Genomic DNA, 50,072 nt, shown 5'->3' with positions numbered 1-50,072 from the left:
GCTTGTGCCAGTTGCACCTCAAGCTCCTTGATCTGTTGCTCTGGGGTTAACGGCTTGGGAGTTTTATCGATCGGCATGGCCGCCAATGATGCCGCACGTCCCCATCCTTGGCGACCATGCTTGCGCACCCAGGTCAACACCGTTGAGCGACCTTGTATCCCGTACCGGCTTTGCGCCTCTTTGTAGGTCAACTCGCCTTTTTCCACTTGCTCCACCACCGACAGCTTAAAAGCCAACGTGTAGTCGCGCTGTGTGCGCTTCACTCCTGTATCCATCACACCTGCCCTTTCTTGACGGCAAATGTGTCAACTTCTGGCAGGACGGGTCAGGGTGATCAAAAAAAGGGCACTGCGGTGCCCTTTTTTCATGATCGCTGTGCCGCTCAGGCGGCAGCGACCTGGTCACCGGGCAGCGGTGTCGGGCCAAAGAAACCGCGACGCACCAGCCCGGGGTGGCTGCAGGCCTTGTTGCCCCCGCCACGGCGGGCGAAATCCACCGCGCGTTCGGTATTGGCCAGGGCGCTGGCAGGGGAATCATCGGCCCTGACGGTGGTGAAGCCGCAGCTCACCGTGACGCGGCCAACCTGCGGAAAGTGCGTTTTCTCGACACTGTTCCGAAAACGCTCAAACGCCGACAACACCAGCGCTTCGTCCGGGCAGTGCATCAGCACCCCGAACTGGTCGGCGCCAAAGTGATACAGCCGGTCGTAGGTTCTGAAAGTACTGCTCATGATCCGCGCAACGCGCTGCAGGACATCGTCCACCAAGGCGGGCCCGTGTTTGTCGCGAATCAGGCCACAGTTGTCGATGGACGCCAAGCCCAGCCAGTAGTTGGCAGGCACGCGATGCCGGCGCTCGTGCTCGGCCACAGCGGCCATGTCGGGTACCTTGCCGTCCAGATCTTCGAGGACGGCACTGTAAAACGCGTCATCGAGTGATTTGCGGTTGAGTAGCCCGGTCAGCGGATCACGATCGCTGTACTCCAACAGGCTGTACATGTTGCGGTAAATCTGGCGCAGTGCCTCCACCAGCATCAGGCTGTCGGGGCTGAGGGACGCCTCGGAATGCAACTCCAGCACACCGGCATCTTCCTGTCGGGAATCTGAAAACAAGGGCAACAAGGTGATGCGCGGCCCCTGCGGCCCGGCCCAGGTCACCTCCAGCAGTTGACGGCTCTGCAAACACTTGAAACGGTCAGACGCATCCTCCAGCCTGACCAGCGACTGGAAGTCCACCCGCTGCGGGTCCATCACACGGCCGCCGCCCTTGGCATCGAGCCGGGCCACATCCAGCCAGCGGCCGACACCGTCTTCGCGGACCACACGCGCCACCACGATGCGCTCCAGCGGCAACAGGTCAATCAGCGCTTTGGACAGCGTGAGTTCCAGCAGGTCACGGTCACGGTGATTGGTCAGCTTGACAATGTGTTCGATGAATGTGCTCATAGGCAAATCATAGACGCGAAAGGCAGCCAAGTCACGTCCATGCCCGTAACCGCCAGCGGGTCAGAACGTGTTGGCAGCGGCGTTCAGACTTTGCGTCGCAACGTCACCTGGGCAGCGCTTTTCCAGGAGGCCATGGCTTGCACTTCATCCCCCTGTTGCTGCGCCAATTCCGCCAGGACCTGCCAGGCGCGGGTCAACAAACCGGCATCTTCCAACCGTGGCAACGCCTGACGAATCAGCTGCTGGGCCTTGCCCCACAGTTGCAGGTGCAGGCACGCCACACCGGCCAGATATTGCAGGGCCGCATCACCCGGCGCGGCCTGCTGGGCGCGTTCAATGCGCGACAGCCACGACGTATCGATGGTCACACCCGCGGCCGAAAAGCCGTTCTCCATGATCCGGACCAGCACAATTTTCTGGTCCTGGCTCAAACCCTGTGACGGATTCACCAAACGCTCCCACACCGGCAGCAACCAGTCAAACGCCTGGCTGACGTCACCCCCCAGACGCAACAGGCGGCCCGCAGCGGCAGTAGCCACCTCAGGGACGGTTTTCTCCCCCGATTCCAGCCGCGACCAGATCTGCGCCAACCGCTCGGGCTCCTGGGCCGTCTGGATGTACTCCAGCGCCAGCGCACGCACCAGACTGTGCGCCGCAGCCTCGGAAAACGCCTTGTGTTTGACCAGCAGGCGTGCCGTCTCCAGCGCCAGGTCATGCTGACCCGCCAGCCGGGCCACCTTGAGTCGCAGGCGCAGCGCCACGGTGCGCCGCGCCACGCCGGAGGGCAACTGCGCCAGCCAGCTTAACGCGGCGCCAGGGTCGCGGTCCTCCAGCGACCAGCGCACCGCGCGCAGTTGCAGGCCATCGCGGGTGCCACTGGCGTCCGCAGCGGCGGACTCGGCCAGCGCCTGCTGGAAGTGGGTTTCACGTGCCGCTTTGTCTTGCAACGCCTGAGCACTCTCTGCCGCCAGCAGATGCGCCAGCACGCGCAGGCGGGGGGCGTCGGGCCAGACTTCGCCGCCACGCGTCAAGGCGGCTTCCCGCGCCAGCACCTGTTCAGCCCCCTTGCGGGCACGGATGAACCGGCCAGCCACCAGGTGCGACAGGGCATCCAGCAAGGCCGAATGCATCAGGCGCTCCTGGTATCGCAGCCGCCAGGAGCGCGCCTGCCGCGGGATGGCGAACAGCGCCGACAGGCCTTTCAAGGCCACATGCACCAGCCCGAACATCACGATCAGCACCAGGACCACCAGATTCAGCGACAAATCGACCCGGTACGGCGGCCAGAACACGGTGACCGTGCCGGGGTTGGTGCTGGCAAACAGCGCCAGCGCCACCGCCATGCCGAACAGCCCGAGGAACCACAAGGTCAGTCGCATGGCTTAGCGTCCCGCTGCAGCGGTGGCCAACACCGCCAGCGTGTCATCCACCCGGGGAATCTGCAGCTGCCGCATTTGCAGCTGCACCTGTTGCAGCAGCGCCGTTGCGGTTTTGGTGCTGCGGGCCTGGCTGTCGAAGTACTTGCCCAGCGCGTCCTGCGCCACCAACAGGTCAGCACGCGCCGAGTCGATCTGGCGTGACAACAGCCCCAGGCGCGCATTGAGCAGCTTGAGCTTGAAGTTCTCACGGACAAAAAAAGCCTGCTCGGGTGACAACAAGGCGGCCTCGGGCGACGCCACGCGGCTCACGCGCACCAGATTGCTGGCCTCACCCAGCACCTGTTGCAATGCCTGTTGCCACTGCTCCAGCGGCTTGGCGGCGGTCGTCTGGGGTTTCTCCGCCTTTTTCACGACCGGTCCGACCGCGTTGGCCAGCAGCAGATCGTCGGCCAGGCGCACCAGCTCATCGAGTTTGACCAGCATGGACGGGGTGTCGCTCACAGCTGCCGATTTGACGCGCTCGATGTCGCGCGCCAAGGCCCGCTGCAGCAGCGCCAGCCGGGGTTGGGCGGCGCGCGCCACGCGCTGATCAGCGCTTTTCAGGGCGGCCAGGAGCGGCTCGACGGTCCCGGTCAGCTCCGCCTGCTGCTGTGCCAGCCGCAACGCGGCCTCAATGTCCACCGCCAGGTTTTCATCCCTTGAGCGCGACAGGCTTTGCATCAATTCATCGAGCTGGCCACGCTGCAGGGCGACTTCGCTCAGGCGGGCGTCCAGCACCGCCACGCGGGCCACGGTTTCCTGGGCCAGCGCCAGCGCCTGTTTGGACAAGGCCTGCGCCTCTTGGGATTTGTCCTGGGCCACGGCACTTTGCTGCGCCAGCTGCTGCTGTATGTTGCTGACCTTTTGCCACAACAGGATCGACGCCAGCAACGCGGCCACGGCCACTGCACCCAAGCCCAGCGTCAAGGTGCGCCCGGGCGCAGGGGCCACGGGCACCGCGCTGGCTGGAGCGGTGCCTCCCGCTTCGGGCGTTGCCTGATCGGCAGCCTTGCTCAGGAGGTCGGTTTCGGATTTGTTGACATCGGTCATGCCAACGATTCTATAGAGGCCACCACGTCGCTCAAAGTGGGGCGTGCCTCCACCACGTCAGCAAAGCCCAGCGCACGGGCCGCCTGCGCAATGCGGTCATGGGTTGCCACCGCGCGGGCCTGCGCCCAGCTCTGGTTGGGTAGCAGGGTGGCCAGATGTTGCACCGCCTCGGCGCTGCTGAACAGCCAGACCGAACCATCGGCGGCGGCCTGCGTGGCCAGCGCGCGTTCAGACGCACCCCAAACGGGCGCGCCACGTTGGTAAGCCACCACAAAATCTACCACCGCTCCGGCCTGCCGCAAAGTTTGCGCCAACCATTCCCGCCCGACACCCGGTGTGCCCGGCTCGGCAGGCGCAACAGCCGCAGGGCGGTCACCCTGCGGATCGTCGTCGCGCAGGTCGCCGCGCACGATCAGCACCCGCGCACCGGGGGTGATCTGGCCCTGCACTTGCTGCCAGAGCGCCTCGGAATCAAATTGACCGCTGTCGGCAGCGGGCGAATCAACCTGATAGGCGGGCACACCCTGCGCCAGAACTGCGGCACCGGTTCCTGGCCCGGGCACCCACACCCGGGTGTCGGGCGCGTCCGCCCCGTGGTAGATGCCCGCCAGCGCTGGGTTTGACTTGAAAAAGAAATCCACCGCATGGCTGCTGACAAACATCACCGCAGCGTAATCCGACCAACGCTGCCCCACGGTTTGCAGGACGGACGTGTCGGGCAAGGCGCGGGTTTCCAACAGCGGTAACGCCACCGCTTCACATCGTGGCGACAGGCGTTGCACCCAGTGTGCAGCCTGGGGCTGCACCCGGGTCACGATCACACGCATGGTCAGCCCCCGAGCACCACGGCCTTGTCCAGGTGGGCCAGGCTGCCGCCCTGCGCCAGCACGCCCGCCTTCAGCGCCTCAGCCACGCGCTGGCCCAGAGCGGCCGCGCTGGCCTGGTCGGTGACCGGCCCGGTTGCACTGGCGCGCACCAAGGGCAGTTTGTGATCGATGTCACCCCAGGCGGCGTGGATGGTCAACACGTCGCCCTGCAGCGTGGCGTAGGCGGCCAAGGGCATCGAGCAGCTGCCGCCCATGGCCCGGCTCACCGCACGTTCCGCCGCCACCGCCAGCCAGGTGGGCTGGTGGATCAGGGGTGTGATGGCGGCCGTCACGTCAACGCCGTCGCTGCGCACTTCAATGCCCAGCGCGCCTTGTCCGGCGGCGGGCAACATCACTTCAGGTTCAAAAATATCGCGGATACGCGCTTCGAGTTTCAGGCGCTTGAGGCCAGCGGCGGCCAGCACGATGGCGTCGTACTGACCTTCGTCGAGCTTGCGCAGGCGGGTGTCGAGGTTGCCGCGCAAGGGTTCAATCTTCAGATCGGGGCGCAAGGCGCGCAGCAAGGCCATGCGGCGCAGGCTGGACGTGCCCACCACCGCGCCTTGCGGCAAGGCGGCCAGATTCGCGTAGTTGGGCGAGACAAACGCGTCACGCGGGTCTTCACGCTCCATCACACAGGCCAGGCTGAAGCCTTCGGGCAACTCCATGGGCACGTCTTTGAGCGAATGCACCGCCAGATCGGCGCTGCCGGCCTCCAGCGCCACTTCCAGCTCTTTCACAAACAGGCCCTTGCCGCCGACTTGGCTCAAAGCACGGTCCAGAATCTGGTCACCCAGCGTGGTCATGCCCAAAATACTGACCGAATGACCCATCCGGGTCAGGATGGCTTGCACATGTTCGGCCTGCCACATGGCCAAACGACTTTCTCTGGTGGCGATGGTGAATTTGCTCATAAACGTGTGGCGCGCGGCCGTAACCTTTTCGTAATCTCAATGGAAACGAGAATGCTAGCATGAGTCTTGCTAATACTGAGCACCCTCCGACCTCGAGCCACCATGACCAAAACCCGCCCCACGCGCACCAAAACCAAGCCCGCTAACACCGAACTGCCCCTGATTGAAGACATCCGGCTGCTTGGCCGCATTCTGGGCGACGTGATTCGCCAGCAAGAGGGGGAGGACGCTTATGCGCTGATCGAGCAGATCCGCCAGCTGTCGGTGGCGTTTCGGCGCGATGCCGACCATGAAGCCGACAAAGCCCTGAGCAAGCTGCTGACCTCCCTCAGCGGCGACAAAACCGTGAGTGTGGTGCGCGCCTTCACCTACTTCAGCCACCTGGCCAATCTGGCCGAAGACCGGCACCACATCCGCCGTCGCGCCATGCACCAGCGCATGGGCGATGTGCGCGAAGGCAGCATTGGCAAGACGCTGAAGCGGCTGTCGGAAGGGGGCATCACCCCGCAAGCCATCAGCGACATGCTGGCACACAGTTATGTGTCGCCGGTGCTCACCGCCCACCCGACCGAGGTGCAGCGCAAAAGTATTCTGGACGCCGAGCGCGACATTGCCCGGCTGCTGGCCCAGCGCGATGACATCCTGGCCCAGGCCATCGCCTACCAGGTGCCCAACGACGCGTTGACACCGCGCGAACTGGCTGACAACGAGGCCCAGTTGCACGCCCGCGTGCTGCAGCTGTGGCAAACCCGGCTGCTGCGCTTTTCCAAACTCACCGTGGCCAACGAGGTGGACAACGCGCTCAGCTATTACGAATCCACCTTTTTGCGTGAAATTCCGCGCATCTACGCCTCGCTGGAACAAGCGCTGGGCACCCTGCCCGTGGCCAACTTCCTGCGTATGGGGCAGTGGATTGGTGGCGACCGCGATGGCAACCCCAACGTCAACGCCGACACGCTGACACATGCGTTGAGCCGCCAGGCCGATGTGGCGCTGCGCCACTACCTCACCGAAATCCACCTGCTGGGCGGTGACTTGTCGCAGTCGGCCCTGTTGCTGGACTTCTCGCCCGCCATGCAGGCGCTGGCAGAACACTCGGCCGACACCAGCGAACACCGCAAGGACGAACCCTACCGCCGCGCGCTGATTGGCGTCTACGCCCGCCTGTCAGCCACGCTCAAGATGCTGACCGGCGGCGAAGCGGCGCGCCACGCCGTGCCACCGCAGAACCCGTATCTGAGCGCGCAGGAGCTGCTGGCCGACCTGCGGGTGATAGAAGCTTCGCTGCTGGCACAACACGCCCAGGCGCTGGTGGTAACGCGCCTGCAACCCTTGATGCGTGCCCTCGAAGTGTTTGGTTTTCACCTGGCCACGGTGGACCTGCGGCAAAGCTCCGACCAGCATGAAGCCGTGCTGGCCGAACTGCTGGCCACCGCCCGCGTCAGCCCCGATTACGCCGCACTGGACGAGTCTGAGAAGTGCGAGCTGCTGCTGCGCCTGCTCAACGACGCGCGACCGCTGCGGGTGATGGGGGCCAGCTACTCGGCCCACACCCTGAGCGAAGTAGCCATCTTCGAGGCGGCCAAAACCATGCGCGAGCACTATGGCGCGCAGGCCATCCGGCACTACATCATCAGCCACACCGAAACCGTGAGCGACTTGCTCGAAGTGCTGCTGCTGCAAAAAGAAGTCGGCCTGATGCGCGGCACGCTGGACCAGCGCGCCACCGCCGACCTGATCGTGGTGCCGCTGTTTGAGACCATTGACGACCTGCGCCACGCCGCCCCGATCATGCAGGCTTTCTACGCCCTGCCTGGCATTTTGGCGATGGTGCAGCGCGGCAGCCCAGACCAGTATGGCGAGCAGGACATCATGCTGGGCTACTCCGACAGCAACAAGGACGGCGGCATCTTCACCAGCAACTGGGAGCTGTACCGCGCCGAACTGGCGCTGGTGGAGGTGTTTGACGGCATCAACCGCAACCACCCGACGGCGGGCGACAGCCATTTCATCCAGCTGCGCATGTTCCACGGCCGGGGCGGCACGGTTGGGCGCGGCGGCGGCCCCAGCTTCGAGGCCATCCTGGCGCAGCCCCCGGGCACGGTGCGCGGCCAGATCCGCCTGACTGAACAGGGCGAGGTGATTGGCTCCAAATACGCCAACCCAGAAATCGGCCGCCGCAATCTGGAAACGCTGGTCGCCGCCACCCTGGAAGCCACGCTGCTGCACCCCACGCAGGCCGCCCCGTGCGACTACCTGGAGGCCGCGGACGAGCTGTCGCTGGCCAGCATGGCCGCCTACCGCGCGCTGGTGTACGAGACCCCCGGCTTCACCGACTACTTTTTTGCCGCCACGCCGATCCGCGAAATTGCCGAACTCAACATCGGCTCGCGCCCGGCCTCACGCAAGGCCACGCAAAAGATCGAAGACCTGCGCGCCATTCCCTGGGGCTTCAGCTGGGGCCAGTGCCGCCTGACGCTGCCGGGCTGGTATGGCTTTGGCTCGGCGGTCGAGAAGTTTTTGCACCCACAGGGCGACAAGACTCCGACCAAACTTCACAAACAGCGGCTGGCGCTGCTGCAACACATGGAGCAGGAATGGCCCTTCTTCCGGGCCCTGCTGTCCAACATGGACATGGTGCTGGCCAAGAGCGATCTGGCGCTGGCCACGCGTTACGCCGAGCTGGTGACCGACAAGAAACTGCGCAAGAAGATTTTCACCGCCATCGAGCAGGAATGGCACCGCACCACCCGCGCGCTGGCGCTGATCACCGGTGACGAGCAACGCCTGGCGCACAACGCAGCGCTGCGGCGCTCGATCAGCCACCGCTTTCCGTACATCGACCCGCTGCACCACCTGCAGGTGGAACTGGTGCGCCGTTATCGCGCTGGCCAGACCGACGAACGGATCAAGCGCGGCATCCACATCTCGATCAACGGCATTGCGGCGGGCCTGCGAAATACCGGGTAGCGAGAACCCGCATCGGACCTGCCCGAACCACCCAAGTTGCTGTCATCAAGAGAGCACCAGGTCCGCATCATGAATGGGCCTGGCGCCACACCGCCACCCACCTTGGCGGCAAGGAGATGGACCGCTGAACCGCTTCAGCGCCGCGTGACGACGTGGATCGCTTGCAAAGACAGTAGCGCTGAAAGCACTTCCGGCCTGAAACCTTCGCGTGTGTGGCTCTTGGGGTCTGAACCGTCAAAAATGAGTTTCTTCAGGTAGTCTTCACCTTCCGGATACCCCCAGAAGGCTCTGACGGCTTTGACGATGTGGGGGTGACGTGTACCCACCACACCCAGCGCCACCTCAATTTGGTGATTCAAAGGGAGGTCATGCAAGGGCATCGGCCAGGTGTCCATCTGCCACTCCTCGGGGTCCTCCAAAGGGGGAAACCCCCATGCTTCATTTTTCATGCTGTGACTGTTCTGCGTTGTTTCCAACGATGGGTAATTTTGAGGCGCTGTTGGCCGTGAAGACGAGCGGGTGATTCAACGTGAAGGGTCAACCCATGGCCGCCCCGGGGTGAACAGCAACAAGGACGCCGCACCCCGGTCAAATCAGCTCAGGCGACCGCGCAGCAATCCCCTCAGTGACTGGCGCAACTGCTGGCGGCTTTGCCAGGCATCGGCGCGTCGCGATCACGCCCTGCGGCCTTGAGCCGGGCCTCGTAGTCTTGCCACAATTGGTCCTGCTGCGCGCCCAGAAAGTACAGGTATTCCCAGGTGTACAGGCCCGTGTTGTGGCCGTCCGAGAAGGTGGGCTGCACCGCGTAATTGCCCACCGGCTCCAGCGCGGTCAGGGTCACGTCACGCTTGCCGGTCTGCAGGGTTTCCTGGCCCGGGCCGTGGCCTTGCACTTCGGCTGACGGTGAATACACCCGCAGCAACTCAAACGGGATGCGGAACGTGGCGCCATCCGCGAAGCTGATCTCCAGCAAACGCGACTGGCCATGCACGGTGATGTTTTCCGGGCTGGGGGTGTCTTTGTGCAGACCTGCCATCTGAAATCTCCTTGAGTTCGGTGCGATTCAACGCTCAGACCAGCACGCGCTCGATACCGCCCGCGTTGGCGCGTTGGACGTAATCGGGCATCCAGTTCTCACCCAGAATCTGGCGCGCCATTTCAACCACGATGTAGTCGGCCTCCAGCAAGCCGTTCTGCAGGTCGTTGCCATAACGGCTCAGGCCTTGCAGACAGGCCGGGCACGAGGTCAGCATCTTGATGTTCTGTTGGGGTGTCAGACCGCCCTTGTCGCGCAGCGCCAGCTCGTTGTGGCGAATCTCTTCTTCCTTGCGGAAACGCACCTGGGTCGAGATATCGGGCCGGTTCAGGGCCAGCGTGCCGGACTCGCCGCAGCAGCGCTCGGACTGGATCACGTTGTCACCCAGCAGCGCCTTGACGGTCTTGATCGGCTCCTGCAGCTTCATCGGGCTGTGGCACGGGTCATGGAACAAAAAGCTGCCCGCATCGGCCAGCGTGATGCCTTTCTCCAACAAATACTCGTGGATGTCGATGATGCGGCAGCCGGGGAAGATCTTGTCAAACTCGTAACCCTGCAGCTGGTCATAACAGGTGCCACAGCTCACCACCACCGTTTTGATATCCAGGTAGTTCAGCGTGTTGGCCACCCGGTGGAACAACACGCGGTTGTCGGTGATCATCTTCTCGGCTTTGTCAAACTGGCCGCTGCCGCGCTGCGGGTAACCGCAGCACAAATAACCCGGCGGCAGCACGGTTTGCACCCCGGCGTGCCACAACATGGCTTGGGTGGCCAGGCCGACCTGGCTGAACAAGCGCTCGGAGCCGCAGCCGGGGAAATAAAACACCGCTTCGGTCTCGGCGGTGGTGGTGCCGGGATCACGGATGATCGGCACGTAGTCTTTGTCTTCGATGTCGAGCAAGGCGCGGGCAGTGCGTTTGGGCAGGCCGCCGGGCAGTTTCTTGTTGACGAAGTGGATGATCTGCTCTTTGATCGGCGCGGCGCCCAGCGTGGCCGGGGGCGCCTGCGTTTGTTTGCGCGCCACCAGTTTGAGCACGTCAGCCGCCAAGCGCTGCGCCGGAATGGCCAGTTTGGTCATCGCGGCGCGCGCCAGTTTGATGGTCTCGGGGTTAGTGGCGTTGAGCATGAACATGGCCGCGGCACCCGCCGGGCGGAAGGTCTTTTTGCCCATCTTGCGCAGCAGGTTGCGCATGTTCATCGACACGTCGCCAAAGTCGATCTTCACCGGACAGGGGCTCAGACACTTGTGGCACACCGTGCAATGGTCGGCCACGTCTTCAAATTCCTGCCAGTGTTTGATGCTGACGCCACGGCGGGTTTGTTCTTCGTACAAAAACGCTTCGACCAGCAGCGAGGTCGCCAAAATCTTGTTGCGTGGGCTGTACAGCAAATTGGCGCGCGGCACATGGGTGGCGCACACCGGTTTGCATTTGCCGCAGCGCAGGCAGTCTTTGACGCTGTCGGCAATCGCGCCAATATCTGACTGCTGCATGATCAGCGACTCGTGCCCCATCAGGCCAAAGCTCGGGGTGTAGGCGTTGGTCAGGTCGGCGTGGAGCCAGCCTGCGCTGTCGTGATCGCTGCTGGTTTGGCCCCCTGGCCCACCAGCAGACGCGGGGGGTGAGGGCTGGCGCAGCAACTTGCCTTTGTTGAAACGCCCCTGCGGGTCGACCTTGGCCTTGTAGTCGATGAACGGCTGCAGCTCCGCATCGCTCAAAAACTCCAGCTTGGTGATGCCAATGCCGTGTTCACCCGAGATCACGCCGTCCAGGCTGCGCGCCAGCAGCATGATGCGTTTGACCGCGCCGTGGGCGGCTTGCAGCATGGCGTAGTCGTCGCTGTTAACGGGAATATTTGTGTGCACATTGCCGTCACCGGCGTGCATGTGCAGCGCGACCCAGACGCGGCCTTTGAGCACGCGCTGGTGGATGGCGTTGCATTCTTTGAGGATCGGCTCGAAGGCCTGGCCGCTGAAAATTTGCTGCAACGGCTGGCGGATCTGCGTCTTCCAGCTGGCCCGCAGCGAATGGTCTTGCAGCTGGCCAAACAGCGGCACCACATCACGCAGCCAGCCCGCCCACAACGCGCGCACCTCGGCCAGCAACGCTTGGGCCTGGGCCACGCGGTCTTCCAGCAGCTCGGCGGGGGAAATATCGCCCGCGTCGTCCTGGCGGCCCAGCGGCAGGTTGCCCTGGTTGAAGAACGCATCCAGCGCGTCAAGGAGCGCCAGCTTGTTCTGCAGGCTGAGTTCGATGTTGATGCGCTCAATGCCGTCGGTGTACTCGGCCATGCGCGGCAGCGGAATCACCACGTCTTCGTTGATCTTGAAGGCGTTGGTGTGTTTGGAAATCGCGGCGGTGCGTTTGCGGTCCAGCCAGAATTTTTTGCGCGCTTCCGGGCTGATGGCAATGAAGCCTTCACCGCTGCGGGAGTTGGCAATGCGCACCACCTCGCTGGTGACCCGCGCCACGTCGTCGGCGTTGTCGCCCGCGATGTCGCCAAACAGCACCATTTTGGGCACCGTGCTGCTGGAGCCATTGGCCTGTGCGCCTTTTTTCGACTTGGTGGCGTAACCCACCGCTTTCAGATACCGGTCATCCAGATGCTCCAGCCCGGCCAGAACAACCCCCGAGCGCTTTTGCTCGGCAAACATGAAGTCCTTGATCTCGACGATGCTCGGCACCGCATCTTTGGCGTTGCCAAAAAACTCCAGGCACACGGTGCGGGTGTGCGCAGGCATCTTGTGCACCACCCAGCGCGCGCTGGTGATCAGGCCGTCGCAGCCTTCTTTCTGGATGCCGGGCAGACCGCTCAGGAACTTGTCGGTCACATCCTTGCCCAGACCTTCCTTGCGGAAGGTCTTGCCGGGAATATCCAGGCGCTCGGTGCGCAGCTTGGTTTTGCCGTCGGCCTTGAAATACTGCAGCTCAAAACTGGCCACCTCCACGTCATGGATTTTGCCCATGTTGTGGTTGATGCGGGTCACCTCCAGCCACTCGGCCTGCGGTGTCACCATGCGCCAGCTGGCCAGGTTGTCCAGCGCGGTGCCCCATAACACGGCCTTTTTGCCGCCTGCGTTCATGGCGATGTTGCCGCCGATGCACGACGCCTCCGACGAGGTCGGGTCCACCGCAAACACGTAACCGGCGCGCTCGGCGGCGTGTGCCACGCGGTTGGTCACCACACCGGCTTCGCTCCAGACCGTGGCGACTTCATGGTCCAGACCGGGCAATCTGACCATTTCGACCTCGGTCATGGCCTCCAACTTTTCGGTGTTGATGACCACACTCTTCCAAGTCAGCGGAATCGCGCCGCCGGTATAACCGGTGCCGCCGCCACGCGGGATGATGGTCAGGCCCAGTTCAATGCAGCCCTGCACCAGCAGTGCCATCTCGGCTTCAGTATCCGGGGTGAGCACCACAAACGGGTATTCCACGCGCCAATCGGTCGCATCCGTGACATGGCTGACGCGCGACAAGCCGTCAAACTTGATGTTGTCTTTGGCAGTGAGCTTGACCAGCAGGCGCTGCGCCTTGCGCCGCAACGTGGCGGTTTCCACAAAGTTGTCGTCAAAAGCGCGCACGGCTTTGGCCGCTGATGCCAGCAGCTGGCCGACCAGCGCGTCACGCTCGGGGTCGGAATCGGGGTCGCGGCGTTTTTCAATTTCAGACAGGCGGTGCTGCAAGGCTTGCACCAGCAGCACGCGGCGCTTGGGGTTGTCCAGCAGGTCGTCCTGCAGATACGGGTTGCGCTGCACCACCCAGATATCACCCAGCACCTCGTACAACATGCGGGCCGATCGGCCGGTGCGGCGCTCCTCGCGCAAGCGGTTCAACCAGTCCCAGGCTGGGGCGCCCAGCAGCCGAATGACGATTTCGCGGTCAGAAAACGAGGTGTAGTTGTACGGAATCTCGCGGATGCGCTGTGGCTCGTGCGGCGCAACAACGCCTTCAGGCAACAACGACTGGAGCGGGGTGGGAGCGTTCATGGGTGATGTGATGGCCGCCAAAACGGCGATGTGACGCCCTGTGAAAAGGCGCATTCTGGCTGGGTAGGCGATGTTACCGCAGCGCCGCATCGCCCTACTGCGGGCGTGGGGGGGGGACGAGTCGGCGGCGACCCCACCGCAACCCTGATGGAAACCCTGATGCCCGTCGGAGCCAAATCTGCGTTTAATCCATGCCAACGCTGAGTGCCATCTGGTTGTCACGGTTTTTTCACACACTTTAAATATGCTGCCCGGTTTTACCTTCAGGAGAAACACATGAAATTGAAAATGGTGACGGTGGCCCTGGCCGCCATGTCGGCCCTGTCAGCCCAAGCGGTGACCGAAGTGCAGTGGTGGCACTCAATGACCGCGGTGAACGGCGAATGGGTCAACGATCTGGCCAAGGGCTTCAACGCCAGCCAGACCGACTTTAAGATTGTGCCCACCTACAAAGGCTCTTACGACGAGTCGATGACCGCTGCCGTGGCGGCGTTTCGCGCGGGCAACGCGCCGCACATCTTGCAAGTCTTTGAAGTGGGCACCGCCACCATGATGGCCAGCAAGGGCGCCATCGTGCCGGTGGCCAAGGTGATGAAAGACGCCGGGCAGAAGTTTGACCCCAAGGCCTATATTTCGGCGGTGGGCGGCTACTACACCGCGCCCAATGGCGAGATGCTGAGCATGCCGTTCAACAGCTCCACCACCGTGTTCTACATCAACAAGGACGCCTTCAAAGCCGCCGGCCTGGACACCAACAAAGCCCCGAGCAGCTGGCCTGAAGTGGCGCTGGCCGCCGCCAAGCTCAAAGCCAGCGGCCACAAATGTCCGCTGACCATCGCCTGGCAAGGCTGGACGCAGCTGGAAAGTTTCTCAGCCTGGCACAACGTGGAATTTGCCACCAAGTCCAACGGTCTGGCCGGACTGGACGCGCGCATGAAGATCAATTCACCGCTGCATGTGCGCCACATCGAGAACCTGTCCAACATGGCCAAACAAGGCCTGTTTGTGTACAAAGGCCGCGCCAACGTGCCCGAGGCCACGTTTATCTCGGGCGAGTGCGCCATGATCACCACCTCGGCGGGTTTTTACGGCAACGTGAAGAAAAACGCCAAGTTTGCCTACGCGCTGGCGCCCCTGCCCTACTACCCGGACGTGCCCGGCGCACCGCAGAACACCGTGATCGGCGGCGCCAGCCTGTGGGTCATGGCGGGCAAGAAACCAGAAGAGTACAAGGGTGTCGCCCAATTCTTCAACTACATCTCCAGCCCCGAAGTTCAGTCCGAGAGCCACAAACGCACCGGCTACCTGCCGATCACCACGGCGGCGTTTGAGCTGACCGAAAAGTCCGGCTTTTACCAGCAAAACCCCGGCACCGATGTGGCGGTGAACCAGATGATCCGCAAGGTGACCGACAAATCGCGCGGCATCCGTCTGGGCAACTATGTGCAGATCCGCACCATCGAGGACGAAGAGCTGGAGCAAGTCTGGGGTGGCAAAAAGACGGCCAAAGAGGCACTGGATTCGATCGTGACGCGCGGCAATGTGCTGCTGGAGCGGTTTGAGAAAGCCAACCAAGGCAAATGAGGGCAACCGCAATGACCAGCGCACCCAGTGCTTGCCATTGCGGACATGGCGGACCTGTCCTGGCTAACGCTGCTTGGCGACAACCTGGACGTGGTCAGCAGGGCATTTTGACGGCGATACTTGTGGTTTTTCTCCACTGAGCTCCCCCATGGAAAAGCGTGTCTTTTTTCGCTCACGCTGGCTGCCCTGGGTGCTGATTGCACCCCAGGTGACGGTGATCACGCTGTTTTTTTTCTGGCCAGCCGCGCAGGCACTGCTGCAGTCGGTGCAGCAGTCGGACGCCTTTGGCACCTCGGTCGAGTTTGTCGGGCTGGAAAATTTCCGCAACTTGTGGAACGACGACACCTACCTGGCCTCGTTCTACACCACTGCGATCTTTTCCAGCCTGGTGGCGGTGCTAGGCATCAGCATCTCTTTGCTGCTGGCGGTGTTTGCCGACCGCATTGTCAAGGGGGCCCTGGCCTACAAAACCCTGTTGATCTGGCCTTACGCCGTCGCGCCTGCGGTGGCCGGGGTGTTGTGGCTGTTCATGTTTGCGCCCAGCGTGGGGGTGGTGTCGTACTGGCTGCGGGTGCTGGGGGTGGACTGGAACCACCTGCTCAACAGCCAGCACGCCATGGCGCTGGTGGTGATGGCGGCGGTGTGGAAGCAGATCTCTTACAACTTCCTGTTTTTTCTGGCGGGCTTGCAGAGCATTCCCAAATCGCTGATTGAGGCGGCGGCCATCGATGGCGCCCGACCGTGGCGGCGTTTCTGGACGATTGTTTTTCCGCTGTTGTCTCCCACCACCTTTTTCCTGCTGGTGATCAACATCGTCTACGCGTTTTTTGACACCTTTGCCATCATCGACGCCGCCACACAAGGCGGCCCGGGCAAAGAGACCGCGATCCTGGTCTACAAGGTGTACTTTGACGGTTTCAAGGCGATGGACCTGGGCGGCTCGGCGGCGCAATCGGTGGTGCTGATGGTGATCGTGGTGGCGCTCACGGTAGTGCAGTTTCGATTTGTCGAGAAAAAGGTGAATTACTAACTCATGACCAACTTGAAATCGACCCAACAACAGCTAGCGGCGTGCGTCGGGTGTCTGACGCAGCGTGGACTTGGGGTTTTGCCAAATCAAGCCGGGGGACATTCGCGGAGTCGGATGCCTAACGCGCGCTGCGGGTCAAAGCTGGTTGCCCGGACATCACGCGCGGTTCCTTCACTTCAAGGTCATTGCATAAATGGTTGAACGCCGCCCGTTCTTGAGCTTTCTGTCGCACGCCGTGCTAGTGCTGGGTGTGTTGGTGGTGGCGTTTCCACTGTATTTGACGTTTGTGGCATCCACCCAGACGTCGCAGGCGATTGTGCAAACGCCCATGCCGCTGTTGCCCGGCGAGCACCTGATCGACAACTACACCACCGCGTTGCAAGGCACGGGTGGCGGTTCAGGCTCAAAGGCGCCGGTGGCGCGGATGATGACGGTCAGCCTGATTTCGGCGCTGATCATCTCCGTCGGCAAAATCGCCATCTCGCTGCTGTCGGCGTTTGCCATTGTGTATTTCCGCTTTCCGTTTCGCATGTTTTTCTTCTGGGCGATTTTCATCACCTTGATGCTGCCGGTGGAGGTGCGCATCGGCCCAACCTACAAAGTGGTGTCCGACTTGGGCATGCTCAACAGTTATGCCGGGTTGACGATTCCGCTGATTGCCTCGGCCACGGCCACGTTTTTGTTCCGGCAGTTCTTTCTGACCGTCCCCGAGGAACTGGTGGAAGCAGCGCGCATCGACGGCGCCGGGCCGATGCGCTTTTTTTGGGACGTGCTGGTGCCGCTGTCCAAAACCTCGATTGCGGCGCTGTTTGTCATCCAGTTCATCTATGGCTGGAACCAATACCTGTGGCCGCTGCTTGTGACCACCAGCGAAGACATGTACCCGGTGGTGATCGGCATCAAACGCATGATCTCCGGTGGAGACTCTGAAATGCAGTGGAACATCGTCATGGCGACCGCCATTCTGGCCATGCTGCCGCCCGCGCTGGTGGTGATGCTGATGCAGAAATGGTTTGTCAAAGGCCTCGTGGACACTGAAAAGTGAAGCCCGCCCTCATCAGTGCCAGCATCGCCGGGAGCGGCCACAGTCCGGCGCGCTCATGCTGCCAAATGCGCAAAAATCGCGCGCCAGCCTGTGGCCACTCCCGGCTCAACACTCTTTTTTACTGAGCAGCCAGCTCACGTTTTATTCAGTTTCATGGCCTCCATCACACTCAAAAACGTCATCAAACGCTACGGCGTGGGCAAAGCCGCCAACCAGGTCATCCACGGCGTGAACGCTGAAGTTATGGATGGCGAGTTTGTCGTCATCGTCGGGCCGTCGGGCTGCGGCAAATCCACACTCTTGCGCATGGTGGCGGGTCTGGAAGAGATCAGCGGCGGCGATATTTCTATTGGTAACCGCGTGGTGAATAACCTGGAGCCGTCCGAGCGCGACATCGCCATGGTGTTTCAGAACTACGCGCTCTACCCGCACATGAGTGTGTTCGACAACATGGCCTACGGCCTGAAGATCGCCAAGGTGCCCAAGGACGAGATCAAGGCGCGTGTCGACAAGGCCGCCAAAATCCTCGAAATCGGCCCATTTCTGAACCGCAAGCCACGCGAGTTGTCGGGCGGGCAGCGCCAGCGTGTGGCCATGGGGCGCGCCATCGTGCGCCAGCCACAGGTTTTTTTGTTTGACGAGCCCTTGAGCAACCTGGACGCCAAGCTGCGCGCCCAAACCCGCCTGGAGATTCAGAAATTACACCGTGAACTGGGCATCACCAGCCTGTTTGTCACCCATGACCAGGTCGAGGCCATGACGCTGGCGCAACGCATGATGGTGATGAACGCCGGGGTGATGGAGCAATTTGGCACGCCCGAAGAGGTCTACAACCGCCCGGCCAGCACGTTTGTGGCGGGTTTCATGGGCTCGCCACCGATGAATTTGCTCAAAGACGCGCCCGATGCACCGCCGGGCACCATCGTCGGCGTGCGCCCCGAGCATCTGGACATCACCCCGCAAGGCTGGGGTTTGCGTGTCGAAGCGGTGGAAATGCTGGGTGCCGAGCGCCTGACCTATGGCCGCTGGTTGCATGGCAGCGCGGAAGAACTGGTGATCATCCGCACCGAAGAGGCCCACGCCGCCCCCCGCCTGGGCCAAACCCTGTTTGTGACGCCGCGGCCGGGCAAGATTCACCACTTTGACGCCAGCAGCGGCAAACGCAAGGAGATCCGGCTATGAAAAACACCCCGCATGACCTGTCATGGCCCTACCCACGCTGGATTGCGCACCGTGGGGCCGGCAAGCTCGCACCCGAGAACACCCTGGCAGCGTTTCGCCTGGGTGCTGCCCACGGCTACCGCATGTTTGAATGCGACGTGAAACTCAGCGCTGACGGCGTGCCCTTTTTGCTGCATGACGACACGCTGACCCGCACCACCAATGCCGAACAGGCGCTGGGCGCAGGCCTGAGCGCCGTGGGCGGTGAGCACCCCTGGGGGACGTTGTCGCTGCTGGATGCCGGCAGTTGGCATTCGCGTACCTTCGCTGGTGAGCCGGTGCCCACCTTTGAATCAGTAGCCCGCTACTGCCGGCACAACGGGTTTCACCTGAACATCGAGATCAAACCCACCCCCGGCACCGACTACCACACCGGGCAAGTGGTGGCGCAACATGCGGCACGGCTATGGCACGGCGCAAAGGTGCCACCGTTGCTGACCTCTTTTGAAGTGCCTGCGCTGGAAGGCGCGCTGCAGGCCCAGCCTGAACTGCCGCGCGGCCTGCTGCTGGAAAACCTGTGGGACGGCTGGCTCGAAACGGCGCTGCGCCTGGGTTGCGTGGCCGTTGTCTGCGACTACAGCCTGTGGGACGGGGTGACGGTGGCGCAGGCCAAAGCAGCCGGGCTGCGCACGCTGAGCTACACCGTCAACGACGCCATCAGCGCCCAGCGACTGCTGGACCTGGACACCGACGGCCTCATCACCGACCGGGTGGATGTGTTCTCACCGGCGTGACACATACCACTGGCTGCTGGCCACACCGAGCACCAGGGCGAGGTAAGTGAGCATTTTCCCGTCGCGCCCAAACACCGCCAGCCCCAAGACAAGGACAAGGCTTCCAACGACGATATTCAGAACGATCTGCCGCCTCCAAGCCGGGGCTGAGGCCTTACGCCTCAAAACCAATCTGGCCAGCACCGGCAAGCACACGGCCAGCCAGATCGCGGGGGCCAGGAAGTTGATGGCGTGATGGATGGTGGCGAAAAAGCCCATTAACGAACACAATTCGTCAAGAAAAGTTGACACTGTTTAAAACGCATGCAGATGATTTTATAATTCCACGATGGCAGTCTGGGCTTTAGGCATCAATCACACGACCGCACCGCTCGATCTGCGCGGTCGGTTTGCGTTCGCGATCGATCAGGTCGCGCCCACCTTGCATGCCCTGCGCGGCGCTTTATCGCGCCAGCCCGAGGCGGCGCTGATCTCCACCTGCAACCGCACCGAGATTTATTGCGCGTGCGAACAACCCCAACTGCAGCACACCCTGGACTGGCTGGCCCACAGTGGCGGCGTCTCCCCCGAGGTGCTGCGCGCCCACTCTTACGCCCTGACCGATGGCATGGCGGCGCGTCATGCGTTCCGGGTTGCCAGCGGGCTCGACTCGATGGTGCTGGGCGAACCGCAGATTCTGGGCCAGATCAAGGACGCCGTGCGTGCGGCCGAGGCAGCGGGTTCGCTGGGCACCACACTCAGTCAACTGTTTCAGCGCTCGTTTGCGGTGGCCAAAGAGGTGCGCACTTCCACCGAGATTGGCGCGCACTCCATCAGCATGGCCGCCGCCGCGGTGCGCCTGGCCGGTCAGCTGTTTGAAAACCTGAACGAAGTCAAGGTGTTGTTTGTCGGCGCGGGTGAAATGATTGACCTGTGCGCCACCCACTTTGCGGCCAAGAACCCCAAGAGCATCGTCATCGCCAACCGGACGCTGGCGCGTGGGGAGGAGCTGGCCCGTAAATTTGGTGCCGAGGTGATGTGCCTGTCCGACATGCCGGACCGCTTGCACGAATTTGACGCGGTGGTGAGCTGCACCGCCAGCACCTTGCCGCTGATCGGCTTGGGCTCGGTCGAACGCGCCCTCAAGAAACGCCGCCGGCGACCCATGTTCATGGTCGATCTGGCCGTGCCGCGCGACATCGAGATCGAAGTCAAAGAGCTCGAGGACGTTTACCTGTACACCGTGGATGATCTGGCCGGTGTGGTGCAAACCGCCCAGGCCAGCCGGCAGGCTGCGGTGGCACAGGCTGAAGCCATTGTGGATGCCGGGGTACAGAACTTTTTGCACTGGGTGGCACAACGCAGCACGGTCCCGCTGATCCAGGCGCTCAATGCCCAAACCGATGAGTGGCGCAACATTGAAATCGCCCGGGCGCGCAAGCTGCTGCTCAAGGGCGAGGACATCGACACCGTGCTGGAGGCCCTGTCCAAAGGCATCACGCAAAAAATGCTGCACGGCGCCATGGCGGAATTGCGCGCCGGTGACCCGGCGGCGCGTGACCGCGCCAGCGCCGCGGTGCACCACTTTTTCCTGCGCAAAGAGCGTTAGCTGCCCTGACCACAGCAGCCCGAATGTCGCCAAACCTTGCGCGACACCCGGGCTGCAGAGATGATGCAGCCTTGGCGGCTCTGATCCGCCACCCCCAACCCAAGCGCATGGATGCCGTACCCAGGTCGGCTTGGCAGACGCCCCATGCGGACCCTGGACCGAACCCATGAAACCGTTTCTGCGCCAACAACTTGCCCGCTACGCCGACCGCCTGGGCGAACTTGAATTTCTGCTGTCACGCCAGGACATCATGAGCGACATGGCCCAGTTTTTGGTGCTCTCGCGTGAACACACCGATGTGGCCGCCGTGGCCAGCCGCTGGCTGCGTTACCAGCAGCGCGAGGCCGACCTGGCCGGCGCGCAGGAGATGCTCAAAGACGCTGCCGACGATGCTGAGATGCTGGCTATGGCGCAGGAAGAAGTCGATGCGGCCAACGCCGAATTGCTCCAGCTGGAAGCCGAGTTGCAACGCATGTTGCTGCCCAAGGACCCCGACGACGCGCGCCCGGCGTTTGTGGAAATCCGCGCTGGCACGGGAGGCGACGAGTCCGCCCTGTTTGCCGCTGACCTGGCACGGATGTACCTGCGTTATTGCGACCGCAAAGGCTGGAAACACGAGGTGATGAGTGAGTCCGCCAGCGAACTCGGCGGCTACAAAGAACTGGTGTTGCGCATCGAAGGCGACAATGTCTACGGCGCCCTCAAGTTCGAGTCCGGCGGCCACCGCGTGCAACGGGTGCCGGTGACCGAAACCCAGGGCCGCATCCACACCAGCGCCGCCACCGTGGCGGTGATGGCCGAACCCGACGAAGCCGAAGCGATCAAAATCAACCCGAGCGACCTGCGCATCGACACCTACCGCGCCAGTGGTGCCGGTGGCCAGCACATCAACAAGACCGACTCGGCGGTGCGCATCACCCACCTGCCCACCGGCATCGTCGCCGAATGCCAGGACGGTCGCAGCCAGCACAGCAACAAGGCCCAAGCGCTGAAGGTGCTGACGGCGCGTATCCAGGAAAAAGACCGTAGCGAGCGCGCTGCCAAAGAATCTGCCGAGCGTAAAAGCCTGGTCGGCAGCGGCGACCGCAGCGACCGCATCCGCACCTACAACTTTCCCCAAGGCCGCCTGACCGACCACCGCATCAACCTCACGCTGTACAAACTGCTGAGCATCATGGAAGGCGACCTGGACGATGTGGTGCACGCCCTGCAAGCGCATGAAGCCGCCCAGCAGCTGGCGGCGCTGGAACTCAACACCTGACGTGACCATGCATGACCCGTCTCCTCCAGGTATGCTCCCGGACCGCGGCTGGCGGGTTGTGGCCCGCCATGAGAGACCTGTTTCATGTTGTCGCGCAGCGTTTGAGCCATGACATTTCAAAGCGCAAGAATGGCACCAACACCTGACACCCTCACGCTCGCCCAAACGCTGGCCCAGCTGCAGCAGCTTGGCCTGGACCGGCTGGACGCCCAGTTGCTGCTGCTGCATGCGCTGAGCCAGCCCGACACCCAGCGCGGCTGGCTGCTGGCGCACGACACCGACCGGTTGCCCGCAGCCTGTGTTGAACCCCTGCAAACCCTGACCCGGCGCCGTCTGGCAGGCGAGCCGCTGGCTTACCTGACCGGCCGCAAGGCGTTTTACGGCCTGAACCTGCACGTCAACCCCGATGTGCTGGTACCCCGCCCCGACACCGAAACACTGGTGGACTGGGCGCTGGAGGTGTTGTCCCGCCCTGAGCCGAGTCAACAGGATGCAGACACCCGCATGACGGCCAGCCCCGGCCTGCCCGTGTCAGCCAGCCGGCCCCCCCGGCTGAATGTGTTGGACCTGGGCACTGGCAGTGGCGCGATTGCGCTGGCACTCAAAGCCACGCACCCGGCGCTGGCGGTGTGGGCAACCGACCTGAGTGCGGCCGCACTCGCCACGGCACAGGGCAATGCGCAGCGGCTAGGTCTCGCCGTGCACTTTGCGCAGGGGGCCTGGCTGGCCGCGCTGCCAAGCGGTACGCCGCGCTTTGACTGCATCGTCGCCAACCCGCCCTACATTGCCGAGGGTGATGCCCACTTGCCCGCCTTACGCCATGAGCCAACCCAGGCGCTGACCAGCGGCGCCGACGGCCTGGACGATCTGCGCCAGATCATCACCCAGGCGCCCGCGCACCTGCTTGCGGGCGGCTGGCTGCTGTTGGAGCATGGGTTTGACCAGGCGACGGCGGTGCGCCAGCTGTTGGTTGACCATGGTTTTGTCGCCGTGCAATCTCATCGCGATTTGGCGGGCATCGAGCGCTGCACCGGTGGCCAGCAACCCGCCACACCTTCACTTGAAAACAAAACCTACACATGACATCCACCACCACGCTTGAAGAGCGCCTGACCAACCTGGAAATCAAGGCCTGCTTTTCCGAAGACCTGCTGGACCGGCTGGACCAGATCATCATCCGCCAGCAAGACCAGATCGACCGCCTCACGCAAGAGTTGCAATGGCTGCGCCAGCAAGCGCCTGCAGAAGGTGCCACCGCACCACGCAGCTTGCGCGACGAACTGCCACCCCATTACTGACACCCGAGTCACTCCAGCAGCGGCAACCCCTTCAGCGTCAGGGTTATCTGGCCACCGCACGCGTTTGAAAATGAAATAATCGTGCCCACTCTCTTTTCAGGACACCCCATGAGCGACACCCAACAACGCATCGACGATCTGGTCAAACACAACGACATTCTGCTGTTCATGAAAGGCACTGCCAGCTTTCCACAATGCGGTTTTTCGGGCCGGGCGATCCAGGTTCTCAAGGCCTGCGGTGTCGACCCCAAGGCCATCACCACCGTCAATGTGCTGGAAGACGCCGAGATTCGCAACGGCATCAAGGACTACAGCAACTGGCCGACCATTCCGCAACTCTACGTCAAAGGTGAATTCATCGGCGGCTCCGACATCATGATGGAGATGTACGAGAGCGGTGAATTGCAGAGCATGCTCGGCACCCAGGCCTGAGTCAAAGCGGCCTTCAGGCTTCCCAGAGGCGCCGCGCTCCCAAAACCGCGTTGGGGTAAGGCGCCTTGCCCCGCGAGCCGTTGTAGCGGCCCAGCGCCAAAAAAAGGTTGCCGTTTTCGCGCTCCAGATAGTGGCGCAAAATCGCGCAGCCAAAACGCAGGTTGGTCTGCATGTGAAACAGCTTGGAGGCGTCGCCGTCACCCAGCACGCGGGTCCAGAACGGCATCACCTGCATGTAACCGCGCGCGCCCGCGCTGCTGACGGCAAATTTGCGGAAGTTGCTTTCCACCTGGATCAAGCCGAGCACCAGCGACACGTCCAGCCCGGCGCGTTTGCTTTCGTACCAGACGCTTTGCAAAAACTCCTTGCGGGTGTCGAAGTCGGCCTTCTTCCGCTTTAACCGTTCGCTCATCGCGCCCAGCCAGCGCAAATACGTCAGGCGAGACTCGGTATCGGGGAACTCGGGGACGGGTGGCGCCTGGTTGGCAATGGCCGAGCTCAGCGCCGTGCGCACGGAGTCAATCAGTGGCTCTTCGGCCTGGCGGCCAGCCCAGGCACTGTCCTGAAAAGAGAGCGAACCCAGCCCGGCTGAGGTTGGCAAGGCACTCAAAACAATCTTGAAAACCTGCCGCCTGCCAGGCAGCTTCAAGTGATCTGTGGTCATGCCCCGAACTCTACCAACGCCCGCCCCCAACGCGCAAGATCCAGCAAGGTATCCAATCAGGTCTTGAGTTTGGCAAGCAAAAGCGATGCGATACCGGTCAGTGGCACGGCGGTAGCCGCCGCGTCACGGCGGTGCTGGTACTCCACGTTGCCTTCCTTGAGCGCACGGTCACCGATGTTGACGCGGTGCGGCACACCAATGAGTTCCCAGTCGGCAAACATGGCGCCCGGGCGTTCACCCCGGTCATCGAGCAGCACGTCCACACCCGCTGCCAACAACTCGGCGTACAGCGACTCGGAGGCGGCCTTGACCTCAGGTGAACGGTCAGCGTTGATCGGGCAGATCACCACCGTGAACGGCGCCAGGGCGTCGGGCCAGATGATGCCGCGCTCGTCATGGTTTTGCTCAATGGCGGCCGCCGGCAGGCGCGTGATGCCGATGCCGTAACAGCCCATTTCCATCAACTGCGGCTTGCCGTTCTGGTCCAGGAAAGTGGCTTTCATCGCCTGGCTGTATTTGGTGCCGAGGTAGAACACATGGCCGACCTCGATGCCTCGCTCAATCGCCAGCGGGCCTTGCCCGTCGGGTGAAGAGTCACCCGCCACCACATTGCGCAGGTCAGCCACCATGTCCGGTTCGGGCAGGTCACGCCCCCAGTTCACACCGGTGATGTGGAAGTCGGGCTCGTTGGCGCCACAAATCCAGTCGGCCATCACCGCCACCTCGCGGTCCACCACCAGTTTCACCGGTTGCAGCAGACTCAAAGGCCCCAGATAACCGGGCTTGCAGCCAAAGTGCGCTTCAATCTCAGGCACGGTGGCAAAACGGAAGGCCGACAGGCCCGGCAATTTACCGACCTTGACCTCGTTCATGTCGTGGTCACCCCGCAGCAGCAGCAGCCAGACCTGGGTCTTGAGCACTTCACCCTTGTCATTGAGGGTGTCGGTGGCCAGCACCAGCGATTTGACGGTGGTCTGCAACGGCACACCCAGCAATTCGGCCACATCGGCGCAGGTGCTTTTGCCCGGCGTGGGGGTTTTGGTCAAAGCCTGTGTGGCGGCAGCACGCGGGCCAGCAGGCGCCAGCGACTCGGCTTTCTCCATGTTGGCGGCGTAGTCGCTGTTGGGGCAATACACGATGGCGTCTTCACCGGTGGCGGCAATCACCTGGAATTCTTCGCTCAAGTCGCCGCCAATGGCGCCACTGTCAGCGGCCACCGCGCGGTAGGTCAGACCAAAACGGTCAAAAATGCGCCGGTACGCCTGCGCCATGACCTGGTAACTGGCCTTGGCGGACACTTGGTCACGGTCAAAGCTGTAGGCGTCTTTCATGATGAACTCGCGCCCACGCATCAGGCCAAAGCGCGGACGGCGTTCATCGCGGAACTTGGTCTGGATCTGGTAAAAGTTTTTGGGTAGCTGTTTGTAGCTGCGGATTTCCTGGCGCGCGATGTCGGTGATGACTTCCTCGCTGGTCGGCTGCACCACAAAGTCGTTGCCATGGCGGTCGGCAATCCGCAGCAGCTCCGGCCCCATCTTCTCGAAACGACCGGTTTCCTGCCAGAGCTCGGCTGGCTGCACCACCGGCATCGACAGCTCCACCGCACCGGCGCGGTTCATTTCCTCACGCACGATCGCTTCCACCTTGTGCACCACACGCAGGCCGATCGGCATCAGGGTGTAGATACCGGCACCGAGCTTTTTGATCATGCCGGCGCGCATCATTAGCTTGTGGCTGACCACTTCGGCGTCGGCAGGCGCTTCTTTGAGGGTGGAAATAAAGAATTGGGAGGCTTTCATGGGGACGATTCGCGATATGTCAGGGTAGCCACTCTTGATGCCAGGCAAACGCTGTGCATAATGGCCACAATTTTAAAATTTGGGGTTTGATTATGCTTGACCGAGACGGCTTTAGGCCGAACGTCGGCATCGTCCTGCTCAACCAGAAAAATCAGGTGTTTTGGGGCAAGCGTATCCGTACGCACTCCTGGCAATTTCCGCAAGGTGGTATTGATCGGGGGGAAACCCCTGAGCAAGCCATGATCCGGGAATTGCACGAAGAAGTCGGGCTGCAGCGCGAACATGTTCGCATTGTGGCCCGCACCCGTGACTGGTTGCGCTATGAGGTGCCGGACCGTTTTATCCGCCGCGATTCACGCGGCTTCTACAAGGGCCAAAAACAGATCTGGTTTCTGCTGCAATTGGTGGGCCATGACTGGGACTTGAACCTGCGCGCCACCGACCATCCGGAGTTTGACGCTTGGCGCTGGAACGACTACTGGGTGCCGCTGGATGCGGTGGTTGAGTTCAAACGCGAGGTGTATGTGACCGCGCTGACCGAACTGGCCCGCTACCTGCCGCGCCACGAACACCGCAACCGCTTCTTGCGCCAGGGCGTTCGCCCGTCCAGCGCCGAATCGGGCGGCGATGAGACGTCCCATGAAGCACTCGACTTGCCGCCCGGTACCAGTTGGGAACCTGATCCACACACCGGAAATGAGCATGTTTGACAAATCCTTGGTGCGTTGGTTCGCACCGACGCTGCTGGGGTTGCTGACCCTGACGCTGGCCACCGGTCTTCAAGCCCAGTTGGCACCTGAAGACCCGGACTGGAAAGAGTCTGAAGCCCCCACACCGCCCGCGTTCAACACCGAGAAGCTGCTGCCGCTGGCGATGCCGCCCTATGTGTCGCTGAAATTTGGCATCGATCCGGCCACGCTGACCATCGCGCCCGATGGCATCGTGCGTTATGTGGTGGTGGCGCGCAATGCCACAGGGTCGGTCACGGCCATATATGAAGGCATTCGCTGCTCAACTGGCGAGGTCAAAACCTATGCGCGCGCTGGCAATACCGGTGTGTGGTCGGTGGTGGCCGAGCCGCAATGGCGCGGTTTGACCGACAACCTGCCCTCCAAACACGCCTGGGTGTTCGCACGCCAGGCGGCCTGTGACGGGCGGGCGGCTGCGGCCAGCAACACGGCCGATATCGTCAGAGCGCTGCAGAAATAGCTACTACCGGCTGAGCACCATGTTGTCGCGATGCACCATCTCGGGCTCGGCAGAATATCCCAGCAGTTTCTCGAATTGACTGGACGGCTTGCGGCAGATCAGCCGCGCCTCGGCGCTGGCGTAATTGGTCAGCCCACGCGCCACTTCCACGCCGTCGAGTGAACGGATGGCAATCACGTCCCCGCGCGAAAAATCGCCATCCACGCCGGTCATGCCGATGGGCAGCAGGCTGGACCCATCGCAGCGCAGCTTCTGGACCGCGCCAGCGTCCACCGTCACCGAGCCTTTCATCTGCAGATGGTCGGCAATCCATTGCTTGCGCGCCTGGGTTTTTTGGGTCGGCGCAATCAACAGGGTGCCAATCGACTCGCCCTGGCACAGGCGTAACAAGGCGTCCGGCTCGCGGCCCCAGGCGATCACGGTGGAGGCACCCGAGCCAGCCGCCCGTTTGGCCGCCAAAATTTTGGTGATCATGCCCCCGCGCCCCAGGCTGGAGCCCGCACCACCGGCCATGACCTCCAGCGCGACGTCGCCCGCTTGCGCCACATGGACAAATTGCGCGGCCGGGTCTTTGCGCGGGTCAGCGGTGTAGAGCCCCTTTTGATCGGTGAGGATCACCAGCGCGTCGGCTTCCACCAGATTGGCCACCAGCGCACCCAAAGTGTCGTTGTCACCAAACTTGATTTCGTCGTTGACCACCGTGTCGTTTTCGTTGATGACCGGCAAGACGCCGAGTTTGAGCAAGGTCAGCAGGGTGGAACGCGCGTTCAGGTACCGCTCACGGTCAGCCAAGTCCGCATGCGTCAACAGCACCTGGGCGCTACCCAGGTTGTTTTCACGCAGCTTGGTCTCATACATCTGCGCCAAGCCCATTTGCCCGACTGCGGCTGCGGCTTGTAATTCGTGCACCTCATGCGGGCGGGTGGTCCAGCCCAGACGTTTCATGCCCTCGGCAATGGCACCGCTGGACACCATGATGACTTCGCGCCCCTCACGCACCAGCAGCGACATCTGGCGGCACCATTCACCAATGGCGGCTTCGTCCAGACCGCGGCCTTCGTTGGTGACCAGGCTGGAGCCCACCTTGACCACCACACGCCGGGCGTCGCGCAGGATGGCGGCATCAAATTTGTCTAGCATTTTCAGATTCCAGCCTTGATGAGGCAACGGCGAGTTGCTATTCTTTCAAAAGCATTTAAACAGGATCAGCGCCTGCGGCAAAACGCGGGTCAATCACTTCAGGCGCGGACTCCAACTTTTGCTGGGCGCTGATGTGCTTGTAAACGGCCTTGATCAAGGGCTCGCAGCCTTCACGGGTCAAGGCCGAGATTTCAAACACCGGCCCCTTGAATTTGAAGCGCTTGACAAAGTCTTTCACCAGCGCGGCGCGCTCGTCCGCGGGCACCATGTCGAGCTTGTTGAGCACCAGCCAACGCGGCTTGTCGTACAGTTTTTTGTCGTATTTTTTGAGTTCGTTGACAATGGCTTTGGCTTGCGCCACGGTGTCGATGGCATCGTCAAACGGTGCCATGTCGACCACATGCAGCAACAAACGGGTGCGCTGCAGATGGCGCAAGAACAGATGACCCAGGCCCGCACCTTCCGAGGCACCTTCAATCAAACCCGGCAAGTCGGCCACCACAAAACTTTGTTCCGGCCCAACACGCACCACGCCCAGATTCGGGTGCAAGGTGGTGAACGGGTAGTCCGCGATACGCGGGCGGGCGTTGGAGATGGCGGTGATCAAGGTGGATTTGCCCGCGTTGGGCATGCCCAGCAAGCCGACATCGGCCAGCACTTTTAGCTCGAGCTTGAGGTTGCGCTTTTCGCCCGGCCAGCCCGGTGTTTTTTGTCGCGGTGCGCGATTGATGGCGCTTTTGTAACGCAGGTTGCCAAAACCACCGTCGCCACCCTTGGCGATGGTGATCACCTCACCCGGCTTGAGCAACTCGAACAACACCTCGCCGGTTTCGGCGTCAGAGATGATGGTGCCCACCGGCATCTTCAGGGTGATGTCGTCCCCGGCCGCGCCGAACATGTCGGAGCCCATGCCGTGCTGGCCGCGCTGCGCGTCATACCGGCGCGAAAACCGGAAATCGACCAGCGTGTTCAGACTTTCATCCGCCACCGCGAAGACATGGCCGCCACGACCACCGTCGCCGCCATTGGGGCCGCCAAATTCTTTGTATTTTTCGTGCCGAAAAGAGACGCAGCCTGCGCCGCCGTCTCCCGCAGAGACATCAATGTAGGCTTCGTCAACGAATTTCATGGTTTCAATCGGTTGGGGACAGAGCTGACCCGCTCCGTCGGGTTGCGGCCCATGCCGCCAATGCGCATTTTAGTTGGCGGCAAATCACCTGATCTACGCTGTGGGCAGCGTCAGGCTGGTCTGGCCATGCTTCAGAAATAAAAAACCCCGCGCCGAGCGCAGGGTCTTGTGAGGAAGGAAGGCAACCGACCAGTTAAGCGGCTGCAGTCACGCTCACGGTGCGGCGGTTCAGTGCGCCTTTGGTTTCAAAAACCACGTGGCCTTCAACTTTGGAAAACAAGGTGTGGTCTTTGCCGATACCGACATTCACGCCAGGGTGGAATTGTGTGCCACGTTGACGAACAATGATCGCGCCAGCGCTGATCAGTTGGCCACCGTACATCTTCACACCGAGCATCTTGGGCTTGGAATCGCGCCCGTTGCGCGTCGAGCCGCCGCCTTTTTTATGTGCCATGACTCAACTCCTTATGCAGAAATGGCGCCAATCAGCAGTTCGGTGAACTGTTGACGATGCCCTTGACGTTTTTGATAGTGCTTGCGACGGCGCATCTTGAAGATGGTGACCTTGTCGTGTTTACCATGTGCCAACACTGTGACACTGACCGTTGCGCCGGACACCAAGGGTGTGCCAACCTTCAACTCTGCGCCGCTACCGACTGCCAGAACCTGGTCAAACACGATCTCTTGGCCAACGTCCGCAGCAATCTGTTCTACTTTAATTTTTTCGCCAGCAGCAACTCTGTATTGCTTGCCACCGGTTTTTATGACCGCGTACATAGGAACCTCTTTGTATAGATCTTCACGAACGGATTTTCGCGAAGCCCGGCATTATGTCACAGACGGGCGTTTTTGGCTTTTGACGTTTTCACACAACGTGGCAAACTGATCACAGACTCCTTGACACAACGCGCCAGGATGGTGCGGGCAGCTTTCTATAATCTGCGCACATTACCGAGCCTACTGTCTTGCAAGTCACCCAAACTCCCTCCTCATCTTTGTTATCAGTCATCGCGCCTGACATGCGTGAGGTCGACCTGGTCATCAAGCAGCGCCTGGATTCGGGTGTGCCCTTGGTGGGACAAGTGTCCCGCTACATCATTTCAGCCGGTGGCAAACGACTGCGCCCTGCGCTGCTGCTACTGATGAGCGGCGCCTTGGGTTTCAAGGGGCCCGCGCAGTACAGCCTGGCCACCGTGGTTGAGTTCATTCACACCGCCACGCTGCTGCACGATGATGTGGTGGACGAATCCTCTCTGCGCCGCGGCAATGCCACCGCCAATGTCACCTTCGGCAACCCCGCCAGCGTGCTGGTCGGTGATTTTTTGTATTCGCGCGCCTTCCAGATGATGGTGGACGTGGGCAGCATGCGCATCATGAGTGTGCTGTCGGAGGCCACCAACGTGATCTCCGAGGGCGAAGTGCTGCAGTTGATGAACATGCACAACGCCGAGCTGGACGAAGAAGGTTACCTGCAGGTCATTCGCTCCAAGACAGCCAAACTGTTTGAAGCCAGCGCCCGCGTCGGTGCGATCCTGGCTGATGCATCACCTGAGATCGAGGCGGCCTGCGCGCACTACGGGCAGGCGCTGGGCACGGCATTCCAGGTGATTGACGATGTGCTGGACTACACCGGCGACGCCGCCGTGATGGGTAAGAACCTGGGTGACGATCTGCGCGAAGGCAAGGCCACGCTGCCACTCATTGCCGCCATGCAGCGCGGCAGCGCGCAACAGCGCGAGCTGGTCAAGGTGGCCATCGAGAACGGCGACGTCACCGCCATCGAAGCCGTGGTGGAGATCGTGCGGGCAACCGGTGCGCTCGATGTGGCCCGCAAAGCCGCCAGCGACGAGGCAGCGCGAGCGATTGCCGCCGCCGGGCTACTGCCTGATGGACCACACAAAACGTGTTTGATACAATTAGCGGCTCAACTTTTGGATCGGCAGTCTTAGCGGTCCAAACACCAGATATTTCGGAATGTAGCGCAGCCTGGTAGCGCACTTCGTTCGGGACGAAGGGGTCGGAGGTTCGAATCCTCTCATTCCGACCATTTCAATTAACGGGTTAGCGCAAATTTTGTCGCTAACCCGTTTTGCTTTGGAAACTTGCAATGAACAGTCAACGGACGCGCGCCATGACCTTCCTGCGCAATCTGGGTTGCAGATGGGCGCTACCGTTCATTGCTACGGGTGCTCTATGCACGTGGACCACCACCGCACTTGCTCAGAGTTTGGCCGCATTCCAAGCAGATTCCCCCGGCAGCCTGAACCCGGCTTGGCGTGTCAGTGGCCTGCCGGATAACAAGTTTCCGCTGACCACATTTGAGCTGACCACCGCACCGGGCGAGCCCGCGCTGCGCCTGCGCACGGATCGCTCTTACGGCGTGTTGACCCACGCCTGGCGCGGCAAAGCGCCTGCCGAACTGGCCTGGCGCTGGCAACTGGCCCAAGGCCTGCCGCTGGCCGACATCAGCACCAAAGCCGGTGACGATGCCGCGCTCAAAGTCTGCGTGATGTTTGACCAGCCGCTGGCCGACATCCCGTTTTTGCAACGCGCCGCCCTGTCGCTGGCGCGCTCCGCCACCGGGCAAGACCTGCCCAGCGCCACCCTGTGTTACCTGTGGGACACGCGTTACCCGGCGGGCAAAAGCGGGGCCAATCCTTACAGCGCGCGGGTGCGCTACATCGTGCTCAACGGCTCGGAAACGGCCACCGGACAGTGGGTCAACCAGCGTCGGCATCTGGCGGATGACTTCGCCAGCCTGTTTGGCGCCGAGAGCGCGGTGTTGCCGCCCGTGCTGGCAGTGGCGATAGGTGCCGACAGCGACAACACCGGTGGTGCCAGTACGGCATATCTGGCCCGCTTGCGCTGGTTAGACTGAGCGCATGACGAAAGCGCTTTCATGACACATCTGGTGATGCTGGGCGCAGGCCATGCCCACGTGCACATGCTGTCCACCCTGGCCGCGCAGCCATTGGCTGGGGTGCAGATCACGCTGGTGGCACCCTTCCCACGTCAACTTTATTCGGGCATGGTGCCGGGTTTTGTGGCCGGCCACTACGCGCTGGAAGACTGCGTGATCAACCTCGCGCCGCTGCTGGCCAACAGCGACGTGTTGTGGCTGCAGCGCAGCGCCACCGGCCTGGACGCCAGCACGCGCACCGTGACCCTGGACGACGGCAGCACGCTGCGCTACGACGTGGTGTCGGTCAACACCGGCGCGGTGCAAGACCGACAGAAGATTGAGCAGATGATGCCCGGTGCGCGCCAGCATGCGCTGTTTGTGCGGCCCATCGAAGCCTTTGGCGCGCTCTGGCCGCAGGTGGTGGAACTGGCCGCCAGCCGGGCCCTGCGGGTGGCAGTGATGGGCGGCGGGGCGGCGGGCATTGAGCTGGCCTGCGCGGTGGCGCACCGGCTGGCTGGCGCGTCGGTCACGCTGGTGGCGGGTGACGCACCGGTGGGTGCCAATTACCCGGCCAACGTGCAGGCGCGCATCCAACGGGCGCTGAGAAAGCGCGGCATCACCGTGATTCAGGAGCGCGCCACCGGCATCAATGCGACAGCCGTGTCGCTGGGCAACGGCGGCCAGCTCGCTTGTGACGTGCCGCTGATGGCCATTGGCGCGCAGTCCCCCGGCTGGTTGCAAGGCAGCGGCCTGGCACTGGATGACGCGGGTTTTGTGGCTGTTGATGCCTTCCAGCGCAGCACCAGCCACCCGGAGGTGTTTTCGGCGGGTGACGTTTCCAGCCGCATGGACCGCCCGGTGGCGCGCAGCGGCGTGTATGCGGTGCGCGCCGGGGTGCCGCTGGCGGCCAACCTGCGCGCCGTGCTGGCCGGGGTGGCACCCAAACCTTACACCCCGCAGGCCAAAACCCTGAACCTGCTGGCCTGCGGCGAGCCATACGCCATTGCCAGCTGGGGCGGCTGGTCGGCCGAAGGTCGCTGGGTGTGGTGGCTCAAGGACCGCATTGACCGCGGCTTCATCCAGAAATACAGCGGCCCGGTACCGACTTGAGGGTTGCGACGGCATCGCACGGTGGGCAGGGGCGCCGCCAGCGCCTGTTGCCACCGCTGACTCGCCTCAAAATCCGACGCGGCGCGGGGCCGACCATCTGCACTTTGTATACGTCAAATTGACCTACAGCCCTTTATATATAAGGGCTATAAGCCATATAAAATATAGTGATGAGGTTAGCAAACAGGCGCCACTAAGGGCATCACCAGAGTACCCAGTCGGCTTTAGCGCAGCACCAGTTTGGCGCCGTCAGTAGCGGGCGTGATCTCGCCCACCACACACGCCGCGTCAAACCCCTGCTGTTGGAACACCGCCAGCACCGCGTCCACCGCATCAGGCGCGCAGGTCACCAGCAGGCCGCCGCTGGTTTGCGGGTCCGACAGCAGCGCCTGATCCACCGCGGCAAAGTCGGCTCTCAATTGCACCTCGGCGCCATACGCTGCCCAGTTGCGCCCGGAGGCCCCGGTGATGTTGCCCGCCTGGGCCAGCTCGCGCACGCCAGTCAGCAAGGGCACGTTCGCCCAGTCCAGCGTCACGGTGACCCCCGCGCCGCGCGCAATCTCCAGCGCATGCCCCGCCAGGGCAAAGCCGGTCACGTCGGTCATGGCATGCACGCCTGGCAGCGCAGCCAGCGCCGGGCCCGGGGTGTTGAGCTGGGTCGTCACGGCCATCATCTGTGCGTAGCCGGATGCGTCCAGGTTGTTCTTTTTGAGCGCGGCCGACAAGATGCCCACGCCAATCGGCTTGCCCAGAACGAGCTTGTCGCCCACCTGCGCGCTGGCGTTTTTCTTGACCCGGCTGGGGTGCACCAAACCCAGCGCCACCAGGCCGTAAATCGGCTCGACCGAATCAATGGTGTGGCCACCCGCAATCGGGATGCCCGCCGCGCGGCAGACGCTGGCGCCGCCTTCCAAAATCTTGCCGATGGTCTCGATGGACAACACGGCAATCGGCATACCCACCAGCGCCAGCGCCATGATCGGGGTACCACCCATGGCGTACACATCGCTGATGGCGTTGGTGGCGGCAATGCGGCCAAAGTCAAACGGGTCGTCGACGATGGGCATGAAAAAGTCGGTGGTGGCGATCAGCGCCTGGTTTTCGTTGAGCTGGTACACCGCCGCGTCATCAGCGGTTTCGATGCCCACCAGCAGCTCCTTGGGGATCGGCATGGCGCCGGTGCCTTGGAGGATGCTGGACAACACGCCCGGCGCGATCTTGCAGCCGCAGCCGCCACCGTGCGACAGGCTGGTCAGGCGCGGCTCGGTCGCCCGGGGGCTGCGGGCGTCGGGTGTGGGCGAGACCACAGCGTTGTCTTGATGGGGAGTTGCCATAAATATCCTGATCTAAAAAGGGAAAACCTCATTATCGAGCCGCCCTTGCCGATAAAAACCAGCATGCCGCATCGTGGCTTGACCCGCCTGACAGCAACACCCATACTCCCGACCACATCTAGAACGAGGACACAAATGACCGACCCCACTCCCCAGCCTGGCGCTGCAACGGCGGCACCGGTTGCGCCGCTCTTGCCGCCCGCCACGTATCTGAAGGCCGCCTTGCCGCACATTGGCGCCTGGACCCAGTACTTTTTGCACGCCGAAATCCCGGTGCTGGCCGCGACGGCCGCCGCGCTGGAAGACCTGCGCGCGCGGGAAGACGATGTGGACGCCAACATGCTCACCTCGGTGATTCAGGCAGACCCGCTGATGACATTGAAAGTCCTGTCTTTTGCCGCCGGCCTGCGTAAACCCAGCCACGCCACCCAGACGGAGTCGATCACCACGTCGCTGGTCTTGATGGGTATCTCGCCTTTTTTCAGGCACTTCGGGCCGCAGCGCACCGTGGAAGACTGGCTGGCCGACCAAGCGCAAGCGCGCGACGGGCTGCAACAGCTGCTACGACGAGCAGAGCGCGCTGGCCAGTTTGCACTGGCGTTCGCGGTGCACAGGGGCGATACCGATGCAACCATCATCCACCAGGCGGCGTTTCTGAATGATTTTGCCGAGATGCTGGTGTGGTTACATGCGCCCACGCTGGCCGTCAAGATCCGCGAAGCCCAATTGGCCGACAGCACCTTGCGCTCCAGCGTCATCCAGAAAGACATCCTGGGCGCCGAGGTGGCCGACTTGCGCCAGGCACTGATGAAGATGTGGCACCTGCCGGAGTTGCTGATCAACATCAGCGACAACCGCCACGCCGAGCGCAGCAACGTCAAATGTGTGGTGCTGGCGGTGCGCCTGGCGCGCCACACCGCGGTCGACTGGGAGAACGCCGCCATCCCCGACGATGTGGAAGAAATCGCCCAGCTGCTGAACAACTCACCGCGCGCCACGCTGGGCTTTCTGCACAAGATTGACCACCCGATTCTGGAAGCGGCCTCGCTGGCCGGCTCACCACCGCGCGACTGACTGGCGGGCGCCAACGCCGGGCGCGCGCAATGGATGCCGGATCAAGTCCGGCATCACAGACAGGGTCCATGCATCCCCGCCGTCGAGGCCCGGGGCAAGCGCCTCAAGTCCTGGATGACCACCAGCTGGTTGCAGCGAGACGGCGCGGCCAGGGCGGGATTTCAAACTGCGGCAGATCCTGCGTCATGAAACTGATGGCGATCAGCACCGTGGGCACCTGGTAGACCAGCGTCCACAAGCCCGGAATCGTGTCCTGCCCCAGCCGCGGCATGGCCAGCACCGTCACCAGCATCGACAGCGGCGTCAGCACCGGGATGGCCCGACGCAGCACCACCCGCCGGCGGGCCGCCAAGTGTCGGTCATGAAAGTCAGCCGGGGGTGCGGCCAGCGTTTGCGCCAGGTGCCGCGCGGCCAGTTCCAGGGCCACTTCGGCGCGGCGGGTGCGTTTGTCGGATGTGCCCCGCAGGCGAAATTTGCCCGTCCAGCCGTTCAGACCAGGGCTCACAGGTGACCAGGGCCAGCCCAGCACCGCCAGCAGGTCTTGCGGAATGTCGAGCGCCTGGCCTGGTGTCGCGACCAGTTCCACGTTGGCTGACACGTTGCGCACAGCAGGCACCGTCAGCGTCAGGGCCGCCCCATCCACCTGCACCACGCCACTGGTCAACACCGGCGCCAACGCGTCTGAGCGCAGGGCGTAGTGGCGGGTGATGGCAAAACCTTCACCACTTAAAAAGTGCAGCGCAGCGGGCACCGCGTCGATCTGGCGCAGCAAAACACCGGGCTCGGCGCCCGTGGCTTGCAATCGCGCCGTCAACCCGCTGGGCAGGACCAGGGTGCGGGTCAGGCAGTAGCGGCGAGCTGCCACTTGTTCCAGCTCCAGCCGTTCACGCAAGCCGGATAACTCGGGCACGTCGGCAGCGCGGTCGGTCGGCTTGAACACCACACGCCGCTGCACGCGGTCCGTGGCGGCCAAGTCCACATGACGGCCACAGCGGGTAAACGGCGCCACCAGCGCCAGGATGTCGTGATGGGTCAGCGGGGGTGCCGTCATGGCAGCGGCCTTCAGCTCAGCACCAGCTTGCGCCCGAACGGCGGCGCAGCGGAGGCAAAGGCCTGCGGCACCGCCCACAGCACCGGGCAGCGCGGCTGGTAGCGCGCCGGGCCGTCCAGATCGGTCAGCACCACGGTGATGTCCGGGTGGTGCCGGTCGGCTTCTTCCAGCAGCGGGGTGAAGTCGGTGCCACCGCCGCCGTTAAAACCCATCTCGCTCAGCTTGGAGCGGCCCGGTTTGAACACTTCGACCCGCTGCACGCGGTCGTCCCCCACCACCAACGTGATACCGGCCGCCAGGCGGCGGGTGATGGCCTCGATCTCGCGGGCAAAGCGCTGCATCAGCTCGTCGTCAATAGAGCCCGACACATCCACCACCAGCACCAAGCGCGGCACCGCCCGGTTCGGGCTGGTGCCGGGCTCGAACGGCATGCGGTGGTGCGGGCCACTGCGCCCCTGGTTGGCCAGGTAAGAGCGCGAGGGGCGCGACCAGGACAGCTCGGGCTCTTGGGACAGGCTGCGCGCCAACTGGGTGCGCAGCACCTGCTCCCAGGGGGTGCGGGTGCGGGGCAGGTCCGCCATCAGGGTGCGCAACATCGAGTGCGCGCCATCCCCGGCGTGGGCGCGGGTGAGACGCTCGCGCCACTGGCGGGCGGCCTCGGCCGCTTCTTCCGGCGGCCCCTGGGTGGCGGGGCCGGGCACCAGATCGGCCTGCGACGCTCGTCCCATCGCCAGCACCCGCGCGGCGCGCTGGCCTTCAGCAGGCTGGCCGGGCCCACCGGACTCGGCCGTTGGCCGGCGGGAGGCATTGGCCGCGCCTGCGTTCCCCGCGTTAGACGGGTTGGGCGCCGCGCCAGCGCTGTTGCCAGCACCTTTGCCACGTCGGCCTTGCGCCGCCCGGTCGTCCACCGCACGGTACAGGGTTTCCACATCCCATTGCAGCAGGGCCTGGTCGACCGGCTGCTCCAGCTGCAGCGTGGTTTTCAGCAATTTGTCCAGATACACCGCGTGGCTGGGCAGCTGCAGCCAGCTCACGTGGCTCAGGGCGCTGTTGACAATGGCATCGGCGCAAATGTTGAACAACGCCAGGTCCACATCGCCCAACAGATGCTGCAGGTCCAGGTAACGTTGCGGGTGACGCAAGGCGATGTGCAACACCTCGTGGGCGACGTGGCCCACCTGCTCGGGCAGCGGTAGCTTCTCAAACTCTGCGCCATAAAAAATCGTGCAGCCGTCCGTGACCACACAAGAGCCAGAGGTCGAAAGAGCTTGCCGCTCAGGCGCGTTCTGATGCTTGACCCACAAGGCCAGACCGCCGGTGGACGGCGCGTACTCCACCATGCGCGCAATCGCGCGGGTGCCGCGGTGCCGGTGCGGCGTGGCACCGGCGCTCTGGCTCTCAGCCACGCTGGTCCTCGCGGGCGCGCCGCTCCAAGTAGCGCGCATAAGCCGGGCTGTCGAGGATGGCCGCCTCCAGGCCACTTTCCAGCGCACGCTGCATCAGCAGCTCCATCGCCAGCGTCTGGCCCTCCAGAATGGGCAGCGGGGCTTTGCTGCGGATGTCGGCAAACTGTTCGATGACCTCCAGCGCCCTGGCCACCGTGGCTTCATCGCGGCAGGCTGCCAACAGGCCGTAGATGGTGCCGTAGAGGCCGTCCAGCGTTTTGGGCAGCAGCGCGGTGGTTTCGGTGCCGCGCGGTGCTGCCAGCAAGCGCACCACGTCGACGGCGGCCTGGATTTCGCGCAGCACACCAAAAAACTCGGCGGCGTTGGCCGCGCCGATGCGGCCCTGCACAAACACCCGCTTGGCTTGTTCCGACAGCCCCGACTTGAGCACGTTGGAGATGTCTTCCCAGCCGCGCGGACTGGCGCCGATCAGGTAGTCGTTGGCCAGCTGCGCCTGCGTGTCGTCCAGTTTGTCGGGCCGCACCCGCAGATAAGCCATGACTTCGGGGGCAAAGTCCTGCGCCAGGGCGTGGGCCAGAAAGGCGTCGATCACCGTTTGCACGTTGAAGTGGAACATGCGGTCGGCCAGCGCGGTGCCCATGTCGTTGCTGACCGCGTCATGAAAGCTGGCGTTGCCCGCGGCGATCACCTGCCAGCCATCGGGCAGGTGGTAGTTGCCCACGCGCCGGTCCAGGATCAGCGAATAAGCCGACACCTGCAAGCGTTTGTCAGCCGCGGTGAGTTCGTCCAGAAACAAAATGCCCGCCGGTTCATCGGGTGAGGGCAAAAACTCGGGCGGAAACCACACGGTTTTGGCCAGCTGGTCGTCGGCATAGATGGCGCCGCGAATGTCCACCGGCTCGATGGTGGTCAGGCGCAAATCGACCAGCGGCACCTTGAAATGCGCCGCCACCTGGCGCACGATGGACGATTTGCCCACGCCGCGGGTGCCCCACAGCATGGAGGCACGGCGGCGCAGGGTGGCGTCAGCGTACTGCTCGATCAGCGCGGCCTTGGCGGCGGCAATCGACACCGGCGGGATGTTCATGGGGTTACCAAGCATGGTCTACCTTGTGGTCTGGAAAAGGGTCAGGGGTGCGTTGCCGGTGCGGCGCCCACGGTGCCCGCGTTGGGCGCATCAGGCGGCTCTCGCCACCAAGATGGGGCGGTCAGGCGCCGGGGCGGTCGCGGCAAGTCAAAGCTGGGCATCTCGCGCAGGCTGAAGCCCCATAACAACAACAGCGGCGGCGCATTAAAAATCAGCATCCAGTACACCGAGTTCTGTTCCAGCCCCAGATAAGGCACCGCCAGCGCCGCCAGCACCAGCGCCAGCAGGGTCATCAGCGGCACGGCGCGCCGGGCAGCCACCTGCCAGCGTGCGGCAGTCTGCTTCTGGTGGAAATGTGCGGGTGATTGCGACAGCGTCAGCGCCAGATGCCGGGCGGCGGTTGCCTGTTGCTTTTCAGCCAGGCGGCTGCGCTCGGGCGGCTGGCCACGCAGCGTCAGCGTACCGCGCCAGTTTTTGGCACCACGCGACAGCCGCGCCCAGTCCCGGCCCAGCACCTGCAGCAAATCGTCCGGCAAATCAATGGCCGCTGCGGTACTGAGGGTCAGTTCCGCCGGATAGCCGGTCACCGCGGGCATCTTCAGCAGCAAGGTCAGGTCTAGCACACGCACCTCCCCCTGGCTCAGCAGCAGGGTGGGTGGCGCCGCAGCGGCCAAACCCACTCGGTAGCTGTAAGCCAGGGTCCAACCATCACCACAACAAAACAGCGACGCAGGCTCAACCGCCTCAACGGCTTGCAGCAAACCGCCCGCATCCGCCCCGCTGGCCACAAGCGTTGCCGTCAGACCGCTGGCATGGGTGACGATGCGCTTGAGCACACAAGCGCCGTTGGGCTGGCTCTCCAGCGTCAGCGTGTCCGTCATCAAATTGGCCGCCGCCGTCGGGTTGTCAAAAGCCCGGGACTTGAACACCAGACGGCGCTGGATGCGGTCGCTGGCGGCGAGATCAAGCTGGCGGCCGCTGCGGGTGAACGGCTCGATCAACCCCAGAATGTCGTGATGGGTCAGCGGCTGCGTGCTCATGGCCGGACCCCTTGCGCACGGCCATGCCGCAGGCTGCTGGCCCGGCGGCTTTGACTCACCAAAATGCTGCGCTGTTGCATCGATAAATTATGCCTTTCCCACCCGAAAACCACCTGTCTTGTGGGCTGAATCACCCAGCCATATGACCCCAATCACCGGGCTTGTGTGCGCCATTGAACTTTTCAATTAGCACTCTCTCAGAGGGAGTGCTAACATTTAGCTGTCCATCTACAGGAGTACTGGCATGACAACTCACACTGGCACCCCAAGCAATGCGCTGACCCTGGCTAACCCCTGGGCGCTGGTTCCTGCGCTGGGCAATCTGGACGCTTACATTTCTGCGGTCAACCGCATGCCCATGCTCACGCTGGAAGAAGAGCAGACCTTTGCGCGCCAATACCGCATCAACAACGATCTGGAAGCCGCCGGGAAACTGGTGCTGTCGCACCTGCGCCTGGTGGTGTCGACCGCCCGCCAATACTTAGGCTACGGCCTGCCGCATGGTGACCTGATCCAGGAAGGCAATGTGGGCCTGATGAAGGCCGTGAAACGCTTCGACCCCGAGCAAGGCGTGCGCCTGGTGAGCTACGCACTGCACTGGATCAAGGCCGAGATCCACGAATACATCCTGAAAAACTGGCGCATGGTCAAAGTGGCCACCACCAAGGCGCAGCGCAAGCTGTTTTTCAACCTGCGTTCGATGAAACAACGTTTCCGCAGCGCCGATGCCATGGCCGACCTCGACTCCCACCGCGACACGCTCAACGACAGCCAGATTGACGCGATGGCATCGCAGCTGAACGTCAAGCGTGAAGAAGTCATCGAGATGGAAGCGCGCCTCTCAGGCGGTGATGTGTTGCTGGACCCCAGCCCCTCTGACGACGGTGAAGACGCTTACGGCCCGATTTCCTACCTGACCGACGCCGCCCACGAGCCCACCGCGATGATCGAAGCGCACCACCGCGACGTGCTGGCCAGCGACGGCATTGCCTTGGCGCTGGACACGCTGGACGCGCGCAGCCGCCACATCGTCGAAGAACGCTGGCTCAAGGTCAACGACGACAACTCCGGCGGCATGACGCTGCACGACCTGGCCGCCGTGTATGGCGTGAGCGCCGAACGCATTCGCCAGATTGAAGTGGCGGCGATGAAAAAGATGAAAAAGTCGCTGGTTGAATTTGCCTGACCACCCCGGTCAACGCCCGCACCCGCCACCGATAATCACCCCCCGCTGCTGCAGAACCCTGCGGCAGCGGGGGTTTTTTCATGGTTGATCGGAGCCAAGACATGTCTTTTTCGAGTCGTCGCAACACACTTTTAGCCATCGCCATCAGCGCACTGTCCGGGGTCGTCAGCGCACAAACCAGCTGGCAGGCTGCGGGCTGGCCCAGCAAAACGGTGCGCCTGGTGGTCGGCTTCCCCGCTGGCTCGTCGCCCGACCTGACTGCGCGCGCACTGGCCGAGCCCTTGTCCAAAGCACTGGGCAAGCCGGTGATTGTGGAGAACAAGGTCGGTGCGGGTGGCAACATTGGCGCAGACCATGTGGCCAAAGCCACCGACAACCACACGCTGGGCCTGATGATCAATGGCAACCTGACCACGGCCAAACTGCTCAACCCCAAGCTGCCGTATGACCCGTTGAAAGACCTCCAGCCGGTGAGCCTGATCGGCGTCTCGCCGCTGGTGTTGATGGCGCCCAAGAACGCGCCCGGCGCCGACGCGGCGGCGTTTTTCGCGGCAGCCAAACTGGCGGGCGACAGCTGGAGTTACGGCTCACCCGGTGTCGGCACGGTCGGCCACATCGGCATGGAACTGCTCAACGCCAAAACCGGGATGAAGCCCCTGCACGTGCCCTACCCCGGCTACGCGCAGGTGGCGCTCGCCATGGTGGGTGGGCAACTGCAACTGTCGATGTTGCCCCCGGCGCTGGCCATGGCGCAGGTCACGGGCGACAAACTGCGCGCCATCGGTGTGACCAGCAGCGGGCGCAGCGCGCTGGCACCGCAGCTGCCCAGCATGCGCGAGGCCGGTGTGGCCAACTTCAACCTGGAGATCTGGAACGCGGTGGCGGCACCCAAGAGTTTGCCCGCACCGATCGTGGCCGAGTTGTCAAACCTGATCGGCGCCATCGTCCGCGCACCCGAGATGCGGCAAAAACTGTTTCAGCAAGGCTGGCAGGTGGTGGGATCGTCCCCCGAGGGGCTGGCCAACCGCATCCAGGCCGACACCCAGGTGTTTGGCCGCGTGATCAAGTCGCTGGAGATCAGCAACCAGTAGGCGGCGGTTTCAGGGCGCGGATTTGAGCAACAGGCGGATATCCGCGGCCGTCTTCTCGGGCGGCGTGCCGTAGCGGGTGAACAGGCGCAGCTTGCCCTGCGTGTCGTAGACGTAACTGCCCGCGGTGTGATCCACCGTGTAGCTGGTGGGTGTGGCGCCAGGCACTTTTTTGTAATACACCTTGAAATCCTTGGCCAGCGCGGCAAGCTTGTCGGGCGTGGTGTACAGCGCCAGAAAACCGGGGTCAAAGGCGGCCATGTAGGCTTTGAGGACGTCGGGGCGGTCGCGCTCGGGGTCCACGGTGACAAACAGGCCCTGCAATTTGTCGCCATCCGGGCCGAGCTGCTGCTTGATGGCCACCATCTCGGTCATCGAGGTGGGGCACACGTCCGGGCATTGGGTGTAGCCAAAGAACACCATCACGATCTTGCCCGAGAAGTCGGCCAGCGTGCGCGGCTGGCCGTTGTGGTCAGTCAGGGCAAAGTCTTTGCCGTAGCTGGCACCGGTGATGTTGATGGCGGTGAACGCCAGCTCGTCCTGGCTGCAGGCGGCCAATTGGCCTAAGGCCCAGACGCTGAAAGCGCCTCCAGCTATCTTTTGAAGAGCTTGTCGTTTATTCATCGGTGGATCTTAATCCGTCGACAGATGGGCATCTGGCGCGGGCGGGGCGGCTTTTATGGCAGCAGGTAGTGGTCAAGCATCAGGGCGGCAAACAGGGTGCTCAGGTGCGTCAGGGAATACCGGAAGGTCTGGCGCGCCAACACATCGGAGTAGTTGCGCCACAGACGCCAGGCATAGCGGCAAAAACCCGCGCTCAGCACCACCGCCGCCAGCAGGTACAGCCACGAACTCATGCCGTAGGCAAAGGGCAGCAGGCACGCCGCCGCCAGCACCCAAGTGTAGATCAGCACCATCAGCCGGGTATAGGCCGGGCCATGGGTGACGGGCAACATCGGCAGGCCCGATTGGCGAAACTCTTCCACGCGGTACAGCGCCAGCGACCAGAAATGCGGCGGCGTCCACAAAAAAATGATCAAGAACAGCATCAGCGCCTCCGGCCCCACCTGGCCAGTCATGGCGGCCCAGCCCAGCACCGGCGGCATGGCCCCAGAGGCGCCGCCGATCACGATGTTCTGCGGGGTGCGGGGTTTGAGAATCACCGTGTAGATCACCGCGTAGCCGACAAAGGTGGCAAACGTCAGCCACATGGTGAGCGGGTTCACCCACCAGTACAGCAGCGCCGAGCCCAGCAGGCCCAAGGTGCCGGCAAACAGCAGGGTTTGCCCGCCCCCCAGCTCCCCTTTGGCGGTGGGCCGCCAGGCGGTGCGTTTCATCTTGGCGTCGATGCTTTTCTCGATCAGGCAATTACACGCCGCCGCCGCGCCCGCCACCAGCCAGATGCCGATGCAGGCGGTCAGCGCCAGGCCGAGTTGCGCCACCGTTGGCACACCGGGCACCGCCAGCACCATGCCAATCAGCGCGCAAAACACAATCAGCCACAACACGCGTGGTTTGGTGATGGCGTAGTACTGGGCCCACACCGACCGGCCAATACCCAAGGGTTGAATCGCGATGCTCATGGCGGTGCTCCCAAACGATGCATGCCGGGTGGTGCGGCGGTGGCTACAGCAGCGGCCTGCCAGGTCCGGCTGGCGGCGATCCAAGTCAGGGTCAGCACCAGTGCAGACGCCCCCCCGGTGTGCACCAAAGCCGCCCATAACGGCCAGCCCAGCACCACGGTGCTGACACCGGTGGCCAGCTGCAAACCGAGCAGCGCCACAAGCAAGCGCGCCAGCTTGCGCCAGCTCGGGATGCGGTGGAGTCGCCAGGCCAGCGCCAGCAACACCCCCGTGACCACCACGGCCATCAACCGGTGCACCACATGGATCGCCGTCAGCCCCGCCAGGCTGAGGTAAGCGCCGGAACCGCTGCGACCCGGCTCGTGCCAGATGCCAAAGCCTTCGCGCAGGTCCATCTCAGGCCACCAGCGGCCCTGACAGGTCGGGAATTCGGTGCAGGCCAGCACCGCGTAGTTGGCGCTGACCCAGCCGCCCAACGCCACCTGAACCAGCAGCAACCCCAAAGCGACGTGAACGTACCGGCGCGTCCCCTCGCTCAGTACCCGCCGCGGCGCCTGTGGATCACCGCGCACCACCTGCGTCGCCAACATGATGAGCAACACCAACGCGCCCAGCAAATGCAGCGTGACGATGACCGGATAGAGCCGCAGGCTCACCGTCAGCGCACCAAAAGCACCCTGCAGGCAAACCCAGACCAGAGTCAGGGTGGCCAGCCAGGGCCACGGCGTCTGCCGGGCAAGCGCTTGGGGCACCACGCGTTGTCGCCACCAGTCACGCCAGGCCAGTGCCGCCTGCCAGGTGATCAGGGCGCCAACGGCCATGGCCAGATACCGGTGTGCCATTTCGATCCAGGCTTTGGCATGGGTCACCGGGCCTTCCGGCTGGGCGATTTCTGCCGCCGTGATCTGGTTGGCGGCACCCAGCGGGGACAGCTGGCCGTAACAACCCGGCCAGTCCGGGCAGCCCAAGCCCGAATCCGACAGCCGCGTGAAGGCGCCAAACACCACCAGATCAAAGGTCAGGAACAGGGTCAGCACACGCAAGGCGTGTTGCCGCTGGTGGGGGCGACCCTGCCGGTGGTTCAGCCACACCCATAGCACCGGCCCCAGCGCCAACAGGGCCGCCAGCAGCAGCAGGCCTGCCAGTGGCGACAGGTCGTAGGCGGGATACAGGTTCACCAAGGAAGACACCGCATGGTTGGGCTCCGTCCATCTGGATAAGGTCTCAAAGCTGCACCGAAACCGCGCCTATCGTACAGTTGGATGCGTTTATCTGCTGAGATAGCTCACAACCGAAAAAAGCCTTCCCAAAACATGCCGCCCATCACCACGCCGTCCGGTTTGTCCATGGCAAGCTTGGACGCCCCCTCAACGCGGCTGGCGCGTGCCTGGCTCGGCTTAGGGCTGGCCGCATTGACCGGCTCCGGGCTGCTGGCGCTGCTGCTGGTGCTGTCGCGCACGCCGGGGATTCAGCACGTGTTTCCGCTGCGCGATTTTTTTCGCGCCGCGCTGGTGGTGCATGTGGACCTGTCGGTGCTGATCTGGTTCATGGCGTTTGCGGCCGTGCTTTGGAGTCTGGCTGGCAACAGCCGGTGGGCGACGCTGGGCTGGGTCGGCTTTTGGCTGGCCACGTTGGGCACCACGCTCATCGGTGTGGCGCCGTTTTTCCCCGATGCGCAGCCGCTGCTCAACAACTACGTTCCGGTGCTGCAGCAGCCGGTCTTTTTCGCCGGACTGGTCCTGACAGCGATCGGCGTCGGCCTGTCCGTGGTGCGGGCCTTGCTGACCATCCCGCCACAGATCAGTTTCAAAGGTGGGATGCCCGCCGATGCCGCGCTGCGTTTGGGCGTTTGGCTGGGCGCCGTCGCCGCGGCGGTGGCCCTGGCCAGTTTTGTGGGCTCGTGGCTGGCGGTGACCGACGTGTTGGGGCAGCTGCTCTGGGAACGGGTGTTCTGGGGCGGCGGTCATGTGCTGCAGTTTCAGCATGCGCTGCTGGCCTGCGTGGCCTGGTTCTGGCTGGCCGATGCGCTGGGCGCGCCCGTGGCCACATCGGGTCGCGCCACCGCCATCCTGTTTCTGATCGCTGCCCTGCCGCTGCTGGCCGTACCGGTGATTTACGCCAGGTATGAGGTTGGCTCGGGCGAGCACATGGGGTCTTTCATGCAGCTGATGGCACACGGCCACACGCTGATGGCGCCGCTGGTTCTGCTGGCGGCGGCAGCGCTGTGGCAGGTGCGCTGGCAGGTGGCGCCCGCCAAATCGGCACTTTTGGCCTCGATGGGCCTGTTTGTCACCGGCGGGGTGCTGGCCTACCTGATCCAGGGGGCCAATGTGGTCATTCCCGCGCACTACCACGGGTCGATTGTGGGTGTCACGCTGGCCTTCATGGGGCTGACCTACGTGGTGTTGCCGCGTCTGGGATTTGGCGCCCCGGAGGATCGGCTGGCCCGCTGGCAGCCCTATGTGTATGGCGGTGGGCAACTCCTGCATGTGCTGGGCCTGGCCTGGTCAGGCGGGTATGGCGTGCAGCGCAAGGTGGCCGGTGCCGAGCAGGTCCTGACCTCGCTGCCCCAAAAAATAGGCATGGGCATGATGGGCCTGGGCGGCTTGATTGCGATCATCGGTGGTGTGATGTTTGTGGTGGTCTGCCTGCGTGCCATGCTGCCGCGACGCCCCCGTCAACCGCTTAAAACTTGACCAGTTTGCGCAGTTCGCGGATAAACGCTGCCGGCTCCACCGTGGCCTCGTAACGGAAGACAACATAACCCCGCCGGTCCACCAGATGGATCGGGGCCGCCGCCGCGTCAGCACCACCGCCCAGCTTTTGCGCCACAGCTTCATCAGTCACCCGAAGCACCTGCAAATCCGGGTGAACGGCCAGCAACTCGTCGGCTGGCCGCGTGGCATCGGTCAGGAGCCATAGCCGTTGAATGCGCTCCATGTTGCGACCCTGCGCGGTGCGGGCCTGGCGCGTCAGGTACAGCGCGTCGCGGCACGCCTGGGCACAACTGCCCGGCCCCGTGACCACCACCAGCCACTGGCCACCCACACCCGGCGCCGCCAGCGGCTGGCCATCGGGCTGCTGCACACCCGCGTACGGAAAAACGAACGGCGCCAACGGCTGGCCGACCATGGTGGTGACCGCTGGCGGCGCCACAAAATGAAAATACAGCGCGGCCATCAAGGGCAGCACACATACCGCAGCCATGACAAGCAAGACCCAGCGCCCCGAAGATCGTGAGGCTGGCCGGTTCAAAGTGGATTCAGTCATGGGCAGTGCCGTGTAGGGAGGTTGAAGGATGTCGTCACAGGGCTCAGGCCCGCTTCCAGGCGACCAGGCTGTAACCGATGGCCATCAGCGCAAAAACGACCCACATGATGGCGTAACCGATGTGCCGCCAGGCCGGGTTGTCAGGGCCCCGGACGTCCGACCAGTCACGCACCAGACCGTCGGCTACCGGCCCGCCCGGTACGCCCGGCACGCCGTCTGACTGCAGCACGATCAATGGCAGCACATCCAGCCCGCTGCGCTGGCGGTAGTCGCGCTCGCGCACGTGCTGCCACACCGGGCCGTCCGGCACGCTCTGACCCAATTCAAATACCTTGTCCTCAAACGGGCGGGCGATGCCGACAACGCTCACGGCGCCGCCCGGCGTGGTCACCACGGGCAACTCGGAGCGCAGGCGCGGCGCTGCAACCCAACCCCGGTTGACCAGCACCACCGCCAGGCTGCCGTCCAGCTGCAAGGCGGTCAGCACCTGGTAACCCACCCGCTGGCGATACATCTTGTTGTCCAGAAAAATGGTGCTGTTGGGCAGCCAGACGCCGTGCGCCGCCACCGGGTGCCACGGCGGCACGGGGTCATCACGCCGGGCGGCGTTGAGCACCATCGGACGCGCACTGGCCGTGGCTTGCTGCTGCTCATAGGTGGCGCCGCGCGTCTGGGCCCGCCACCATTGCAATCGCGCCATGCCCAGGCAGGCGGCGATCAGGGCCAGGCTGATGGCCAGACGCTTGGCCTGCGCCCCTGTCAGAAAAGTCATAAGCTCGCGCCTTCACCCCTGCCACCACCCACCACGCGCCCATGCGTTACGTTGTCATCCTCCTGCTCATCGCGATCCTGGTCAGCCTGGGCAGCGCGCTGCTGCCCGTGTTTCGCGACGCCCCGCAGAACGCCCGCCGGGCCGTGAAGGCGCTGACCTGGCGCGTTGCGCTGTCGGTGCTGCTGTTTGTGCTGTTGATGGGCGGACATTATTTTGGCTGGATCACCGGGCATTTGTGACCGCCTCATAACCAGTAGATCACCACAAACAGGATCAGCCACACCACGTCCACAAAATGCCAATACCAGGCCACAGCCTTGAAGGCAAAGTGCCGCTCCGGCGTGAAGTGGCCCTTGATGGCGCGCGCCAGAATAACCATCAGCATGATGGCGCCCAGCGTGACGTGAAAGCCGTGAAACCCGGTCAGCATGAAAAAGGTGGACCCGTAGACGCCGCTGGTCAGTTTCAGGTTCATGTGGTCATAGGCTTCTTGGTACTCGACCCATTGAACAGAGAGGAAAACCAGCCCAAGCAGCACCGTCAGCGCCAGGCCCGCCACCAGATGCGTGCGTTTGCCCTCGATCAGCCCCCAGTGCGCCCAGGTGATGGTGACGCCCGAACTCAGCAGCAACGCCGTGTTGATGGCGGGCAAACCCCAGGCATGCATCGGGGTAAACAGCTCCTTGGCGGCCGGGCCGGCGGTGGGCCAGGTGTTGGCAAAACCATCCCACAGCAGCGCCTGCGCCGGGCTGGCCAGGTCTGGCACCGCCAGCACCCGCACATAAAACAGTGCACCAAAAAAGGCAGCAAAAAACATCACCTCCGAGAAAATGAACCAGGCCATCGCCAGGCGAAAAGAGCGGTCCACCTGCAGGTTGTACAGATGGGCCTCAGACTCGGTGATCACCCGGCCAAACCAGCCCACCAGCATGGTCAGCAGCACCAGAAAACCGGCCAACAACACCCACGCGCCGTTTGCGACCGAGTTCATGGTGAGCACGGCGCCAAACGCCAGCAACAGCAGCGCGCCCGAGCCCACCAGCGGCCAGAACGATGGCGTCGGCACAAAATAGCGGGACGGTTCTGCAGCGTGGCTCATGGCAATCTCCTGAAAAGTTGTGTCAACCATCCCACATCGGCGCTGCGCTAACCCCCGGCTGCCAGGGAGGCCAGCCCGACCAAAACGAGCACCAGCAACACCATACACACCACAGCGGCCACCACCAAGACCACCGGCGACAGCGCCGTGGCATCCTCCTCATGGCGCTTTTGACCGCGCACACCGAACATGGCCGAACCCACCGTGCGCAAGGTGCGCCCCACCGCCGACGAGTTGGCTGGCCGTTGGC

At 63.3% G+C, this 50,072-nt stretch carries 49 protein-coding genes and 1 tRNA gene (1 of these 50 only partly in view); 22 read left to right on the top strand and 28 right to left on the bottom strand.

Annotation, left to right across the window (positions count from 1 at the left end; translation table 11 throughout):
- The 6 genes from LHU53_RS03225 to hemC form a co-directional block, all read right to left on the bottom strand.
- Positions 1-275, bottom strand: a 275-nt coding sequence (locus LHU53_RS03225; protein ID WP_370632207.1) for a helix-turn-helix domain-containing protein, incomplete at its 3' end; no start/stop codon positions are given.
- Between the two features lie 107 nt (positions 276-382).
- Positions 383-1,444, bottom strand: coding sequence for a GGDEF domain-containing protein (locus LHU53_RS03220; RefSeq protein ID WP_227330634.1), 1,062 nt, complete (start codon positions 1,442-1,444; stop codon positions 383-385).
- A gap of 83 nt (positions 1,445-1,527) precedes the next feature.
- Positions 1,528-2,823, bottom strand: a complete 1,296-nt coding sequence (locus LHU53_RS03215; RefSeq protein ID WP_227330633.1) for a heme biosynthesis HemY N-terminal domain-containing protein — start codon at positions 2,821-2,823, stop codon at positions 1,528-1,530.
- A gap of 3 nt (positions 2,824-2,826) precedes the next feature.
- Positions 2,827-3,912 carry a uroporphyrinogen-III C-methyltransferase gene (locus tag LHU53_RS03210; protein WP_227330632.1) on the bottom strand — a complete coding sequence of 362 codons (1,086 nt, stop codon included), beginning with the start codon at positions 3,910-3,912 and terminating at the stop codon, positions 2,827-2,829.
- The gene (locus LHU53_RS03205; RefSeq protein ID WP_227330631.1) at positions 3,909-4,739 is read right to left on the bottom strand and encodes a uroporphyrinogen-III synthase; all 831 of its coding nucleotides are present in this window, start codon (positions 4,737-4,739) and stop codon (positions 3,909-3,911) included. Before LHU53_RS03205 ends, LHU53_RS03210 begins: the two co-directional genes overlap by 4 nt.
- Positions 4,740-4,741: 2 nt before the next feature.
- The gene (gene hemC / locus LHU53_RS03200) at positions 4,742-5,692 is read right to left on the bottom strand and encodes a hydroxymethylbilane synthase (RefSeq protein ID WP_227330630.1); all 951 of its coding nucleotides are present in this window, start codon (positions 5,690-5,692) and stop codon (positions 4,742-4,744) included.
- A gap of 102 nt (positions 5,693-5,794) precedes the next feature.
- On the opposite strand from hemC, the gene ppc reads away from it, so the two are divergent.
- Positions 5,795-8,662 carry a phosphoenolpyruvate carboxylase gene (gene ppc / locus LHU53_RS03195; RefSeq protein WP_227330629.1) on the top strand — a complete coding sequence of 956 codons (2,868 nt, stop codon included), beginning with the start codon at positions 5,795-5,797 and terminating at the stop codon, positions 8,660-8,662.
- A 134-nt stretch (positions 8,663-8,796) separates the two neighbouring features.
- On the opposite strand, the gene LHU53_RS03190 is transcribed toward ppc, so the two are convergent.
- The 3 genes from LHU53_RS03190 to LHU53_RS03180 form a co-directional block, all read right to left on the bottom strand.
- Positions 8,797-9,111: a hypothetical protein gene (locus LHU53_RS03190; protein ID WP_227330628.1), complete on the bottom strand. Its 315-nt coding sequence runs from the start codon at positions 9,109-9,111 to the stop codon at positions 8,797-8,799.
- A gap of 173 nt (positions 9,112-9,284) precedes the next feature.
- On the bottom strand, positions 9,285-9,698 hold the full coding sequence (locus tag LHU53_RS03185) for a gamma-butyrobetaine hydroxylase-like domain-containing protein (protein WP_227330627.1): 414 nt from the start codon (positions 9,696-9,698) through the stop codon (positions 9,285-9,287).
- 34 nt (positions 9,699-9,732) lie between these two features.
- Positions 9,733-13,686 carry a DUF3683 domain-containing protein gene (locus tag LHU53_RS03180; protein ID WP_227330626.1) on the bottom strand — a complete coding sequence of 1,318 codons (3,954 nt, stop codon included), beginning with the start codon at positions 13,684-13,686 and terminating at the stop codon, positions 9,733-9,735.
- Positions 13,687-13,962: 276 nt separating this feature from the next.
- Between LHU53_RS03180 and ugpB the strand changes: the two genes are divergently transcribed.
- The 5 genes from ugpB to ugpQ all read left to right on the top strand — a co-directional run bounded on the left by ugpB (position 13,963) and on the right by ugpQ (position 19,300).
- The gene (gene ugpB, locus LHU53_RS03175) at positions 13,963-15,270 is read left to right on the top strand and encodes a sn-glycerol-3-phosphate ABC transporter substrate-binding protein UgpB (RefSeq protein WP_227330625.1); all 1,308 of its coding nucleotides are present in this window, start codon (positions 13,963-13,965) and stop codon (positions 15,268-15,270) included.
- Between the two features lie 148 nt (positions 15,271-15,418).
- On the top strand, positions 15,419-16,300 hold the full coding sequence (gene ugpA, locus LHU53_RS03170) for a sn-glycerol-3-phosphate ABC transporter permease UgpA (protein ID WP_227330624.1): 882 nt from the start codon (positions 15,419-15,421) through the stop codon (positions 16,298-16,300).
- Positions 16,301-16,493: 193 nt separating this feature from the next.
- Complete coding sequence (gene ugpE / locus LHU53_RS03165) at positions 16,494-17,345, top strand: sn-glycerol-3-phosphate ABC transporter permease UgpE (protein ID WP_227330623.1); 852 nt, start codon at positions 16,494-16,496, stop codon at positions 17,343-17,345.
- Between the two features lie 153 nt (positions 17,346-17,498).
- On the top strand, positions 17,499-18,527 hold the full coding sequence (gene ugpC / locus LHU53_RS03160; protein ID WP_227330622.1) for a sn-glycerol-3-phosphate ABC transporter ATP-binding protein UgpC: 1,029 nt from the start codon (positions 17,499-17,501) through the stop codon (positions 18,525-18,527).
- A complete protein-coding gene (gene ugpQ, locus LHU53_RS03155) occupies positions 18,524-19,300 on the top strand; it encodes a glycerophosphodiester phosphodiesterase (RefSeq protein ID WP_227330621.1) in 777 nt (258 codons plus the stop codon). Before ugpC ends, ugpQ begins: the two co-directional genes overlap by 4 nt.
- Here ugpQ and LHU53_RS03150 read toward each other — a convergent pair.
- Positions 19,289-19,591, bottom strand: coding sequence for a hypothetical protein (locus tag LHU53_RS03150; protein WP_227330620.1), 303 nt, complete (start codon positions 19,589-19,591; stop codon positions 19,289-19,291). The two genes, ugpQ and LHU53_RS03150, sit on opposite strands and share 12 nt — an antisense overlap.
- Positions 19,592-19,628: 37 nt before the next feature.
- Between LHU53_RS03150 and hemA the strand changes: the two genes are divergently transcribed.
- From hemA to grxD, 5 genes are all read left to right on the top strand, one after another.
- A complete protein-coding gene (hemA, locus tag LHU53_RS03145; protein ID WP_227330619.1) occupies positions 19,629-20,888 on the top strand; it encodes a glutamyl-tRNA reductase in 1,260 nt (419 codons plus the stop codon).
- Positions 20,889-21,054: 166 nt separating this feature from the next.
- The gene (gene prfA / locus LHU53_RS03140; protein WP_227330618.1) at positions 21,055-22,149 is read left to right on the top strand and encodes a peptide chain release factor 1; all 1,095 of its coding nucleotides are present in this window, start codon (positions 21,055-21,057) and stop codon (positions 22,147-22,149) included.
- A gap of 129 nt (positions 22,150-22,278) precedes the next feature.
- Positions 22,279-23,232 carry a peptide chain release factor N(5)-glutamine methyltransferase gene (gene prmC, locus LHU53_RS03135; RefSeq protein WP_227330617.1) on the top strand — a complete coding sequence of 318 codons (954 nt, stop codon included), beginning with the start codon at positions 22,279-22,281 and terminating at the stop codon, positions 23,230-23,232.
- Positions 23,229-23,447 carry a SlyX family protein gene (locus tag LHU53_RS03130; RefSeq protein WP_227330616.1) on the top strand — a complete coding sequence of 73 codons (219 nt, stop codon included), beginning with the start codon at positions 23,229-23,231 and terminating at the stop codon, positions 23,445-23,447. The genes prmC and LHU53_RS03130 overlap by 4 nt, the downstream gene beginning before the upstream one ends.
- A gap of 108 nt (positions 23,448-23,555) precedes the next feature.
- Entirely contained in the window at positions 23,556-23,879 is a 324-nt protein-coding gene (gene grxD, locus LHU53_RS03125; protein ID WP_227330615.1) for a Grx4 family monothiol glutaredoxin, read from the top strand.
- A 13-nt stretch (positions 23,880-23,892) separates the two neighbouring features.
- Here the strand turns inward: grxD and LHU53_RS03120 are convergent, their stop codons facing one another.
- Entirely contained in the window at positions 23,893-24,543 is a 651-nt protein-coding gene (locus LHU53_RS03120) for a lytic transglycosylase domain-containing protein (RefSeq protein ID WP_370632206.1), read from the bottom strand.
- Positions 24,544-24,599: 56 nt separating this feature from the next.
- Positions 24,600-26,342 (bottom strand): proline--tRNA ligase, encoded by a 1,743-nt coding sequence (locus tag LHU53_RS03115; RefSeq protein WP_227330614.1) that lies wholly within the window; start codon positions 26,340-26,342, stop codon positions 24,600-24,602.
- A 92-nt stretch (positions 26,343-26,434) separates the two neighbouring features.
- Between LHU53_RS03115 and LHU53_RS03110 the strand changes: the two genes are divergently transcribed.
- The gene (locus tag LHU53_RS03110) at positions 26,435-27,052 is read left to right on the top strand and encodes an RNA pyrophosphohydrolase (RefSeq protein ID WP_227330648.1); all 618 of its coding nucleotides are present in this window, start codon (positions 26,435-26,437) and stop codon (positions 27,050-27,052) included.
- The gene (locus LHU53_RS03105) at positions 27,045-27,551 is read left to right on the top strand and encodes a CNP1-like family protein (protein WP_227330613.1); all 507 of its coding nucleotides are present in this window, start codon (positions 27,045-27,047) and stop codon (positions 27,549-27,551) included. The genes LHU53_RS03110 and LHU53_RS03105 overlap by 8 nt, the downstream gene beginning before the upstream one ends.
- Positions 27,552-27,554: 3 nt before the next feature.
- Here the strand turns inward: LHU53_RS03105 and proB are convergent, their stop codons facing one another.
- The 4 genes from proB to rplU form a co-directional block, all read right to left on the bottom strand.
- Positions 27,555-28,691 carry a glutamate 5-kinase gene (gene proB / locus LHU53_RS03100; RefSeq protein WP_227330612.1) on the bottom strand — a complete coding sequence of 379 codons (1,137 nt, stop codon included), beginning with the start codon at positions 28,689-28,691 and terminating at the stop codon, positions 27,555-27,557.
- 55 nt (positions 28,692-28,746) lie between these two features.
- The gene (cgtA, locus tag LHU53_RS03095; RefSeq protein WP_227330611.1) at positions 28,747-29,820 is read right to left on the bottom strand and encodes an Obg family GTPase CgtA; all 1,074 of its coding nucleotides are present in this window, start codon (positions 29,818-29,820) and stop codon (positions 28,747-28,749) included.
- Between the two features lie 193 nt (positions 29,821-30,013).
- Complete coding sequence (gene rpmA, locus LHU53_RS03090) at positions 30,014-30,274, bottom strand: 50S ribosomal protein L27 (RefSeq protein WP_227330610.1); 261 nt, start codon at positions 30,272-30,274, stop codon at positions 30,014-30,016.
- An 11-nt stretch (positions 30,275-30,285) separates the two neighbouring features.
- Positions 30,286-30,597: a 50S ribosomal protein L21 gene (gene rplU / locus LHU53_RS03085; RefSeq protein WP_078364123.1), complete on the bottom strand. Its 312-nt coding sequence runs from the start codon at positions 30,595-30,597 to the stop codon at positions 30,286-30,288.
- A gap of 242 nt (positions 30,598-30,839) precedes the next feature.
- Between rplU and LHU53_RS03080 the strand changes: the two genes are divergently transcribed.
- From LHU53_RS03080 to LHU53_RS03065, 4 genes are all read left to right on the top strand, one after another.
- The gene (locus LHU53_RS03080) at positions 30,840-31,769 is read left to right on the top strand and encodes a polyprenyl synthetase family protein (protein ID WP_227330609.1); all 930 of its coding nucleotides are present in this window, start codon (positions 30,840-30,842) and stop codon (positions 31,767-31,769) included.
- Between the two features lie 21 nt (positions 31,770-31,790).
- Positions 31,791-31,867: transfer RNA gene (locus LHU53_RS03075), tRNA-Pro, on the top strand.
- Positions 31,868-32,047: 180 nt separating this feature from the next.
- Positions 32,048-32,698 carry a DUF3047 domain-containing protein gene (locus LHU53_RS03070; RefSeq protein ID WP_227330608.1) on the top strand — a complete coding sequence of 217 codons (651 nt, stop codon included), beginning with the start codon at positions 32,048-32,050 and terminating at the stop codon, positions 32,696-32,698.
- Positions 32,699-32,719: 21 nt separating this feature from the next.
- Positions 32,720-33,832, top strand: a complete 1,113-nt coding sequence (locus tag LHU53_RS03065; RefSeq protein ID WP_227330607.1) for an FAD-dependent oxidoreductase — start codon at positions 32,720-32,722, stop codon at positions 33,830-33,832.
- A 224-nt stretch (positions 33,833-34,056) separates the two neighbouring features.
- Here LHU53_RS03065 and selD read toward each other — a convergent pair whose 3' ends face one another.
- Complete coding sequence (gene selD / locus LHU53_RS03060) at positions 34,057-35,166, bottom strand: selenide, water dikinase SelD (RefSeq protein ID WP_227330606.1); 1,110 nt, start codon at positions 35,164-35,166, stop codon at positions 34,057-34,059.
- A 135-nt stretch (positions 35,167-35,301) separates the two neighbouring features.
- Between selD and LHU53_RS03055 the strand changes: the two genes are divergently transcribed.
- Positions 35,302-36,240 (top strand): HDOD domain-containing protein, encoded by a 939-nt coding sequence (locus tag LHU53_RS03055; protein ID WP_227330605.1) that lies wholly within the window; start codon positions 35,302-35,304, stop codon positions 36,238-36,240.
- Positions 36,241-36,343: 103 nt separating this feature from the next.
- Here LHU53_RS03055 and LHU53_RS03050 read toward each other — a convergent pair whose 3' ends face one another.
- From LHU53_RS03050 to LHU53_RS03035, 4 genes are read right to left on the bottom strand one after another with little or no spacing between them, the layout of a single operon-like run.
- Positions 36,344-37,291 carry a hypothetical protein gene (locus tag LHU53_RS03050; protein WP_227330604.1) on the bottom strand — a complete coding sequence of 316 codons (948 nt, stop codon included), beginning with the start codon at positions 37,289-37,291 and terminating at the stop codon, positions 36,344-36,346.
- An 11-nt stretch (positions 37,292-37,302) separates the two neighbouring features.
- Positions 37,303-38,697, bottom strand: a complete 1,395-nt coding sequence (locus LHU53_RS03045) for a VWA-like domain-containing protein (RefSeq protein ID WP_227330603.1) — start codon at positions 38,695-38,697, stop codon at positions 37,303-37,305.
- The gene (locus LHU53_RS03040; protein ID WP_227330602.1) at positions 38,690-39,784 is read right to left on the bottom strand and encodes an AAA family ATPase; all 1,095 of its coding nucleotides are present in this window, start codon (positions 39,782-39,784) and stop codon (positions 38,690-38,692) included. Before LHU53_RS03040 ends, LHU53_RS03045 begins: the two co-directional genes overlap by 8 nt.
- A gap of 41 nt (positions 39,785-39,825) precedes the next feature.
- Positions 39,826-40,824, bottom strand: a complete 999-nt coding sequence (locus LHU53_RS03035; protein ID WP_227330601.1) for a hypothetical protein — start codon at positions 40,822-40,824, stop codon at positions 39,826-39,828.
- 244 nt (positions 40,825-41,068) lie between these two features.
- On the opposite strand from LHU53_RS03035, the gene rpoH reads away from it, so the two are divergent.
- Positions 41,069-42,010: an RNA polymerase sigma factor RpoH gene (gene rpoH, locus LHU53_RS03030; RefSeq protein ID WP_227330600.1), complete on the top strand. Its 942-nt coding sequence runs from the start codon at positions 41,069-41,071 to the stop codon at positions 42,008-42,010.
- A gap of 101 nt (positions 42,011-42,111) precedes the next feature.
- Complete coding sequence (locus tag LHU53_RS03025) at positions 42,112-43,101, top strand: tripartite tricarboxylate transporter substrate binding protein (RefSeq protein WP_227330599.1); 990 nt, start codon at positions 42,112-42,114, stop codon at positions 43,099-43,101.
- A gap of 9 nt (positions 43,102-43,110) precedes the next feature.
- Here LHU53_RS03025 and LHU53_RS03020 read toward each other — a convergent pair whose 3' ends face one another.
- The 3 genes from LHU53_RS03020 to LHU53_RS03010 are packed head-to-tail and all read right to left on the bottom strand — an operon-like array spanning position 43,111 to position 45,862.
- Entirely contained in the window at positions 43,111-43,722 is a 612-nt protein-coding gene (locus tag LHU53_RS03020; protein WP_227330598.1) for an SCO family protein, read from the bottom strand.
- Positions 43,723-43,775: 53 nt separating this feature from the next.
- Complete coding sequence (gene cyoE / locus LHU53_RS03015) at positions 43,776-44,681, bottom strand: heme o synthase (protein ID WP_227330597.1); 906 nt, start codon at positions 44,679-44,681, stop codon at positions 43,776-43,778.
- Positions 44,678-45,862, bottom strand: coding sequence for a heme A synthase (locus LHU53_RS03010; protein WP_255631878.1), 1,185 nt, complete (start codon positions 45,860-45,862; stop codon positions 44,678-44,680). The genes cyoE and LHU53_RS03010 overlap by 4 nt, the downstream gene beginning before the upstream one ends.
- 165 nt (positions 45,863-46,027) lie before the next feature.
- Here LHU53_RS03010 and LHU53_RS03005 point away from each other — a divergent pair, with 165 nt between their 5' ends.
- Positions 46,028-47,377, top strand: coding sequence for a cbb3-type cytochrome c oxidase subunit I (locus tag LHU53_RS03005; protein WP_227330595.1), 1,350 nt, complete (start codon positions 46,028-46,030; stop codon positions 47,375-47,377).
- Here the strand turns inward: LHU53_RS03005 and LHU53_RS03000 are convergent.
- Both LHU53_RS03000 and LHU53_RS02995 read right to left on the bottom strand, forming a co-directional pair.
- Positions 47,367-47,951, bottom strand: coding sequence for a hypothetical protein (locus LHU53_RS03000; RefSeq protein ID WP_227330594.1), 585 nt, complete (start codon positions 47,949-47,951; stop codon positions 47,367-47,369). The two genes, LHU53_RS03005 and LHU53_RS03000, sit on opposite strands and share 11 nt — an antisense overlap.
- 43 nt (positions 47,952-47,994) lie before the next feature.
- On the bottom strand, positions 47,995-48,723 hold the full coding sequence (locus LHU53_RS02995) for an SURF1 family protein (protein ID WP_227330593.1): 729 nt from the start codon (positions 48,721-48,723) through the stop codon (positions 47,995-47,997).
- A gap of 41 nt (positions 48,724-48,764) precedes the next feature.
- On the opposite strand from LHU53_RS02995, the gene LHU53_RS02990 reads away from it, so the two are divergent.
- Complete coding sequence (locus LHU53_RS02990; protein WP_227330592.1) at positions 48,765-48,962, top strand: twin transmembrane helix small protein; 198 nt, start codon at positions 48,765-48,767, stop codon at positions 48,960-48,962.
- Between the two features lie 5 nt (positions 48,963-48,967).
- Here LHU53_RS02990 and LHU53_RS02985 read toward each other — a convergent pair whose 3' ends face one another.
- Positions 48,968-49,822 carry a cytochrome c oxidase subunit 3 gene (locus tag LHU53_RS02985; protein WP_227330591.1) on the bottom strand — a complete coding sequence of 285 codons (855 nt, stop codon included), beginning with the start codon at positions 49,820-49,822 and terminating at the stop codon, positions 48,968-48,970.
- A gap of 47 nt (positions 49,823-49,869) precedes the next feature.
- Positions 49,870-50,072: the 3' portion of a DUF2970 domain-containing protein gene (locus LHU53_RS02980; protein ID WP_227330590.1), read on the bottom strand. The gene runs 4 nt beyond the window's last position; only the last 203 of its 207 coding nucleotides appear in the window; its start codon lies beyond the right edge, outside the window; it ends in the stop codon at positions 49,870-49,872.

Source organism: Rhodoferax sp. U2-2l, assembly GCF_020594515.1.
Taxonomy (GTDB): Bacteria; Pseudomonadota; Gammaproteobacteria; order Burkholderiales; family Burkholderiaceae_C; genus Rhodoferax.
The sequence above is the reverse complement of the archived record's forward strand: the minus strand, read 5'-3'. Positions and strand labels throughout refer to the sequence as shown.

What these genes read in the sequence shown, in the direction of transcription:
- LHU53_RS03130 (WP_227330616.1), top strand. Translation starts at nt 23,229, where the DNA reads ATGACATCCACCACCACGCTTGAAGAGCGCCTGACCAACCTGGAAATC.
- LHU53_RS03065 (WP_227330607.1), top strand. Translation starts at nt 32,720, where the DNA reads ATGACACATCTGGTGATGCTGGGCGCAGGCCATGCCCACGTGCACATG.
- ppc (WP_227330629.1), top strand. Translation starts at nt 5,795, where the DNA reads ATGACCAAAACCCGCCCCACGCGCACCAAAACCAAGCCCGCTAACACC.
- LHU53_RS03205 (WP_227330631.1), bottom strand. Translation starts at nt 4,739, where the DNA reads ATGCGTGTGATCGTGACCCGGGTGCAGCCCCAGGCTGCACACTGGGTG.
- LHU53_RS02985 (WP_227330591.1), bottom strand. Translation starts at nt 49,822, where the DNA reads ATGAGCCACGCTGCAGAACCGTCCCGCTATTTTGTGCCGACGCCATCG.
- ugpB (WP_227330625.1), top strand. Translation starts at nt 13,963, where the DNA reads ATGAAATTGAAAATGGTGACGGTGGCCCTGGCCGCCATGTCGGCCCTG.
- LHU53_RS03005 (WP_227330595.1), top strand. Translation starts at nt 46,028, where the DNA reads ATGGCAAGCTTGGACGCCCCCTCAACGCGGCTGGCGCGTGCCTGGCTC.
- rpoH (WP_227330600.1), top strand. Translation starts at nt 41,069, where the DNA reads ATGACAACTCACACTGGCACCCCAAGCAATGCGCTGACCCTGGCTAAC.
- ugpC (WP_227330622.1), top strand. Translation starts at nt 17,499, where the DNA reads ATGGCCTCCATCACACTCAAAAACGTCATCAAACGCTACGGCGTGGGC.
- rpmA (WP_227330610.1), bottom strand. Translation starts at nt 30,274, where the DNA reads ATGGCACATAAAAAAGGCGGCGGCTCGACGCGCAACGGGCGCGATTCC.
- prmC (WP_227330617.1), top strand. Translation starts at nt 22,279, where the DNA reads ATGGCACCAACACCTGACACCCTCACGCTCGCCCAAACGCTGGCCCAG.
- cyoE (WP_227330597.1), bottom strand. Translation starts at nt 44,681, where the DNA reads ATGAGCATCGCGATTCAACCCTTGGGTATTGGCCGGTCGGTGTGGGCC.
- LHU53_RS03185 (WP_227330627.1), bottom strand. Translation starts at nt 9,698, where the DNA reads ATGGCAGGTCTGCACAAAGACACCCCCAGCCCGGAAAACATCACCGTG.
- LHU53_RS03220 (WP_227330634.1), bottom strand. Translation starts at nt 1,444, where the DNA reads ATGAGCACATTCATCGAACACATTGTCAAGCTGACCAATCACCGTGAC.
- LHU53_RS03180 (WP_227330626.1), bottom strand. Translation starts at nt 13,686, where the DNA reads ATGAACGCTCCCACCCCGCTCCAGTCGTTGTTGCCTGAAGGCGTTGTT.
- LHU53_RS03080 (WP_227330609.1), top strand. Translation starts at nt 30,840, where the DNA reads ATGCGTGAGGTCGACCTGGTCATCAAGCAGCGCCTGGATTCGGGTGTG.
- LHU53_RS03000 (WP_227330594.1), bottom strand. Translation starts at nt 47,951, where the DNA reads ATGACTGAATCCACTTTGAACCGGCCAGCCTCACGATCTTCGGGGCGC.
- LHU53_RS03035 (WP_227330601.1), bottom strand. Translation starts at nt 40,824, where the DNA reads ATGAGCACGCAGCCGCTGACCCATCACGACATTCTGGGGTTGATCGAG.
- LHU53_RS03190 (WP_227330628.1), bottom strand. Translation starts at nt 9,111, where the DNA reads ATGAAAAATGAAGCATGGGGGTTTCCCCCTTTGGAGGACCCCGAGGAG.
- LHU53_RS02990 (WP_227330592.1), top strand. Translation starts at nt 48,765, where the DNA reads ATGCGTTACGTTGTCATCCTCCTGCTCATCGCGATCCTGGTCAGCCTG.
- ugpE (WP_227330623.1), top strand. Translation starts at nt 16,494, where the DNA reads ATGGTTGAACGCCGCCCGTTCTTGAGCTTTCTGTCGCACGCCGTGCTA.
- LHU53_RS03025 (WP_227330599.1), top strand. Translation starts at nt 42,112, where the DNA reads ATGTCTTTTTCGAGTCGTCGCAACACACTTTTAGCCATCGCCATCAGC.
- grxD (WP_227330615.1), top strand. Translation starts at nt 23,556, where the DNA reads ATGAGCGACACCCAACAACGCATCGACGATCTGGTCAAACACAACGAC.
- cgtA (WP_227330611.1), bottom strand. Translation starts at nt 29,820, where the DNA reads ATGAAATTCGTTGACGAAGCCTACATTGATGTCTCTGCGGGAGACGGC.
- hemA (WP_227330619.1), top strand. Translation starts at nt 19,629, where the DNA reads ATGGCAGTCTGGGCTTTAGGCATCAATCACACGACCGCACCGCTCGAT.
- LHU53_RS03020 (WP_227330598.1), bottom strand. Translation starts at nt 43,722, where the DNA reads ATGAATAAACGACAAGCTCTTCAAAAGATAGCTGGAGGCGCTTTCAGC.
- LHU53_RS03215 (WP_227330633.1), bottom strand. Translation starts at nt 2,823, where the DNA reads ATGCGACTGACCTTGTGGTTCCTCGGGCTGTTCGGCATGGCGGTGGCG.
- LHU53_RS03110 (WP_227330648.1), top strand. Translation starts at nt 26,435, where the DNA reads ATGCTTGACCGAGACGGCTTTAGGCCGAACGTCGGCATCGTCCTGCTC.
- LHU53_RS03210 (WP_227330632.1), bottom strand. Translation starts at nt 3,912, where the DNA reads ATGACCGATGTCAACAAATCCGAAACCGACCTCCTGAGCAAGGCTGCC.
- selD (WP_227330606.1), bottom strand. Translation starts at nt 35,166, where the DNA reads ATGGCAACTCCCCATCAAGACAACGCTGTGGTCTCGCCCACACCCGAC.
- LHU53_RS03055 (WP_227330605.1), top strand. Translation starts at nt 35,302, where the DNA reads ATGACCGACCCCACTCCCCAGCCTGGCGCTGCAACGGCGGCACCGGTT.
- LHU53_RS02995 (WP_227330593.1), bottom strand. Translation starts at nt 48,723, where the DNA reads ATGACTTTTCTGACAGGGGCGCAGGCCAAGCGTCTGGCCATCAGCCTG.
- prfA (WP_227330618.1), top strand. Translation starts at nt 21,055, where the DNA reads ATGAAACCGTTTCTGCGCCAACAACTTGCCCGCTACGCCGACCGCCTG.
- ugpA (WP_227330624.1), top strand. Translation starts at nt 15,419, where the DNA reads ATGGAAAAGCGTGTCTTTTTTCGCTCACGCTGGCTGCCCTGGGTGCTG.
- LHU53_RS03120 (WP_370632206.1), bottom strand. Translation starts at nt 24,543, where the DNA reads ATGACCACAGATCACTTGAAGCTGCCTGGCAGGCGGCAGGTTTTCAAG.
- ugpQ (WP_227330621.1), top strand. Translation starts at nt 18,524, where the DNA reads ATGAAAAACACCCCGCATGACCTGTCATGGCCCTACCCACGCTGGATT.
- proB (WP_227330612.1), bottom strand. Translation starts at nt 28,691, where the DNA reads ATGCTAGACAAATTTGATGCCGCCATCCTGCGCGACGCCCGGCGTGTG.
- LHU53_RS03040 (WP_227330602.1), bottom strand. Translation starts at nt 39,784, where the DNA reads ATGAACATCCCGCCGGTGTCGATTGCCGCCGCCAAGGCCGCGCTGATC.
- LHU53_RS03050 (WP_227330604.1), bottom strand. Translation starts at nt 37,291, where the DNA reads ATGACGGCACCCCCGCTGACCCATCACGACATCCTGGCGCTGGTGGCG.
- LHU53_RS03105 (WP_227330613.1), top strand. Translation starts at nt 27,045, where the DNA reads ATGTTTGACAAATCCTTGGTGCGTTGGTTCGCACCGACGCTGCTGGGG.
- rplU (WP_078364123.1), bottom strand. Translation starts at nt 30,597, where the DNA reads ATGTACGCGGTCATAAAAACCGGTGGCAAGCAATACAGAGTTGCTGCT.
- LHU53_RS03115 (WP_227330614.1), bottom strand. Translation starts at nt 26,342, where the DNA reads ATGAAAGCCTCCCAATTCTTTATTTCCACCCTCAAAGAAGCGCCTGCC.
- hemC (WP_227330630.1), bottom strand. Translation starts at nt 5,692, where the DNA reads ATGAGCAAATTCACCATCGCCACCAGAGAAAGTCGTTTGGCCATGTGG.